48 protein-coding genes, 2 pseudogenes and 1 riboswitch (1 of these 51 running past the window's edge) are annotated in these 57,671 nt (G+C 36.5%); of the genes and pseudogenes, 42 read left to right on the top strand and 8 right to left on the bottom strand.

What is annotated here, in order from left to right:
- The 6 genes from glmU to thiD form a co-directional block, all read left to right on the top strand.
- A protein-coding gene (gene glmU / locus G577_RS0101135) for a bifunctional UDP-N-acetylglucosamine diphosphorylase/glucosamine-1-phosphate N-acetyltransferase GlmU (protein ID WP_028789561.1) crosses the window boundary here: on the top strand, positions 1 to 654 show its final stretch. It extends 720 nt beyond the left edge of the window; the window shows 654 of its 1,374 coding nt (coding positions 721–1,374); its start codon lies off the left edge, out of view; the stop codon is at positions 652 to 654.
- Positions 655 to 908: 254 nt separating this feature from the next.
- Positions 909 to 1,883 (top strand): ribose-phosphate diphosphokinase, encoded by a 975-nt coding sequence (locus G577_RS0101130; protein ID WP_028789560.1) that lies wholly within the window; start codon positions 909 to 911, stop codon positions 1,881 to 1,883.
- A gap of 266 nt (positions 1,884 to 2,149) precedes the next feature.
- A riboswitch (TPP riboswitch) is annotated at positions 2,150 to 2,253 on the top strand.
- 55 nt (positions 2,254 to 2,308) lie between these two features.
- A complete protein-coding gene (thiT, locus tag G577_RS0101125) occupies positions 2,309 to 2,890 on the top strand; it encodes an energy-coupled thiamine transporter ThiT (RefSeq protein WP_028789559.1) in 582 nt (193 codons plus the stop codon).
- 44 nt (positions 2,891 to 2,934) lie between these two features.
- Positions 2,935 to 3,759: a hydroxyethylthiazole kinase gene (thiM, locus tag G577_RS0101120; RefSeq protein WP_028789558.1), complete on the top strand. Its 825-nt coding sequence runs from the start codon at positions 2,935 to 2,937 to the stop codon at positions 3,757 to 3,759.
- Complete coding sequence (gene thiE, locus G577_RS0101115; RefSeq protein ID WP_028789557.1) at positions 3,756 to 4,385, top strand: thiamine phosphate synthase; 630 nt, start codon at positions 3,756 to 3,758, stop codon at positions 4,383 to 4,385. Before thiM ends, thiE begins: the two co-directional genes overlap by 4 nt.
- Positions 4,386 to 5,213: a bifunctional hydroxymethylpyrimidine kinase/phosphomethylpyrimidine kinase gene (gene thiD / locus G577_RS0101110; protein WP_028789556.1), complete on the top strand. Its 828-nt coding sequence runs from the start codon at positions 4,386 to 4,388 to the stop codon at positions 5,211 to 5,213.
- A gap of 46 nt (positions 5,214 to 5,259) precedes the next feature.
- Here thiD and G577_RS0101105 read toward each other — a convergent pair whose 3' ends face one another.
- Positions 5,260 to 6,051, bottom strand: a complete 792-nt coding sequence (locus G577_RS0101105) for a hypothetical protein (RefSeq protein ID WP_028789555.1) — start codon at positions 6,049 to 6,051, stop codon at positions 5,260 to 5,262.
- Positions 6,052 to 6,232: 181 nt separating this feature from the next.
- Between G577_RS0101105 and G577_RS10845 the strand changes: the two genes are divergently transcribed.
- The 13 genes from G577_RS10845 (at position 6,233) to gor (ending at position 22,137) form a co-directional block, all read left to right on the top strand.
- Positions 6,233 to 7,774, top strand: coding sequence for a patatin-like phospholipase family protein (locus G577_RS10845; RefSeq protein WP_051176578.1), 1,542 nt, complete (start codon positions 6,233 to 6,235; stop codon positions 7,772 to 7,774).
- Positions 7,775 to 7,922: 148 nt separating this feature from the next.
- A complete protein-coding gene (locus G577_RS0101095; protein ID WP_028789554.1) occupies positions 7,923 to 8,141 on the top strand; it encodes a YdbC family protein in 219 nt (72 codons plus the stop codon).
- Positions 8,142 to 8,296: 155 nt separating this feature from the next.
- Positions 8,297 to 8,911 carry a guanylate kinase gene (gene gmk / locus G577_RS0101090; RefSeq protein WP_028789553.1) on the top strand — a complete coding sequence of 205 codons (615 nt, stop codon included), beginning with the start codon at positions 8,297 to 8,299 and terminating at the stop codon, positions 8,909 to 8,911.
- Positions 8,912 to 8,915: 4 nt separating this feature from the next.
- Positions 8,916 to 9,224, top strand: coding sequence for a DNA-directed RNA polymerase subunit omega (gene rpoZ / locus G577_RS0101085; protein WP_028789552.1), 309 nt, complete (start codon positions 8,916 to 8,918; stop codon positions 9,222 to 9,224).
- A gap of 154 nt (positions 9,225 to 9,378) precedes the next feature.
- A complete protein-coding gene (gene priA, locus G577_RS0101080) occupies positions 9,379 to 11,784 on the top strand; it encodes a primosomal protein N' (RefSeq protein ID WP_028789551.1) in 2,406 nt (801 codons plus the stop codon).
- A 13-nt stretch (positions 11,785 to 11,797) separates the two neighbouring features.
- Positions 11,798 to 12,751: a methionyl-tRNA formyltransferase gene (fmt, locus tag G577_RS0101075; RefSeq protein WP_028789550.1), complete on the top strand. Its 954-nt coding sequence runs from the start codon at positions 11,798 to 11,800 to the stop codon at positions 12,749 to 12,751.
- A complete protein-coding gene (gene rsmB, locus G577_RS0101070) occupies positions 12,741 to 14,093 on the top strand; it encodes a 16S rRNA (cytosine(967)-C(5))-methyltransferase RsmB (RefSeq protein WP_028789549.1) in 1,353 nt (450 codons plus the stop codon). Before fmt ends, rsmB begins: the two co-directional genes overlap by 11 nt.
- A 10-nt stretch (positions 14,094 to 14,103) precedes the next feature.
- Positions 14,104 to 14,847: a Stp1/IreP family PP2C-type Ser/Thr phosphatase gene (locus tag G577_RS0101065; protein ID WP_028789548.1), complete on the top strand. Its 744-nt coding sequence runs from the start codon at positions 14,104 to 14,106 to the stop codon at positions 14,845 to 14,847.
- Complete coding sequence (pknB, locus tag G577_RS0101060; protein WP_028789547.1) at positions 14,840 to 17,053, top strand: Stk1 family PASTA domain-containing Ser/Thr kinase; 2,214 nt, start codon at positions 14,840 to 14,842, stop codon at positions 17,051 to 17,053. The genes G577_RS0101065 and pknB overlap by 8 nt, the downstream gene beginning before the upstream one ends.
- Positions 17,054 to 17,202: 149 nt before the next feature.
- On the top strand, positions 17,203 to 17,664 hold the full coding sequence (locus tag G577_RS0101055; RefSeq protein ID WP_028789546.1) for a CtsR family transcriptional regulator: 462 nt from the start codon (positions 17,203 to 17,205) through the stop codon (positions 17,662 to 17,664).
- 19 nt (positions 17,665 to 17,683) lie between these two features.
- On the top strand, positions 17,684 to 20,170 hold the full coding sequence (locus tag G577_RS0101050) for an ATP-dependent Clp protease ATP-binding subunit (protein ID WP_028789545.1): 2,487 nt from the start codon (positions 17,684 to 17,686) through the stop codon (positions 20,168 to 20,170).
- A gap of 94 nt (positions 20,171 to 20,264) precedes the next feature.
- A complete protein-coding gene (locus G577_RS0101045; protein ID WP_155988467.1) occupies positions 20,265 to 20,738 on the top strand; it encodes a GNAT family N-acetyltransferase in 474 nt (157 codons plus the stop codon).
- A 52-nt stretch (positions 20,739 to 20,790) separates the two neighbouring features.
- The gene (gor, locus tag G577_RS0101040; RefSeq protein WP_028789543.1) at positions 20,791 to 22,137 is read left to right on the top strand and encodes a glutathione-disulfide reductase; all 1,347 of its coding nucleotides are present in this window, start codon (positions 20,791 to 20,793) and stop codon (positions 22,135 to 22,137) included.
- A 96-nt stretch (positions 22,138 to 22,233) separates the two neighbouring features.
- Here gor and G577_RS0101035 read toward each other — a convergent pair whose 3' ends face one another.
- The 3 genes and pseudogenes from G577_RS0101035 to G577_RS0101025 all read right to left on the bottom strand — a co-directional run.
- Positions 22,234 to 23,220 carry a polyprenyl synthetase family protein gene (locus tag G577_RS0101035; RefSeq protein ID WP_028789542.1) on the bottom strand — a complete coding sequence of 329 codons (987 nt, stop codon included), beginning with the start codon at positions 23,218 to 23,220 and terminating at the stop codon, positions 22,234 to 22,236.
- 38 nt (positions 23,221 to 23,258) lie between these two features.
- The gene (locus G577_RS0101030) at positions 23,259 to 23,813 is read right to left on the bottom strand and encodes a Gx transporter family protein (protein WP_028789541.1); all 555 of its coding nucleotides are present in this window, start codon (positions 23,811 to 23,813) and stop codon (positions 23,259 to 23,261) included.
- Between the two features lie 182 nt (positions 23,814 to 23,995).
- Positions 23,996 to 24,742, bottom strand: a pseudogene (locus G577_RS0101025) (NADH dehydrogenase FAD-containing subunit); the annotation flags it as partial.
- 2 nt (positions 24,743 to 24,744) lie between these two features.
- Between G577_RS0101025 and pplA the strand changes: the two are divergent.
- The 3 genes from pplA (at position 24,745) to menA (ending at position 27,862) form a co-directional block, all read left to right on the top strand.
- Positions 24,745 to 25,626 carry an extracellular electron transfer flavoprotein PplA gene (gene pplA, locus G577_RS10840; protein ID WP_155988466.1) on the top strand — a complete coding sequence of 294 codons (882 nt, stop codon included), beginning with the start codon at positions 24,745 to 24,747 and terminating at the stop codon, positions 25,624 to 25,626.
- Positions 25,627 to 25,774: 148 nt separating this feature from the next.
- The gene (locus tag G577_RS0101015; protein WP_038021679.1) at positions 25,775 to 26,887 is read left to right on the top strand and encodes an FAD:protein FMN transferase; all 1,113 of its coding nucleotides are present in this window, start codon (positions 25,775 to 25,777) and stop codon (positions 26,885 to 26,887) included.
- Between the two features lie 21 nt (positions 26,888 to 26,908).
- Positions 26,909 to 27,862, top strand: coding sequence for a 1,4-dihydroxy-2-naphthoate polyprenyltransferase (gene menA, locus G577_RS0101010; protein WP_028789538.1), 954 nt, complete (start codon positions 26,909 to 26,911; stop codon positions 27,860 to 27,862).
- 121 nt (positions 27,863 to 27,983) lie between these two features.
- On the opposite strand, the gene G577_RS0101005 is transcribed toward menA, so the two are convergent.
- Positions 27,984 to 28,940 (bottom strand): biotin--[acetyl-CoA-carboxylase] ligase, encoded by a 957-nt coding sequence (locus G577_RS0101005; protein WP_028789537.1) that lies wholly within the window; start codon positions 28,938 to 28,940, stop codon positions 27,984 to 27,986.
- Between the two features lie 367 nt (positions 28,941 to 29,307).
- Between G577_RS0101005 and rpoB the strand changes: the two genes are divergently transcribed.
- From rpoB to G577_RS0100970, 7 genes are all read left to right on the top strand, one after another.
- Complete coding sequence (rpoB, locus tag G577_RS0101000) at positions 29,308 to 32,925, top strand: DNA-directed RNA polymerase subunit beta (protein ID WP_028789536.1); 3,618 nt, start codon at positions 29,308 to 29,310, stop codon at positions 32,923 to 32,925.
- A 126-nt stretch (positions 32,926 to 33,051) separates the two neighbouring features.
- Positions 33,052 to 36,720 (top strand): DNA-directed RNA polymerase subunit beta', encoded by a 3,669-nt coding sequence (gene rpoC / locus G577_RS0100995; protein WP_028789535.1) that lies wholly within the window; start codon positions 33,052 to 33,054, stop codon positions 36,718 to 36,720.
- 404 nt (positions 36,721 to 37,124) lie between these two features.
- Positions 37,125 to 38,270 carry a 5-methyltetrahydropteroyltriglutamate--homocysteine S-methyltransferase gene (locus G577_RS0100990; protein ID WP_028789534.1) on the top strand — a complete coding sequence of 382 codons (1,146 nt, stop codon included), beginning with the start codon at positions 37,125 to 37,127 and terminating at the stop codon, positions 38,268 to 38,270.
- A gap of 93 nt (positions 38,271 to 38,363) precedes the next feature.
- Entirely contained in the window at positions 38,364 to 39,038 is a 675-nt protein-coding gene (locus G577_RS0100985) for a response regulator transcription factor (RefSeq protein ID WP_028789533.1), read from the top strand.
- 93 nt (positions 39,039 to 39,131) lie between these two features.
- Entirely contained in the window at positions 39,132 to 40,052 is a 921-nt protein-coding gene (locus G577_RS0100980) for an ABC transporter ATP-binding protein (RefSeq protein WP_028789532.1), read from the top strand.
- On the top strand, positions 40,045 to 40,902 hold the full coding sequence (locus G577_RS0100975; RefSeq protein WP_028789531.1) for an ABC transporter permease: 858 nt from the start codon (positions 40,045 to 40,047) through the stop codon (positions 40,900 to 40,902). The genes G577_RS0100980 and G577_RS0100975 overlap by 8 nt, the downstream gene beginning before the upstream one ends.
- A 12-nt stretch (positions 40,903 to 40,914) precedes the next feature.
- Complete coding sequence (locus G577_RS0100970) at positions 40,915 to 41,850, top strand: sensor histidine kinase (RefSeq protein WP_028789530.1); 936 nt, start codon at positions 40,915 to 40,917, stop codon at positions 41,848 to 41,850.
- A 4-nt stretch (positions 41,851 to 41,854) separates the two neighbouring features.
- On the opposite strand, the gene G577_RS0100965 is transcribed toward G577_RS0100970, so the two are convergent.
- A complete protein-coding gene (locus G577_RS0100965; protein WP_028789529.1) occupies positions 41,855 to 42,721 on the bottom strand; it encodes an ROK family protein in 867 nt (288 codons plus the stop codon).
- Positions 42,722 to 42,736: 15 nt separating this feature from the next.
- Positions 42,737 to 44,110, bottom strand: coding sequence for a glycoside hydrolase family 1 protein (locus G577_RS0100960; protein WP_028789528.1), 1,374 nt, complete (start codon positions 44,108 to 44,110; stop codon positions 42,737 to 42,739).
- A 530-nt stretch (positions 44,111 to 44,640) separates the two neighbouring features.
- Here G577_RS0100960 and G577_RS0100955 point away from each other — a divergent pair.
- The 5 genes from G577_RS0100955 (at position 44,641) to G577_RS0100935 (ending at position 49,789) form a co-directional block, all read left to right on the top strand.
- Positions 44,641 to 45,114: an S-ribosylhomocysteine lyase gene (locus G577_RS0100955; RefSeq protein WP_028789527.1), complete on the top strand. Its 474-nt coding sequence runs from the start codon at positions 44,641 to 44,643 to the stop codon at positions 45,112 to 45,114.
- A gap of 12 nt (positions 45,115 to 45,126) precedes the next feature.
- Positions 45,127 to 45,900, top strand: a complete 774-nt coding sequence (locus tag G577_RS0100950) for an SDR family NAD(P)-dependent oxidoreductase (protein ID WP_028789526.1) — start codon at positions 45,127 to 45,129, stop codon at positions 45,898 to 45,900.
- A 183-nt stretch (positions 45,901 to 46,083) separates the two neighbouring features.
- Positions 46,084 to 47,202: a 5-methyltetrahydropteroyltriglutamate--homocysteine S-methyltransferase gene (locus G577_RS0100945; RefSeq protein WP_028789525.1), complete on the top strand. Its 1,119-nt coding sequence runs from the start codon at positions 46,084 to 46,086 to the stop codon at positions 47,200 to 47,202.
- A gap of 87 nt (positions 47,203 to 47,289) precedes the next feature.
- Positions 47,290 to 48,144, top strand: coding sequence for a MetQ/NlpA family ABC transporter substrate-binding protein (locus G577_RS0100940; protein WP_028789524.1), 855 nt, complete (start codon positions 47,290 to 47,292; stop codon positions 48,142 to 48,144).
- Between the two features lie 109 nt (positions 48,145 to 48,253).
- The gene (locus G577_RS0100935) at positions 48,254 to 49,789 is read left to right on the top strand and encodes an ABC-F family ATP-binding cassette domain-containing protein (RefSeq protein ID WP_028789523.1); all 1,536 of its coding nucleotides are present in this window, start codon (positions 48,254 to 48,256) and stop codon (positions 49,787 to 49,789) included.
- Positions 49,790 to 49,858: 69 nt separating this feature from the next.
- Here G577_RS0100935 and G577_RS0100930 read toward each other — a convergent pair whose 3' ends face one another.
- Entirely contained in the window at positions 49,859 to 50,323 is a 465-nt protein-coding gene (locus G577_RS0100930; protein ID WP_028789522.1) for a hypothetical protein, read from the bottom strand.
- A 176-nt stretch (positions 50,324 to 50,499) separates the two neighbouring features.
- Between G577_RS0100930 and G577_RS0100925 the strand changes: the two genes are divergently transcribed.
- The 8 genes and pseudogenes from G577_RS0100925 to G577_RS11675 form a co-directional block, all read left to right on the top strand.
- On the top strand, positions 50,500 to 51,006 hold the full coding sequence (locus tag G577_RS0100925; RefSeq protein ID WP_028789521.1) for a type 1 glutamine amidotransferase domain-containing protein: 507 nt from the start codon (positions 50,500 to 50,502) through the stop codon (positions 51,004 to 51,006).
- 146 nt (positions 51,007 to 51,152) lie between these two features.
- The gene (locus G577_RS10835; RefSeq protein ID WP_038021716.1) at positions 51,153 to 51,656 is read left to right on the top strand and encodes a macro domain-containing protein; all 504 of its coding nucleotides are present in this window, start codon (positions 51,153 to 51,155) and stop codon (positions 51,654 to 51,656) included.
- A gap of 313 nt (positions 51,657 to 51,969) precedes the next feature.
- Entirely contained in the window at positions 51,970 to 52,260 is a 291-nt protein-coding gene (locus tag G577_RS0100915; protein ID WP_028789520.1) for a PTS sugar transporter subunit IIB, read from the top strand.
- A 26-nt stretch (positions 52,261 to 52,286) separates the two neighbouring features.
- Complete coding sequence (locus G577_RS0100910) at positions 52,287 to 53,555, top strand: PTS galactitol transporter subunit IIC (protein WP_028789519.1); 1,269 nt, start codon at positions 52,287 to 52,289, stop codon at positions 53,553 to 53,555.
- Positions 53,556 to 53,577: 22 nt separating this feature from the next.
- Positions 53,578 to 54,651 (top strand): zinc-binding dehydrogenase, encoded by a 1,074-nt coding sequence (locus G577_RS0100905; protein WP_038021810.1) that lies wholly within the window; start codon positions 53,578 to 53,580, stop codon positions 54,649 to 54,651.
- Positions 54,652 to 54,742: 91 nt separating this feature from the next.
- Positions 54,743 to 56,809, top strand: a complete 2,067-nt coding sequence (locus G577_RS0100900; RefSeq protein ID WP_028789517.1) for a BglG family transcription antiterminator — start codon at positions 54,743 to 54,745, stop codon at positions 56,807 to 56,809.
- Between the two features lie 5 nt (positions 56,810 to 56,814).
- Positions 56,815 to 57,285, top strand: a complete 471-nt coding sequence (locus G577_RS0100895; protein WP_028789516.1) for a PTS sugar transporter subunit IIA — start codon at positions 56,815 to 56,817, stop codon at positions 57,283 to 57,285.
- A 212-nt stretch (positions 57,286 to 57,497) separates the two neighbouring features.
- Positions 57,498 to 57,671 (top strand): annotated as a pseudogene (locus tag G577_RS11675) (IS1380 family transposase); the annotation flags it as partial.

The following is a 57,671-nucleotide window of genomic DNA, read 5'->3' as shown; positions in this document are numbered from 1 at the left end:
CGTAAGCGGATCAATCAACAACATATGCGTAACGGTGTTTCATTTATTGACCCTAAGACAACTTATATCGATGAAGGTGTAAAAATTGGAGCTGAAACACTTATTGAACCTGGCGTTGCGTTGAAAGGAAAAACAACGATTGGTGAGAACTGTGCTATCACTCAGAATTCTCAAATTACAGATAGCGTCATTGAAGATCAAGTGACTGTAAAAAGCTCAACGATTGAAAAAAGTGTGGTCCATTCCCAGGCAGATGTAGGGCCTTATGCACATTTACGTCCTCAAGCAGAAGTTAATCAAAAAGTTCATATTGGTAATTTTGTTGAAATAAAAAATGCTGTAATTGGTGAGAAGACAAAAGTAGGTCATTTGACTTATGTTGGTGATGCTACTTTAGGCAAAGAAATTAACGTTGGCTGTGGGACTGTGTTTGTCAATTATGATGGGAAAAATAAGCATCATACAACAGTAGGCGATTATAGTTTTATCGGTTCGGGAGTTAATTTGGTAGGACCAGTAAATATAGCTAGTAATTCTTGTTTAGCCGCAGGTTCAACGATCACAGATGATGTTTACGAAAATGACATGGCAATTGCTCGCGCTCGTCAGGTTAATAAAGAAGGTTACGCAAAAAGGTTACCTTTTTTACAATAATATAAAGGAATTAAGGCCTAAATTTTTGGTGACAAAGTATCCGAACTATAGAGAGGTTGTTTTTACGATGACTCGTTCCAATGAGCCAATCTCATTCAATATTGTTCGGATATTTTTGACTTATTTTTGTTTTCTTGTATAAGAATATTTAGCCAATACCTTGTTTTAACTGTCTATAAACATTATAATTACAACGTAAGTGAGTATATTTAAGACGAGTGGTTCGTTGGAATGTATAGAAAGTGGAGGTCCTCATGTCCAATCATTATTTTGATCCAAGATTAAAGATTTTTGCGCTAAATTCAAATCGCCCGCTAGCAGAAAAAATTGCTTCAGCTGTGGGTGTAGAATTAGGGAAATGTACAGTACAACAATTTAGCGATGGCGAAATCAAAGTGAACATCGAAGAAAGTATTCGAGGAGCGCATGTCTATGTTGTCCAATCGACTAGCAGTCCAGTGAATGACAATTTGGTGGAACTTTTGATTATGATTGATGCTTTAAAACGAGCGAGTGCAAAAACGATTAATGTAGTGATGCCATATTATGGTTATGCACGTCAAGATCGTAAAGCGCGTGCGCGTGAGCCAATTACTGCTAAACTTGTGGCAAATATGATTGAAAAGGCTGGAGCTAGTCGCTTAGTGACACTAGATTTGCATGCTGCTCAAATCCAAGGCTTTTTCGATATCCCAGTCGATCATTTGATGGGTGCTCCATTAATTGCTAACTATTTTATTGAGCATGACATCAAAGGCGATGATGTTGTAGTTGTATCGCCAGACCATGGAGGTGTATCACGAGCACGTAAGTTAGCTGAGTTTCTAAAAGCATCTATTGCCATTATTGATAAGCGTCGTCCTCGTGCAAATGTAGCGGAGGTTATGAATATCATTGGAGATGTTGAAGGGAAAACTTGTGTAATCATTGATGATATGATTGATACAGCAGGTACGATTACGCTTGCGGCAAATGCCCTAAAAGAGGCTGGAGCAGTTAGCGTTTATGCTTCTTGCACGCATCCCGTACTTTCGGGGCCAGCTTTGCAGCGGATCTCTGATTCGGCAATAGAGCATTTAGTAGTAACAGATTCTATCAATTTACCAGAAGAAAGTAAAATTGATAAACTTGAAGAAATTAGTGTTTGTGATTTAATTGCTGAAGCAATTAAACGCGTTCACGAAAATAAACCTGTTAGTCCGTTATTTGAATCAAAACTTGATTTTTAAGGATAAAAAGAAGTTGGAACAAAAGTCTTATTTTGCTTTTGTTCCAACTTCTTTTTTTATAAATACGGGTTATTTATAAAAAAGTAACATTGAATTAACCGTTTTTGCTATAAATTGTTTAGTGAAGACGGGGAGATTTGTTAAAAAAGAGAAAAACTAAATTAAATTTATTTCATTGTGTAAAAGAATTTTGGTATGAAAAAATGTTAGCGGTGTTTTTTTGGTGAAAATATGTTATGCTAAGTTTGTAAATAATTAAATAGAATCTGATCACAAAGGGGAGTCCATATGGACTGAGATTGAGTATACTCTCTAAACCCTTCGTACCTGTTTCGATCATTCGAACGTAGGAATTGTGACGAGTTGAAGTAAATAAGCTTCTCCTTTGTGAATTGAAAAGATTCTAAAAGGAGGAGTTTTTTGCTATGCGTTCAAACATAAATGTTTGGGTGGAAGGCACTATTATTGCAGCTTTAAGTATTTTGTTATCCTTTTTGCCTACTGGGATGGGGACAACTTTTACTGTATCTTTAGGGCAAATTCCTATGATTGTATATGCATTACGTCGTGGGACCAAGCCTGCGTTATTTGCGGGAATTATTTGGGGATTCTTACATTTTCCATTAGGACAAGTTGTTTATTTAAGTATCGCACAAGTTTTGATTGAATACATTGTAGCTTACCCATTTGCTGGTCTTGCCGGTCTTTTTGCTGCTAGGTTACATCGAGCTCTTGATAGAAAAAATGATGGACAAGCTCGGGTGGCCATTGTTAGTGCCTGTTTAGTTGGTACATTTGCGCGTTTTTTCTGGCATTTTGTTGCTGGTTATATTTTTTGGGGACAGTATGCAATGTGGGGACTTTCCCCGGTGATTTATTCATTAGTAATTAACGGCACAAGCGCGTTGTTGACTACTTTTGCTGCGATCGTTATTTTGTTGATTTTAGAAAAAGTGTTTCCAAGACTTTTTACACCTAAAGATCAAATGTCTGTAAGTAACTATTAGTTTTAAGAAATGTCATTCTTATTTGGACAGAAAGGGAGAGACTTATGAAAAAAATTGCAGATAGGGCTAGCGAAATTTTTCCGTTAAAGCAAGCACCATTAGTTCATTGCATTACAAATGATGTTTCTATAGAGACCGTCGCTAACACATTACTATATATTAATGCACAACCTATTATGACCAATGATGTAAGAGAGTTTTCTGAACTTTTTAAACATACAAGTAGTTTATTACTAAATCTTGGAAGCTTATCAAAGGAAAAGGAAAGCGCGCTTTTGATGGCTGCAAAAAAGGCTAAAGCAAAAAAGAAACCTTTTGTTCTTGATATAGTAGGAGTGACAAGCGCTCCTATTGCCTTTTACTTGTCACAACAGTTAGAAAAATACAAACCTAATATTTTAAAAGGTAATGTTTCGGAACTACGCGCGTTTTGTGGTCTTAAAGTAAGCGGGAGAGGCGTTGATAGTAGTGAATTTGATCAAACGGAAGAAGGAATGGAAGAGTTAGTCAAGGCTTTAAAACAGCAAGATTCATCAATTACCTATCTTGCTACGGGAAAAAAAGATCTGATTGTTTCAAAAGATGAAACGTGGGTCATGGAAAATGGCGTGGAAAAACTCCAACAATTTACCGGAAGTGGTGACCTCCTAGGTGCGCTGATTGCAGCTTTATTAGGGGAGGGGTTTGATAATTTATCAGCAGCTATATTTGCTCTTAGTTATTTAAACATTTGTGGTGAGCATGCTAATAAAAAATTAACATCATCTAATGGGTTGGCAGATTTTCGTCATGAAACTTTAAATCAGTTGTCTCTTTTATCTGTAACGAATGATAATTGGTTTAACCAGGTGAAAGGAAGAAAGCAATGAGAACAGATATGAGTTTATATTTAGTAACGGCTCGATATGGGGAAAACGACGAAGAATTTTTAGAAAAAATTGAAGAAGCTTGTAAGAATGGCGTATCGATGGTGCAATTGCGAGAAAAAGAGATCACTACGTTTGCATATTATGAATTAGCTAATAAAGTAAAAAAAGTGACAGATCGTTATCAAATTCCATTAATTATTAATGATCGTGTCGATATATGTCTAGCGGTTGATGCTGCCGGGGTACACATCGGTGACGACGAGCTACCAACTGGAGTAACACGGTCTCTTATAGGTAATAAAATTCTTGGAAGATCGGTTAAAAGTGTCTTACAGGCAAAAGAAGAACAAAAAAATGGGGCGGATTACCTAGGTGTTGGCGCGGTATTTCCAACAGCAACCAAGGAAAAAGCACAATCCACTTCTTTAAAGACGCTGAAACAAGTGACTCAACAAGTAAGAATTCCAGTAGTTGCTATTGGGGGTATTACGGAAGAACGAATTAAATCGTTTGATCATATTGGTATCGATGGGGTAGCTGTGGTGAGTGAAATTATGAAAGCTAGCGATATTGGGAAAAAAGTCCGCCAAATGAAAAAAGAATTTGCTCAATTGGAGGGAAAATAAATGAGAGGCCAAGTACCACAAACAGTCACCATTGCAGGTTCAGATTCGGGCGGAGGCGCAGGTGTGCAAGCTGATCTAAAAACGTTTCAAGCTAGAGAAGTTTTTGGAACAAGTATTTTCGTTGCATTAACAGCTCAAAACACTAAAGGAGTTCAGCAAAGTTTACCTGTGCCTCGCTCTTTTATCGAGGCTCAGTTTGCTTCTTTAGCCGATGATTTTCATATTCACGCGGCAAAAACTGGGATGTTATATGATCAAGAACACGTACAAACCGTTGCTGATTGTTATCAAAAACATTCATTCGGACCTTTAACGGTAGACCCTGTTATGATAGCAAAAGGTGGACATTCTTTATTGAAAGAAGAGGCAATACAAACAATAAAAAAAGAACTTTTACCTCAAACTTACGTACTAACTCCGAATTTACCGGAAGCTGAAGTATTAACAGGTTTAAAAATAAAAACAAAACAAGAGGTAAAAAAAGCGGCTACCACTTTACAAGAAATGGGAGCAAAAAACGTTATTATCAAAGGTGGGCATTTAGAAGGGAAAGAAGCCACAGATTTTGTATTAATGGAAGACAGTTCTATTTTTCAATTGAGTGCACCTCGTATTCAGTCAAAAAATACCCATGGTACTGGAGATACGTTTTCTTCTTGTATAACAGCAGAATTGGCTAAGAAAAAACCGTTTAAAGAAGCAGTTTTTACAGCTAAGGCATTTATTCAAGGTGCTATAGAAGAGCAAATTATTGTAGGCTCTGGACATGGGCCAACGAATCATTGGGCAAAATTAAGTAAAAATATTACAGTAAAAGAAGGCTTTTAGGCATAATAAAAAGACGAAGAACATCATATTCTTTGCCTTTTTTATGTTATGATAAGGGTATGTTTGATAGGGCTCCTAAGTCTAAATCGTCTTGATCAACATCAAGCCCCCATGTTTTTTTACTAGAATAATAAGTTAGATTTCCAATAAATGCATCATTTTTAAAGCTAGGCTCGCCCATTCGAATCCGAGTGTCTTCGACTAAAAATAAAGGGATTTGATATTTTTTATTTTGAAACTCTGTTTGTTTAAATGAAAAAAGGACGCCAGCCTTCATTAATTCGCTCAACTTTTTAACTATATTGAGTGGTAAAGTTTCAACGGGGTGATCCTTTCGAAAAGGAGAGCGCCGAGCGTTTAAAATTTCTGTAATGATGTGAGTGATTTTTTGGGCCAAAACTTGATAAAATTCATCTAAATAACGATAATAAACACGCGATAAACTATCTTGTAAATCAAAATAAGCAAAGTTATTTTGTAGTTTATAAAAAAATGGCGAATGAAGATGAGTCTTCATATGACCAAAGTATAACAGTTCAGAAATCTCTATAGGACTTAGTTCTTTTAACATCATAGGATCGGTGAAATCAATCCATTTATTCGTATCAGTGGTTCGTTTCTTGTTTACTATTTGAAAATAATTTTCAACGGCTTTACTGCCGCGGATGACTTTCATTGCGGTATGGTTTTCGTACTCCCCTAATTCACTAGAAGGATCTAATAATAATAAGTTTTTCGGGTAATGAACGATTGCTTGATGGAAATCAGCGGTAGAAAAACCTCGGGTCAAAACAGCGTTACTGATGTTGTCAATAAGTACATAAATAAAATCTGCCATCTTGAAAAACCCCCCTTTTTCCTACTTTCTCTAATTACATTTTACAATAATTTTTTATAAAATGCTTGTTTCGTTTCTTTTAAGTGTTTATTACACTAAGTAATATATTGTGTTTTTTATTTAAACTTTGAGATGCTGTTTTAATGGGAGCCTCTTATTCTTTTTAAGAGAGGATTTTAATATGGAGATAAAAAAATTATACGCTTCGATTCTTAATAAAAACCCTATTCTTTTAACACGTACAAAATTAATTTTTCCTTTCTATTCCACTCATTCTGAAGCTAAGGAAAAAATGAAAGAGGCGGTTTATAACCAAAATTGTTGGTATATAAAAACAGGCAACTGGATCGTTCTTTTTAGCATAAAGTGGAAAAACCAACGTCTAGAAGTCGAAAATTTATTGTATAAAGGTTCTGAGAAGGTTACTTGGCTTTTTATTTTACAAATTATTGAAAAATTTGCTCGTAGTTACTTTGTTTCTAAAATAACTTTTTCGTTTTTTACTAAAGGCGTTTTATTTCCTTGGCTAACTTCGCAAGGTTACCAACAAGACGAGCACGGTTTTTCTAAAGAATTGTCTTATCACACAGCCCTTGTTTTAAGTGGTGGTGGTGCCAGAGGAGCTTATCAAATTGGAGCTTGGCGAGCTTTAAAAGAACTAGGGATTTCTTTTGAAATGATTACTAGTACCTCAGTAGGTACCTTAAATGCAGCGCTTATTATGATGAATGATGAGACAAAGGCACAGCAACTTTGGTATAAAATTAGTACAGAACAAATTTTAGCTTTTCCTCAAGCTGCTGCTACAAACTATTCTTTTAAGCAGTTAACTCGTCAGCTTCGTTCGCTTAGTAAAACAGCAATGAAAGAAAAAGGCGTTAGTACTTTACCACTTCAAAAGTTAATGGTACAAACATTAGATGAAGCTAAATTAAAAACTTCCTCTATTAAATTTTATATATGTACCACGCGTTTAAAAGGGCTAAAGGAAAAAGTTGTCGCTATTCATTCGATAAAACAGTCTTGGAAGTGGTTGACGGCTTCTGCTGCTTTTTTTCCAGCGATGCAGCCTGTACGAATTCAAGGAGAAGATTATGTTGATGGGGGTTACCGTAATGATTTTCCATTAGATGTAGCTTTGTCTAAAGGAGCAAAAGAATGTATCTGTATTGATGCAAAAGGGCCTGGAGTCCGTAAAAAGATCAGCCTACCTGAAAATGTCGTCAATGTTCAATTACGTTCTCCTTGGCCTTTAGGTAGTTTTCTAATTTTTGATAGCAAACGTTCTAAAGTAAACGAACGGTTAGGCTATTTGGAAATGTTAAAATATTTTGGGAAGTATACTGGTTTTTGGTATACTTTTAGCAATATGACGGATTGGCAAACAAATTGGCAAGCATTTATTATGAGCTTATCTGCTCAAGAATTTGCTTTGTTAAAAAAGAGTAACTTTTGGCAGAAGTTTTATAAATATCACGGCAAAAAAGTTTCCTTAGAACAAGTTGGGGAAGCATTTGTCGAACTTATCGGGCGTATTTTAAGACTTCCTGCTGATCGGTCTTATACTAAAGAACAATTTTTAAATGCTTTTATGAAGAAAAAACAGAACTTTCGTTTCCGCCTGAACTTGTGCGTTCTTTTAATGAGTGGGTTGAACTATATTATAAAGATTACTTTTTTCTTTCAAAAAAGAATCAATTCTTATTTCTTGATGCACTTTTAGAAAAAGATATGCACTTATCTAAATGGTTTATTGAGCAAACAGAGGTTTTATTTATTGCAGCTAAATTTTTTCATTTTTTAAAAAATGAAACTGAAGAAAAATGCGTAATTAATAATGAAGAATGAATAAACAAAAAGAGGGGAAATAAATGGCAAAAGATTTTTCATATGAAATTTTAGAAGAAATAGCTGTTTTATCAGAAAACGCGAAAGGTTGGCGTAAGGAATTAAACCTTGTTAGTTGGAATGGGCGGCCCCCAAAATTTGATTTGCGTGATTGGAGCCCAGAACATGAAAAAATGGGAAAAGGCGTAACCTTAAGTAATGAAGAATTTGAAGCTCTTAAACAAGCTGTAAGTGCAATGTAAGTAGAAAAATATTTTTGTAAACAATGAATTAAGTCTCTAGAAGTGTTAAACTAGATTTGGTGCTATTACCCGTTACAATAAAGTTATTCTTGAAAGTTACTGAAAAAAAGTGCAAAATAGACGTTAAACAAGTACAAGAGGGAAAGGACGTCATTATGACAGAGCGGGGATTATTGATTGTTTTATCCGGCCCTTCCGGTGTAGGAAAAGGAACAGTTCGCAAAGCAATATTTGATAGTGAAGACAATGATTTTCAATATTCGGTTTCAATGACAACTCGCAAACAGCGAATCGGAGAGATCGAAGGGGAAGATTATTATTTTCGCTCAAAAGAAGAATTTGAACAAATGATACGAAAAGGCCAAATGTTGGAGTATGCTGAATATGTGGGAAACTATTATGGAACTCCATTACCTTACGTTCAAAAAACATTGGATAAGGGAAAAGACGTGTTTTTAGAAATTGAGGTTCAAGGTGCTTTACAAGTAAAAGAAAAAGTGCCAGATGGCGTATTTATTTTTTTAACACCACCAGATTTGGCGGAATTACGTATGCGAATCACCGGTCGTGGAACAGATTCAGAAGATAAAATTGATGAGCGCATGAAAGTTGCTCGCGAAGAAATTGAAATGATGGCATCTTATGATTACGCCGTTGTTAATGATGAAGTACCTAAAGCAGTCGAAAGAATTAAAAATATTATTTCAAGCGAACACTTTCGAGTGGAACGCGTAATTGGAAAGTATAGAAAAATGTTAGAGGAGTTGTAATAATATGATGTTAAAACCTTCCATCGATTCGTTACTAGAATCGGTTAATTCCAAATATTCATTGGTGCTATTAGCTAGTAAACGCGCCCATGAGTTAGATGCTGGTGCAAACCCAACGTTAGACAAGTTTGATTCAGTAAAAAATGTGGGTAAAGCCTTGGAAGAAATTGATGCCCAAACAGTGATCAACGATCCTGATCCCGAATTAAAACGAGCTAGGTTACAAATGGAACAAGAAGAAAAACAAGCACAAAAGCAACAAGAACAAAAAAATTTAGAAGATCGGATCCGTGAAGATAATAACGGTATCTAATCTATGAATCGTTGGACAAAAGAATTGTTCAACGATTTTTCTTTAGAAATAGTTAATTAAATATAGACGTAAGGCTGTGAAAATTTAATTTTCTTAGATAGTAAAGACAAACACTTGTATTTTTAGTAAAATGAGTCAGAAAGGAGAAATCGTCATGACATTATTTGCCGAGGTTATTGTAGATGTACCTACCATGCAAACAGATCAGCCTTTTACCTATATTGTTCCCGAATCCCTAACAGACGTCATTGAAGTGGGAATGCGAGTAGAAGTACCTTTTGGTGGTGGGAACCGGCATATACAAGGATTTGTGACTGATTTGAAACAAACGAGTAAATACCCGGAAAAATTGAAATATATTATTCGTTTGTTAGATTTGTCTCCTGTTTTAAATCAAGAATTGCTAGCTTTAGCAGATTATATGAAAGAGACAACTTATGCTTTTAAAATTACTTGTCTGCAAACAATGTTACCTAGTGTAATGAAAGCTGAATATCAGAAAAAAATTGTGCTTAAAGACCCGAAGCATCCAGTAAAAGATGAATATTTTCCCCAGGGGGATGAAATGGACTGGCAAGAAGCTGAAAAAAAGGGGATATTAAACCAATTAAAAAAGCTTCGTAAAGAAAATGTTGTGGAGCTTCGTTACGTAGTAAAAAATAAAAATAAGGTAAAAAAAATTCGCTATGTGAATAGCCAACTAACGCCTAATAATACAGAAGAGTTCTACCAGAAAATTAATCAACGAGCCTCTCGACAAAAACAATTATTTGAACTGTTAAGAAAAAATGATCATCAACCATCTGCTTTTTATACAAAACAGGGCATTTCTTCAACTGTATTAAAACAAGGGGAGGAGAAAGGATGGTTGAGTTTTGAGGATGTTGAAGCTTATCGTGATCCATATCAAGGCAAAAATCTCAAAAGAACAACAGCTTTAACATTAAATGAAGAGCAGCAACAAGCGGTAAATTCGGTGCTTACATCTGAGAATAAAGCTAAAAATGATGTTTTTTTATTAGAAGGCATTACTGGCAGTGGTAAAACGGAAATTTATTTGCAAACCATTGCTGCTGTTATGGCTAAGCAAAAAACAGCCATCATGCTAGTGCCAGAAATTGCTTTGACACCTCAGATGGTCGAACGTTTTAAAGGTCGTTTAGGAGATGCTGTGGCAGTACTACACAGCGGGTTAAGTCAAGGAGAGCGTTATGATGAATGGCGCAAGATCGAACGAGGGGAAGCACAAGTTGTTGTTGGCGCTCGCTCGGCGATTTTCGCTCCCTTAGAAAATATAGGTGTCATTATTGTCGATGAAGAGCATGAAACATCTTATAAGCAAGAGGAAGCTCCTCGTTATCATGCTAGAGACTTAGCCATCTGGCGCGGAGAGTATCATCATTGTCCTGTGGTGCTTGGTAGTGCTACGCCATCATTAGAATCACGAGCCCGAGCCCAAAAGAATATTTATCAGTTACTTTTATTGCGTAAACGAGCAGATCCAGCGGCTAATTTACCAAGTATAAAAGTGGTTGATTTAAAAGAAGAATATGAAAGAAAAAATACAAGTAATTTTTCTGAGGATTTACAAGCAAAAATAGCAGATCGGCTGGAAAAAAAAGAACAGTCTGTATTAATGTTAAATCGTAGAGGATACTCTTCTTTTGTGATGTGTCGCGATTGTGGGTATGTTTTGCCCTGTCCTAATTGTGATATCTCTTTAACTTTGCATATGGATACTAAGACAATGCGTTGTCATTATTGTGGGCATGAAGAACGTATCCCACAACATTGTCCAGAATGTGGCAGTAATAAAATCCGTTATTATGGAACGGGTACTCAAAAAGTACAAGAGGAATTGCAAGCATTGTTTCCCGAAGCTCGTATCTTACGTATGGACGTAGATACAACAAGACATAAGGGAGCACATGAGCGTATTTTACAGAAGTTTGGTGCACAAGAAGCTGATATCTTGTTAGGGACACAAATGATTGCTAAAGGGTTAGATTATCCCAATATTACTTTGGTTGGTGTATTGAACGCGGACACTGCTTTAAATTTACCTGATTTTAGGGCAAATGAACGTACGTTTCAGTTATTAACTCAAGTATCTGGCCGTGCAGGACGCGCGGAAAAACAAGGAGAAGTAGTGATCCAAACATTTAATCCTGAACATCACGCCATTGCCTTAGCCCAACAGCAAGATTATGAGAGTTTTTATGAACAAGAAATGTTTTTGCGACATCAAAGTGGTTATTCTCCTTATTATTTTACTGTAAAAATTACTTGTAGCCACCAAGAAGAACAGCTGGCAGCGAAACAAATATTTAACATTGCCCAGTTAATAAATACCGAACTAAGTACAAAAAGTATTGTCTTAGGTCCAACTCCAAGCGCAATTGCAAGAGTAAAAAATCGTTATCAGTATCAAATAATTATAAAATATAAAAAAGAGCCTGCACTTTCTAAACTATTAAAGCAAATTCTAAATGATTCACAAAAAGTGCAACAAAAGGGTTTGTACGTAGCTATTGATAATGAACCAATGAACTTTATCTAAAGGAGCTTAAAAAATGACAAAAATTGTATTTATGGGGACCCCAGAATTCTCTGTACCAATTTTAGAAGGATTGGTGACAGCTGGTTATGATGTAGCAGCAGTAGTTACTCAACCTGATCGTGCGGTAGGCCGTAAGAAAAAAATTATCGCCTCTCCTGTTAAAAATAAGGCTTTAGAATTAGGGATTTCAGTTTTACAACCAGAAAAAATAAGTGGTTCTCAAGAGTTAGAAGAAATTGATCAAATACGTCCTGATCTCATCGTCACCGCTGCATTTGGACAGTTTTTACCAGAAAAACTACTACAAATTCCGACTTATGGGGCACTTAATGTTCATGCTTCACTTTTACCTAAATATAGAGGCGGGGCACCTGTTCATTATGCTATTATTAATGGAGAAAATGAAACAGGCGTCTCCATTATGGAGATGGTAAAGAAAATGGACGCTGGCAGTGTCTACGCCCAAGAGAGTGTGCCAATCATGCATGAAGACGATGTAGGCACGATGTTTACAAAATTAAGTTATGTAGGCCGTGACCTATTACTTAAAGTGCTCCCTCAGATTCTATCCGGTTCGCTTTTTTCTGTTGAGCAAGATGAACAACAAGTGACTTTTGCTCCTAATATTAGACCAGAAGAAGAAGTCATTGATTGGCGACAAACGGCGCAAGAAATTGATCAAAAAGTAAGAGGGATGAGGCCTTGGCCTATTGCTTATACGACTTATCAAGGCAACCGTTGGAAAATATGGTCTGTATCTGTTTTAACAGAGAGGACTGAGGCAAATCCTGGGACCATTATCCGTGCTACTAAGGGCCAATTATGGGTAGCATGTGGTAACCAGAGTATTTTGGCTATTGAAGAACTACAACCTTCTGGGAAAAATAAGCAAAAGATCACGGACTTTCTAAATGGGATGGGACAAAAAGTAGCTGTTGGTGAACAGGTGGGCCAAGATGAAGAATGATGCAAAAAAAACTGTTCGTTATGTTGCGTTACAAACTTTAGAAAGAATTCAAAAGGGCGGTGCTTATTCCAACCTGCTTTTAAAAGAAGAGATTGATAAAGGAGAGCTTAGCCAACAAGATAGTCGGTTGTTAACTGAACTTGTGTATGGTACCGTTAGTCGCCAATTATTGCTTGAGTTTTATTTACGCCCTTTTATTTCAAAGGCCAAAAAAGTGGATCATTGGGTCCAACTATTGTTAGAGTTATCTATCTATCAACTTTATTATCTTGATCGTGTTCCTGATCATGCGATTTTAAATGAAGCAGTTGAAATTGCCAAAACTCGTGGGAATAAAGGGATTGGAAAATTTGTTAATGGCGTTTTGCGTAGTATCAAGCGGCAAGGGCTACCAGAAACTCGTGGGATAGAAGATCCCATTGAACGTTTAGCTATACAAATGAGTATGCCCAAGTGGTTAACGCAAAAGCTCACAGAAGAGATAGGCATCGAGCAGACAAAACAATTAGGAGACTCGTTATTTTCTCCTAGTCGAGTCAGTTTACGGGTAGATACACGTAGAATTTCGCGTAAGAATGCTTTAACTAGTTTAGCAGAAGAAGGAATTGAAGCTGTAGAAAGTATCATTTCAGAGTATGGTATTATAGCACAAAAGGGTTTTATCGGCAAAAGTGATTTGTTTAAAAAAGGTCTTTTGACAGTCCAAGACGAAACTTCTATGTTAGTGGCGCCAGCGTTACAAATAGAAAAACACCATCAAGTATTGGATGCTTGTGCTGCGCCAGGAGGCAAAACGACTCACATAGCTTCTTTTTTATCAAAGCAGCAAAAAGGCGAAGTTACAGCGCTTGATATCCATGAACATAAGATGCAGTTGATTAAAGAAAATGCTAAACGAATGAAGGTTGATGATGTAATAAGACCTGAAAAATTAGATGCTAGGAAAGTAGATGAAAACTTTGATAAAGCATCATTTGATCGAATTTTAGTTGATGCTCCTTGTTCTGGTTTGGGATTAATGCGTCGTAAGCCAGACATAAAATATGGGAAAGCCCCCGCTGATTTAGAACAATTGGCTCGGGTTCAGTTAGAGATTTTAGAAAGTGTGGCTCCCATATTGAAACCAAGAGGAATTCTAGTCTATAGTACATGTACGATTTTGTCTGAAGAAAACCAGCAAGTCGTTGAGCAATTTATAAAAAAGCATCCGGAATTTGAATTAATAGATATACCTGTAAGTAAATATTTATCGCCTAATTTGCATAATAAGATGTTGACGATATATCCGCATCAATACAACACGGATGGCTTTTTTATAAGTTGTTTGCAGAAAAAACGATGAGGTGAAAATGATGAAAATTAGTTTTCAAAGTAGTGTAGGAAAAATAAGAGCAACCAATCAAGATTATGTTGGGATATTTAAAAATAAAAAAGAATTTACACTTGCTATACTAGCTGATGGTATGGGTGGCCATCAAGCTGGTGATGTGGCTAGTAAGACTACAGTTAACGAAATTGGCGAAAAATGGGAGAAGACAAAAATTTCTAACAGCGAAAAAGCGACAAAATGGCTGGTTAAAACCGTTCAAGAAGAAAATACTGCTATTTATCAAGCAGGACAAGCTACACCGGAATTTGCAGGAATGGGAACGACGATTGAAGCTGTAGCTATTTTTCCGCAAGATTTTGCTGTTGCTCATGTCGGAGACAGTCGTATTTATACAATGATCGAGCAAAAATTATCTCAATTAACGGAAGATCACTCTTTAGTTAACGAATTAGTTAAAACGGGTGAAATTTCAGAAGAAATGGCAGCTAATCATCCGCAAAAAAATATTGTTACACAGTGCGTGGGTATGCCTAGCCCAATTGATGTGGACGTTTCATCTCATCTTATTGGTGCAAAAGAAAGTCTACTTCTATGCTCAGATGGTTTAACGAACATGGTTTCTGAAGAAGAAATTACTCAACTTATTTTGTCTAGTTCAGGACCGGAAGAAGCAACCGAAAAAATGGTGGATGCAGCCAATAAATATGGTGGAGTTGATAACATTACGGTTCTTTTGATTGATTTTGGGGGTGAGGCTAATGCTTGATATTGGCAAAAAACTAAGTGGTCGATATTTAATAAAGGGAAATGTCGGCATGGGTGGAATGGCCAATGTCTTTTTAGCTGACGATTTAATTTTAGACCGTGAAGTAGCGATTAAAGTTTTACGTTATGACTTTCAAAATGACCAAGATGCAATTCGACGCTTTCAAAGAGAAGCATTAGCTGCTACTGAACTAGTTCATCCGAATATTGTTTCTGTGTACGATGTAGGTGAAGAAGACGGGATGCAGTATTTGGTTATGGAATATGTAAAAGGAATGGATTTAAAACGTTATATTCAGACCCATTATCCTATGGACTATTCGACTATTATTAATATTATGCAGCAAATTCTTTCTGCTATCACATTGGCTCATGATCATCGTATTATTCATCGTGATCTAAAGCCACAGAATATTTTGATTGATGATGAAGGCGTAGTAAAGATTACGGATTTTGGGATTGCGATTGCTCTATCTGAAACTTCGATCACTCAGACCAATAGTATGCTAGGATCTGTACATTATCTTTCTCCAGAACAAGCTAGAGGAAGTATGGCAACGAGTCAATCTGATATTTATGCGATAGGTATTATTCTATACGAAATGTTGTCAGGCAGCGTTCCTTTTGATGGTGAGTCTGCAGTGACGATTGCTTTGAAGCATTTTCAAGATGAGATACCTCCATTACGTACCTATGATGAAAATATTCCTCAAGCGTTGGAAAATGTGGTATTAAAAGCTACAGCTAAAGAACCTGTTGATCGTTATAAAAGCGCTGAGGAGATGAGTAAGGATTTAGAAACAGCGCTATCTCCAGAACGTAAAAACGAAGCAGAATGGCATTCCCAAGCGATAGACAACGATACGAAAATAATAACGCCTATTACCGATACTTCATCTAATGATGAGGGAAATGAAGCTGCCAAACCCACTGAAGCTAAAGAGCAGAATCAAAACCCTAAGAAAAAAAGAAAAAAGTGGCCCTTCTTTCTAGTGATTGCTGTTGTTTTGTTAGCAATGGTTGGAGCGGGAACCTATCTTTCTACGACAGGTTCAAGAGCCGAAGTTACTGTTCCTGAGGTCGCCGGTCTTACAGAATCTTCGGCCAGAGAGCAATTACGAGAAAGTGGTTTACAAGCTGCCGATCAAACAAGGGAATACCCCAGTGATAGCCAAGAAGAAGGGCGAATTGTCCAGACAAACCCAGAAGAAGGAGCTGAAATTAAACGTAATCAAGAAGTAGTCTTGTATGTTAGTTCGGGGAGCCCAGAGGTAGAAATGGATGATTACACAGAAGCATCTTATGATGATGCTTTGGCTGACTTAATAGAATTGGAGTTTAGAGAAAGTAATATTTCTTCAGAGGAAGAATTTGATGATTCAGTGCCAGCTGGACAAATTATTAGCCAAACGCCAGAAGCTGGAGAAGACGTTACACCTGAGGAAACTGAAGTTTCGTTTGTAGTAAGTAATGGACCTGCTCCAGTATCTATGGTTAATTTTGTAGGTAGCACCGAAAATGCCGCTAGAAATAGTTTAAATGGGATGGGATTAGAGAATAATTCAGTAAATGTAGAGCAAAGTTATAGTGACCAAGCACGTGGTACAATTATTGGGCAAACTCCTAATGCAGGAGAAGAAGTTGTGCCAGGTGAAACGACCATTGTCTTTTCTGTAAGTGCTGGTACAGAACAGGTAGAAGTACCTGACGTAGAAGGTGACTCTGAAGCAGAAGCTGAAGAAAGTTTGACCGATGCTGGCTTTGAAGTGGAAACTGAAGAAGAGTTTGATGATACAGTAGAAGAAGGAAATGTTATTCGTACAGATCCTTCCGGTGGTTCAACTGAAGATAGAGGGAGTACGGTCAATATGGTCGTTTCACAAGGAGAAGAAGAGGAAGAACCAGAACCAGAAACTGAAAGGTTTACTGTCAATGTAGAGGCTTCTTTTAAAGATGAGGAAGATAATGAAGACGATGAAAATGAAGATGACTCAGCGAGTCAGACAATTACCGTTTGGCTTACAGATATGAATCATGATGATGAACAGTACGAACAGATTGTTCTAGATTCAGACGATGAAAATGAGACAATTGAAGTTCCTGTTACAGTAGAAGAAGGGGAGGAAGCAACGATTACTGTTCAGCGTGACGATGAAGAAGAGGTTAGTCGTGATGTAGACGCAGCAGAAACGTTACAAGTCCCTTAATTTGAGAAAAAGGCGAACGATGACAGAAATATCGCTCGTCTTTTATTTTTTTACTAAGCCTTTGATTAAAACAAGTCCTTATCCTTTCCAAGAGCTTAAAAATTCGTTATAATGAAGGTCAATAATAGTCAAAGGAGGGTCACGAGCAGATGAGTCATCAAAATACTTCTGATATGATTGAAGCCTATTTGAAAAAGATCCTGGAAGAAAGCGAGACAATCGAAATTCGTCGTGCTGAGATGGCAGATCTATTCAATTGTGTACCTTCGCAAATCAATTATGTCATTAATACTCGTTTTACTGTACAACGAGGTTATACGGTTGAAAGTAAACGAGGCGGTGGTGGCTATATCCGAATTGAAAAAGTCCAAATTTCCAACTATCAACAATTTTTAGAACAAGTTAACGCGTTATTTGATCAAACACTTTCAGAAAAAGATGCGATAGCAATTATACAAAAATTATACGAAGAAGGAGTCCTTTCGAAAAGAGAAGGGAATTTGTTATTAGTAACCATTAGTAAAGTCGTATTAGAAAAATCAGTGAAAGAGGATAACATGCGCGCAAATATTATGCATGGAATACTAGAAAGATTGAGTTATGAACTATAAAGATAGGAAGTGACAATTTATGGATGAACTATTTACACAGCGCGCAAAGAATGTTTTGCAATTTGCGCAAGAAGAAGCAAAACGTTTTAAACATCAAACGGTAGGTTCGGAACACATTTTATTAGCTTTATTAATCGAACCAGATGGAATTGCAGGCAAAGCTTTGCGAGAAATGAACGTGAATGAAAAGGATATTCGAGAAGAAATCGAACATCTAACGGGTTATGGAACAATGACGTCTACTCCAGCAAATGGCTATTTGCCTTATTCACCAAGAGCTAGGCAAATCTTTGCTTATGCTGGAGATGAAGCAAAACGTTTAAGTTCAACGCAAGTGGGTACTGAGCATTTGCTTTTGGGCTTACTACGTGATGAAGAAATCTTAGCTTCGCGTATTATGCTGAACTTGGGATTAAGTTTAGCGAAGATGCGCCAATTATTAAAGAAAAAAATGGGTGCTAGTCAAAATAAAGGTGCTAATGGAGGAAATCGGCGTCGTCCGGTTCAAGGTAAACAACAAGCGCAAGAAGGCACTCCAACTTTAGAATCATTGGCACGGGATCTAACGAAATTGGCACGGGAAAAACGATTGGATCCAGTGGTTGGACGAGATAAAGAAGTAAAACGTCTTGTGCAAATATTAAGTCGACGTACGAAGAATAATCCTGCATTAGTAGGTGAACCTGGCGTCGGCAAAACTGCTATTGCTGAAGGTCTAGCTCAAAAGATTGTTAATGGCGAAGTTCCACAAGATATGGAGCCTAAACGTTTAATGATGCTTGATATGGGGGCGCTTGTAGCAGGGACGAAATACCGTGGTGAATTTGAAGATCGCATGAAAAAAATCATTGATGAAATTTATCAAGATGGGCAAGTTATTTTGTTTATTGATGAATTGCATACTTTGATTGGCGCTGGTGGAGCAGAAGGTGCCATTGATGCTTCGAACATTTTGAAGCCTGCTTTAGCTCGTGGCGAATTACAAACAATTGGTGCAACAACTTCTGATGAATATCAAAAATATATTGAAAAAGACTCTGCACTTGAACGTCGTTTTGCTAGAGTACAAGTTGATGAGCCGACTCCTGATGACGCAGTAGAAATTTTAAGTGGACTAAGTGAGCGTTATGAAAAACATCATAGTGTAGAAATTACTGATGAAGCTTTACAAGCTTGCGTTCAACTTTCTGTACGGTATATTAATGGACGCCAGTTGCCAGATAAAGCTATTGATTTGATGGATGAATCGGCAGCTAAAGTCCGTCTGGATCAATCAAGTGAAGTTTCCGAAACAGCCACTGTACAAGATCAATTGTTATCAGTGGTGGAAGAAAAAGAAGCAGCTATTCGAAACCAAGATTTTGAAAAAGCAGCAAGTGTCCGAGCTCAAGAACAAGAGTTAAATAAACGCTTGGAGGAAGCTTCTGTAAAAGAAACGCAAAGTTCTGCTTTTACCGCTAAAGTTACCGAAGAAGATGTAGCTTCTGTAGTGTCTCAGTGGACAGGTGTTCCATTAGAACAAATGGCCAAAAAAGAAACTCAACGGTTGCTAGACTTAGAAAAAGTTTTACATGAACGTGTTGTAGGTCAAGATGAAGCAGTAAATGCAGTTGCTCGTTCTATTCGACGTGCTCGTAGCGGGTTAAAAGACCCTAATCGTCCTATTGGATCATTTATGTTCTTAGGTCCGACTGGTGTCGGGAAAACTGAACTAGCTAAATCATTAGCGGATGCCATGTTTGGTACAGAAGATGCGATGATTCGGATTGATATGAGTGAATATATGGAGAAATATAGTACGAGTCGATTGATTGGTTCTCCTCCTGGTTATGTAGGTTATGATGAAGGTGGACAATTAACAGAAAAAGTTCGTTCTAAGCCTTATTCAGTAATTCTACTTGACGAAGTAGAAAAAGCCCATCCAGATGTTTTCAATACTTTATTACAAGTATTAGATGATGGCCAATTGACAGATTCAAAAGGCCGATCTGTAGATTTTCGTAATACGATTTTGATTATGACCTCAAACATTGGAGCTCAAGAACTACGGGAAGAAACAAATGTAGGCTTTAATGTAGTGGATATCAAACAAGATCATGAAGCTATGCAAAATCGTATTTTAGAAGAATTGAAGAAAGCTTTTCGACCAGAATTCTTGAATCGTGTAGATGAAACGATTGTCTTCCGTTCATTAGATAAAGACGAAATTCATGCCATTGTAAAAATCATGAGCAAGTCAATTATTAAACGAATGGAAGAGCAAGATATTCAACTTAAAATCACTCCTGCAGCGATTGATGTTATTGGAGAAGCTGGTTTTGATCCAGAGTACGGTGCTCGACCAATTCGTAGGGCCTTGCAAAAAGAAGTTGAAGACCGACTAAGTGAGGCTTTAATATCTGGGGAGATCTATTTTGGTAGCCGCGTGACGATTGGCGCTTCTAAAGGGAAGATTACGTTGAATGTCAAAGGACCAAAAGAAGAAAAAACATTGCAAGAAGTATAAAATCAAACAAGAGAATGTAGGTACGTAAGAATCCGTATGTTCTTACGTACCTATTTTTATAAGGTGAGAAAAAATAGGTACAAAGGAGTTTGTTATGGATATACATATTCAAAAACTTGACAGTATTGAAAAAAGACATTTTGATCTCTTGTTAGAAGCCGATCCTTCAAAGCGTTTAGTAGAAGATTATTTAGCACGTAGCATTTATTTTGAAGCGAGAAACAATAAGCAATTTGTTGGAATTATTGTATTATTGCCTACAAGGGCTAAGGTTTTGGAAATTGTCAACTTAGCTGTTAAAGAAGAGTTTAGAAATCAAAAAATTGGTCAAACGCTTATTTTATTTGCTTTAACTTTTGCTAGAAAAAATCGGTATGATGTAGTTGAAATCGGTACAGGTACTACCGGTTTTTCTCAGTTATACTTATATCAAAAATGTGGTTTTCGTATGACTCATATTGATTCTGACTTTTTCATAAGACACTATCAAGAACCAATTTTTGAAAATAACTTACAATTAAAGGACATGGTACGCTTAAGCCATGTAATTCAGAATCTTGACGAATAAGCTATGAGAGTGGTAGCTTTTATTATGTTATAGAGATTTAAAGGAGGATACGATGAAAACTTACGATTATATTGTTGTTGGCGGAGGTAGCGGCGGAATTGCTTCAGCAAACCGAGCAGCTAATCATGGCGCCAAAGTATTATTAATTGAAGCAAAAGAACTTGGAGGAACTTGTATTAATGTGGGCTGTGTGCCTAAAAAAGTGATGTGGCAAGCTAGCGACATCTACCAATCGATACAAAGGGATGCTCCAAGTTACGGTATTCAGACCAACGAAAGGTCGCTTGACTTTAAAACATTAGTAAAAAACAGAGAAGATTATATCGAGTTCTTACACGGTGCCTATCAAAGAGGTTTTGATAATAGTGGTGTGGAATTTTTAAGAGGATATGCTCAATTTATAGACAATCATACGGTTGAAGTAGAAGGACAACAATATAGCGCTTCTCATGTGTTGATTGCCACAGGTGGACATGCAGATGCATTAAATATCCCTGGAGGCGAATATGCCATTGATTCAGATGGCTTTTTTGCTTTAGACCAAGCGCCTGAACATATGATTGTTTTAGGGGGCGGCTATATTGCCGCTGAACTTGCAGGTGTAATAAATGGACTTGGCAGTAAAACTTCCTGGGCTTTTCGTTATGAGCGTCCACTTCGTACATTTGATCAAATGTTAGCTGATAATTTGGTGCAAACCTATGAAGAAGAAGGAGTTTCTGTTTATAAAGAATGCGTTCCTTCAACTATTGAAAAAAATGGAGAAGAGTATACTGTTATTTTTGAAAATGGCACCAAAATCACTGGCGATTGTGTGTTATTTGCCGGAGGAAGGTCTGCTAATGTAGAGGGCTTCGGTTTAGAAAATACTGATGTAAAATTAAATGAACAAGGTTTTATTCAAACAGATAAATTTCAAAATACTACAGCTAGTGGTGTTTATGCCATTGGAGATGTAATTGGTAGATTAGAATTAACACCTGTGGCTATAGCAGCTGGACGTCGTCTGTCTGAACGTTTATTTAATGGAAAGACAAGTCTTTATTTAGATTATAATTTTGTTCCTAGCGTCGTATTTACTCATCCACCGATTGCTACTATTGGTTGGTCAGAAGAAGAAGCATTAGCTGAATATGGCAAAGAAAACATTAAAGTCTATCGTTCTCGTTTTACTCCAATGTACTTTGCTTTGAATGAATATCGCCAAAAATGCGAAATGAAATTGGTTTGCTTAGGTGAAGAAGAAAAAATTATAGGACTGCATGCTATTGGCGTAGACGTGGACGAAATGTTACAAGGCTTTGCTGTAGCGGTTAAAATGGGAGCTACAAAAGCTGATTTTGATGATACAGTAGCTATTCATCCGACAGGCGCAGAAGAGTTTGTAACAATGAATTAATAACTTCTAATGAAAAAAGAAGCTGGAGCTTTTCAAAAACTCTAGCTTCTTTTTGTTATTAGCTGGAATAATACAAGAAGTTTCACGTGAAACTTCTTAATTAGTGCGTGTTAATAATGTACGAGTCAGTTGTTGTAAGGTGGTTTTAGTATTTTCCGCGTTATCTGGTAAATTCTCGATTTTTTTAAGTGCTTGTTTAGTATAAGAATTAGCTAGGTTTTGTGCTTTAGTAACACCTCCTAGTTTATTGATTAGTTGATAGACTTTTTGTATATCGTTTTCTGTCATTTGTTCCTTTTTTTCCAATAACGACGTTAATTGGCGAGGATCTGTTTGTAAGGCGTAGATTAAAGGAAGTGTATAGACACCTTGTCGAATGTCGTTTAATACAGGTTTGCCAGTTTCAGTTTGTGCTTGGGTGTAATCTAAAATGTCATCAATAATTTGAAAAGCCATACCGATATTGTGACCAATATTTGAAACGTTTTTAGCAAACAGTTGACTTGTTCCGCTCTCAAACGCGCCTACAGAACAGCTTAAAGCAAATAATTCCGCTGTTTTCCCCGAAATATTTGATAAATAATCATCAACGGATATGGATAAATTATAGTGATCTTCCATCTGTCCTAATTCACCAGATAGGATTTTTTCCATGCTGATGGCGTTACTTTGCAAACTACGGAGAGAGCCAGTATAGTTAGACATTAATTTAAAACAAGCTACAAAGAGGTAATCCCCTGCGTAAACAGCCGTATTATTATCAAATTCGGCACTGACCGTGGGTAAATTACGTCTTAAAGTAGCATCATCTACGATATCATCGTGAATTAATGTTGCTGTATGTAACATCTCGATAGCAGCAGCTAATGCAATTGCTTTTTGCCGGTTTCTTTCGGGCCCGAATTGGGAAAATAGGAGCTGATAAGCGGGACGGAGTAATTTTCCTCCTGCACCAATCATTTCTAATAAAGCAGCTTTTACAGCTTTATTTTTTAATTCAATTGAATTCTCCATTAGTTTCATTGTTTGTGTTAGCTCGGGTTGTAATTGTGGATAATCATTCCATATAGGATGCAGTTTCATATTGTCTCCTTAATTCGCGAAATAAAGCTAATTAAACCTTAATGCGGTGACCATTTTTGTTGTGTATATTGCTCATGTTCTATTTGAAAGCGTCGCAGTGTATCTACTCGTTGCAATAGATAATTGGCAGCAATCCCTATAGCGATGCCTGACAAGATACCTAAAAAAGATAAAATAGGTAAATAAAGTAAGACGCTCCATGATTGAGCAATAAAAGCGGCCGTTAGCAGTTGTCCGACATTGTGCATAAAACCGCCTGTTGCGCTGATACCAATAATACTAACAAATTTTGGTCCTATTTTTTTTACTAGTAGCATGCCAAAGTAACTTAGCATGGCACCGCTCATACTGTATAAAAATGTGGATAAAGTTCCTCCTAAAAGAGTAGTTAAAAGTAGACGTAACCATACAAGCAGGAAGCTATCTTTTTTTGGCATAGTAAATAAGGCAATGATAGTGATTAAATTTGCTAAGCCTAATTTAGCCCCCGGAGCAAAAGAAAATGGGTAAGGAATCATATTTTCAAGTAGGCCAATAACGACGCCTTGGGCTATTAAAAGCGAAATAAAAATCATTTTTCTTAAATTACTCATAAAGAAACGACCTATAAATCAGATCGCTATTTCCTCCTTTCTGCTTGTGTATAATTTTTAATCTCTCTTAAGGAAAAACTTCTTTTTACTAATTATATTTTAGCATAATTCAAATTAGCTGTGCGTAGCGTTTTCTTTTAAAAATGGCTGGAACTTTGAGTAGTTTCCAGCCATTTTTATTCCTATTTTTGTCCGTATAGTGATTTTGGCCTGCCGTAGCGCCATTTACCTAATGTGCGTTGTAACCATGGGATAACCCAATGATCTAATCCGATAGCTCGACCTGAACCGTTCATTAAGGCAAATGCTACAGGTACAAACCAGATATTTACCCAGTAAAACATTCCGGATAAACAAAAAGTAGCTACTAATACAATGGTTACTCCATTAACTAACCAAGTAAATAAACCAGCCATTAAGCAAAGAGCAATTCCAATTTCAATAAATACCATCATTTTTTGGAAAAACATCGCTACTTCCATATTAGGCATAATTGTTTTCATAATATTCATAAACCATTCAGGAGAATTTTCAATGACTGCCATTGGTTCTTCGCCGTAAGCATAACTTAAGCCAAAAACAGTATTTCCTGCTTCAACTGCTGCATCAGCACCAGCATCAGAAGCTCCACTAGCTGCATCGGCGGCTTCACTTGCCCCAGAAGCTGCATCAGTTACAGATTGATAGTCCCAAGTCCAAGGAAAGACGCTATCTCCTTCAAACCAAGAGCCTTCACCAAACCAAGTACTCGGGGTAAACCACTTGCCGTCGCCTACGATTTTTTTGAAAGCTTCTAAAAACCATACTAAGCCGTAGAAAACACGTAAAGGCACGCTCCATAAGACGTTACTGTTACGTGAAGTATGACCACGGGCTACATTGCGATCATCTTTTACCCGGAAAAACTCGTGCATAATGTATTGGAACATAGATTATATTGGGAGCGTGTTCACCAGATGATGCAGGAGAAGAAAATGGCGGAAATGATTCACAATCTTCTGCGGCTCAAGAGGAGACCACAGAGTCTTCGGAAGATACAGAAGTAGTTTCAGGGGCTTTGTTACAAGATGGTACTTATTCACTACAAGAGTTAAACGATCAAAACGGGTATCATGTTGAATTTTCAATTACAACAGAAGATGGTGAAATTACAGAATCAAATTATGATTATGTAAACGCAGACGGCGAATCAAAACAAGATGACACAGAATATAATGAACAAATGGAAGAAGAATCTGGGGTTGCTCCTGAAGATTTTATTCCACAATTAAATGAAGCACTTGAAAATGAGCAAAATCCGGAAAATGTTGAGGTTGTTTCTGGAGCAACACATAGTTCTCATTCTTTCCAAAATTATGCACAACAGTTAGTACAAGCATCCCAAGAAGGCAATACTGACGAAATCGAGATTGATAATGGGGCTGATTTACAAGATGGTACTTATACCTTGGAAGAGCAAAATTATAGTAACGGTTACCGTACAGTATTTTCTATCGTAGTTGAAGATGGCGAAATTACAGAGTCCAATTACGATAATGTAGATGAAGATGGCAATTCAAAACAAGATGACGATGAATACAATGAAGCAATGGAAGAAGAGTCTGGTGTAAGCGCAGAGGAATATATTGACACATTAAACGAAGAACTAGTTGACACAATGGATGATGAGGATGCTGCACCTGGCGATGTAGAAGCAGTGTCAGGAGCAACACATAGTTCAGAATCATTTGTTCTTTATGCTGAACAATTGGTAAACGCTGCTGAAAAAGGCGAAACGGATACAATTGAAGTCGATAACTTCGTAGAAGAATAAATATGATATTTATAACAAAAGGAGTTGGACTCAATGTTCCGACTCCTTTTTGTTGTAAAAAAGCAATAGAAATAAATTCATTAAATATCTTTTCATTCTAAGGAAAACAAGCTATTATAAGACAAATGAGAAGAAAGTAGAGGGTATTATGAAAAGAAGGCTAGCAGCTTTTCTTGTGTTATTTGTTGCACTTATTTTTAATGTGGCGTGTAGCAGTGAAAGTAATGAAGGAGAAGCTAATCAAGCGACAGAAACTTCTTATGCAGAAGGGATGAAAAAAGAGCCCTATACACAAGAAGAATTTTTACTAGGTACTTATACGCGAATTCGCATTTTTGATCAAGATAAAGAAGACGTTTTGCAGCCAGCTTTTGATCGAATTGAAGACCTAGGAGATAAAATTACCATCAATGAATCTGGTTCAGAAATTGATGAAATTAATGAAAATGCTGGCGAAAAACCGGTGAAAGTTTCAAAAGACATTTATGATTTGTTAAAACAAGCTCAAGAGTATAGTGAAGCGTCTGAAGGCGGTTTTAATTTGACAATTGGCGCCATTACACAGCTTTGGCGGATTGGATTCGATGATGCCCGTAAGCCAGCACAAGAGGAAATCGACGAGGCATTAAAACATATAGATTATGAGAAAATGGAATTTGACGATGAAGAACAAACTGTCTATTTAGAAGATGAAGATATGATTATTGACCTCGGAGCGATTGCCAAGGGTTATATTGCTGATGAAGCAGTAAAAGTTTTAAAAGATCATGATGTTCAGTCTGCTATCGTTGATTTAGGAGGCAACATCTTTGTGCTAGGCCATAGTAATCGCGGGGGAGATGAAGAGTGGACCGTAGGTATTCAGGACCCTAACGATGACCGTGGTTCGGTTTTAGGTACTATAAAAGAGTCGGATAAAACGATAGTAACTTCAGGAATTTATGAGCGTTATTTAGAAGAAGACGGGGAAACCTACCATCATCTTTTTGATTCTAAAACGGGTTACCCTTATGACAATGATGTTGCTAGTGCTACAGTTATTACTGACGACTCCATTGACGGCGATGGTTTAACTACAGTGATTTTTGATAAGGGCGTTAAAGATGGATTGGAATATATTGAAGACGAGATACCTGATGGTACTTCTGCTATTTTTGTGACTAAAGATGATAAGGTCTATATGACAGATGACATTGAAGATAGTTTTCAGTTAGAGGAAGATTCGGGATACACACTAGGAGATCGTAGTGAGCTAGAGTAATTTGTAGTTTAGGAGCAGGTTATGTCAATAAAAGTTTTTTTGGAAGTTGTAGAAATAAAAACGAAAGTAGCCAGTGTATTTCCATTTATTATGGGAATACTGTTCTCTCTTTCTTATTTTCATGAATTTCATTGGGGATACACTCTATTATTTTTTCTTGGAATGATTATTTTTGATATGACAACTACGGCTATTAATAATTTTATGGATTTTAAAAAAGCCCAATCACAAACTTATAAATATGAACAAAATGTAATCGGACGTGAACGACTTTCTCAGAAAAAGATCCAACGAATGATTTTTCTTATGTTAGCAGCAACTTTTTTGATTGGTGTGATTTTAAGTATACAAACTGGCTGGATGTTGTTTCTTATGGGAGGGGTTGTTTGCTTTATTGGCGTCTTTTATACCTTTGGGCCGATCCCTTTGTCGCGTATGCCGTTAGGGGAAATATTTAGTGGTGTAACGATGGGATTAGGGATATTTGCAATCACTGTTTACCTTAATACAGTTAGACAAAAAGTTTTTTACCTATCTTTGGATTTTGCTGAAGGGAATTTTTTACTGACAGGACAAATATGGGGACTTATAGCTCTATTTTGGGCTTCACTACCTTTAATATTTACTATTGCCAATATTATGCTTGCTAATAATTTACGTGATATACAAACAGATATTAAAAACCAACGTTACACTTTAGTATATTATATCGGAAGTGCTACAGGGGTACTATTATTTCAAGGGCTCATGTATGCTTGTTATGTGACTATTCTAATAGGATGGTTTTTTGGCATTTACAATTGGCCAATTCTTGTGGTTTTCATCACTCTACCTAAAATTTCACGTAACTTAAAAGCCCATAAAAAAAGTTTATCGCGACCTCGAAGTTTTGCTTATTCAATTAAGAATATGGTTTTGTTTAATAGTAGCTACGCATTAGGGTTGTTGTTATGTATTTTTTGGCAATTTATGTAAAAACCAGATAAAAAAGTCCGAACTGATGAGGTTTTTTACTTCTCATAAAATTGAGAAAAGCTCTTGCTGACGCTGCAGGGATGACCTCTTTATAGTTCGGATATTTTATTATACAATTTTTCTATTCAATAGCTTCTAGGCTAATTTCCCCCGAAGAAAGTGTCTTGTCTCCTTGCTTAGTTTGAACTACCAATTCTCCTGTGTCAGTAATTTTAGTTGCTTTACCGTGGTAAGTGACTCCTTGTTGGCTAAATTGCACCCTTCTGCCAAGAACCATTGATTTACTACGATAAATCTCTAAATATTTGTTATTAGGTAAATCTTCAAGTAATTCAAAGAAATATTGCCAGATGAGTTGTATTAACTGATTGCGTGTTGCTGAAGGATTTGCTTGCGGGAAAATTGGGCCAGCTTTTGTTTGTAGATTTGTAGGAAAACTTTGTGGATCTAATGAAAAATTAATTCCACAACCTAAAATTACATGCTGGATTCTACCTGCTTCGAAATTACTTATTGCTTCAGATAGAATTCCGCAAACTTTTTTCCCCTCTAAATGGATGTCATTTACCCATTTAATTTGTGTTTGTTTGCCTGTGTAGTGGTCAATGGCTAAACTTAACGCTACAGCAGCTAGAATTGTGTATTGCGGTAATTCTTCAAAGGTTTGATTAGGTTCTAATAGTAAGCTCATGTAGATCTGTCCATTAGGCGAAAAAAAGGCACGGCCAAAACGTCCATGTCCACCTGTCTGTTTTTCTGCGATAAACAGAGCAGGAGAAGTTTGTTGTTTAAGGGCAGCGACTTTAGCATCGTCCATTGTTGATTCTGTTTCTTCTTTGATGAAAATCGCAGAAGTGGGCAAATGTTCATTTGTTATTAATTCTTTTTCCAATACGTCTGAAACCAAGTAATGATAGCCATTAGGAAAATGTTCAATATGATATCCTTGCTTTTCTAATTCTCGTACTGCTTTCCAAATAGCTGTACGAGAAATATCCAAAGTAGCAGCTAACTTTTCACCAGAGACAATGTTACCATCTTGTCTTAGGATAGTAAGGATTTTTTGTTTCGTAGACATGACTTCCCTAGCCTCCTTGTTTTGTCACTCTGTAATGTTTAGTATAGCGGGTTTAAAATAGTTATACAATCACTAACTTTCATGATAAAAAAATTTCATAAAAAGTTTGACGAAAGCTAATTATTTGTGTATAATAAGTAATTGCAAAAACTATCTGAAGAAATAAATAGCAGGAGCGCAATATTGTCCGTTCCGGCTTGGGAATAAAGAAACAAAAGTAGAAACTCATGAGAATGTTGTTCTATTTTTGGTTTTTTTTTGCCTAAAGTTCGCAAAAAATGCTTGATGTTACTAATATTTAATATTCGTAATTAAATTGTAATATTTTAGATAGCTTTTTTGAAAGACTTTTTAAGGGGTGAACAACTTGGCTGGAAACGTAGTAGAATACGGAAAACATCGCGAACGAAGAAGTTTCGCGCGTATCAGTGAAGTATTAGAATTACCAAATTTGATCGAAGTTCAAACAGACTCTTACCAATGGTTTTTAGATGAAGGATTAAGAGAGATGTTTGAAGACATTTTGCCAATTGATGACTTTAATGGAAATCTTTCATTGGAATTTGTGGATTATGAACTAAAAACGCCAAAATATACCGTGGAAGAAGCGCGCTCACATGATGCAAATTACTCGGCACCATTACAAGTGACGTTACGTTTAACGAATAGAGAAACTGGGGAAATTAAATCCCAAGAGGTTTTCTTTGGGGATTTCCCACTGATGACAGAACAAGGAACGTTCATTGTGAACGGGGCTGAACGTGTTGTTGTTTCGCAATTAGTTCGCTCACCAGGGGTCTACTTTAGTAGTAAATTAGATAAAAATGGTCGCGAAAATTTCGGCAACACTGTGATTCCTAACCGTGGTGCATGGCTAGAGATGGAAACGGACGCTAAGAATATTTCTTATGTCAGAATTGACCGGACACGTAAAATTCCTATGACAGTCTTGGCACGTGCTTTAGGATTTGGTTCGGATGATACGATTTTAGATATTTTTGGTGACAATGATTCTTTACGTAACACGATTGAAAAAGATCTACACAAAACAGCGACTGATTCAAGAACGGAAGAAGGATTAAAAGATATTTATGAACGTCTGCGTCCAGGCGAACCCAAAACGGCAGATAGTTCACGTAACCTTTTAAATGCTCGTTTCTTTGATCCGCGTCGGTATGATTTAGCAGCTGTGGGTCGTTATAAGACGAATAAAAAATTAGATTTGCAAACACGTTTGTTGAATTTAACTTTAGCTGAAACATTAGCAGATCCTGAAACAGGCGAAATTATCCTGGAAAAAGGTACTGAAATTACACATCAAGTAATGGAAGATACTTTAGCAGCATATATCGAGAATGGATTGAATACTGTAACTTACTATCCTTCAGAAGATGGAGTTGTTACTGATCCGATGACCGTCCAAGTATTCAAGGTGTTCTCTCCTAATGATCCTGATCGCGAAGTAAACGTTATAGGAAATGGTTATCCAGATTCTAGTGTACGTACGATTCGCCCAGCAGATATCATAGCTTCAATGAGTTATTTCTTTAACCTAATGGAAGGTATTGGAAGTACGGACGATATTGACCACTTAGGAAATCGTCGTATTCGTTCCGTAGGGGAATTGTTGCAAAACCAATTTCGTATTGGCTTAGCTCGAATGGAACGTGTTGTACGTGAACGGATGTCTATTCAAGATGTGGATACATTAACGCCACAACAATTGATTAATATTCGTCCAGTAGTGGCCAGCATCAAAGAATTTTTTGGTTCTTCTCAATTATCACAATTTATGGATCAAACCAATCCGCTTGGCGAATTAACACACAAACGTCGTTTGTCTGCTTTAGGACCTGGTGGTTTGACTCGTGATCGTGCTGGTTATGAAGTACGAGATGTTCACTATTCTCACTATGGACGCATGTGTCCAATTGAAACACCAGAAGGTCCTAACATTGGATTGATTAATAGTTTAGCTTCTTATGCGAAAATTAATAAATATGGTTTTATTGAAACACCTTATCGTCGCGTGGATCGTTCTACAGGTAAAGTGACTGATACGATTGATTATTTAACAGCTGACGTTGAAGATCGTTATGTTGTAGCCCAAGCCAACAGTCCATTAAATGAAGACGGAACGTTCGCAGAAAATGTTGTTATGGCACGTGCAACAAGTGAAAACTTAGAAGTTTCAATTGATAAAGTTGACTATATGGACGTATCGCCTAAACAAGTTGTTTCAGTGGCTACAGCTTGTATCCCGTTCTTAGAAAATGACGACTCTAATCGGGCCTTGATGGGTGCTAATATGCAACGACAAGCTGTTCCTTTGATTAACCCACAATCTCCTTGGGTTGGTACAGGGATGGAATATATGTCTGCTCATGATTCAGGCGCTGCTTTGTTATGTAAAGCAGACGGGGTTGCTGAATATGTTGATGCAACAGAAATTCGAGTGCGTCGTGATAATGGTGCGTTAGATGTATATCATATTACGAAATTCCGTCGTTCTAACTCAGGTACAAGTTATAACCAACGTACATTGATTAAACAAGGAGATAGAGTCGAAAAAGGAGATATTTTGGCTGATGGTCCTTCTATGGAAAATGGAGAAATGGCGCTAGGCCAAAATGTTGTTGTAGGCTTTATGACTTGGGAAGGTTATAACTATGAAGACGCAGTAATTATGAGCCGTCGATTAGTAAAAGATGATGTTTATACGTCGGTTCATATTGAGGAGTATGAGTCTGAAGCTCGCGATACGAAATTAGGCCCAGAAGAAATTACCCGTGAAATCCCTAATGTTGGAGAAGATGCATTAAGAGATCTTGATGAAATGGGGATTGTACGAATTGGTGCTGAAGTACGAGATGGCGACCTTCTAGTAGGAAAAGTAACGCCAAAAGGAGTCACAGAATTATCCGCCGAAGAACGCTTGTTACATGCTATTTTTGGTGAAAAAGCTCGTGAAGTACGTGATACCTCACTTAGAGTACCTCACGGTGGCGGTGGTATCGTTCATGACGTGAAGATTTTTACTCGCGAGTCTGGTGATGAATTATCTCCAGGAGTAAACATGCTTGTTCGAGTTTATATTGTGCAAAAACGTAAAATTCAAGAAGGCGACAAAATGTCTGGTCGACACGGAAATAAAGGGGTTGTCTCTCGTATTATGCCAGAAGAAGACATGCCTTTCTTACCAGACGGCACGCCAATTGACATTATGTTAAACCCATTAGGAGTTCCTTCTCGAATGAATATTGGACAAGTACTCGAATTACATTTAGGGATGGCTGCTAGACAATTAGGTATCCATGTGGCAACGCCAGTCTTTGATGGTGCTACCGACAAAGATGTTTGGGAAACAGTCGAAGAAGCTGGTTTAGCAAAAGACGCTAAGACAGTATTATATGATGGCCGTACAGGTGAGCCTTTTGATAATCGAGTTTCTGTCGGTGTAATGTATATGATCAAATTAGCTCACATGGTAGATGACAAATTACATGCTCGTTCAATTGGACCTTACTCCCTAGTTACGCAACAACCTCTTGGTGGGAAAGCACAATTTGGTGGACAACGTTTTGGTGAAATGGAAGTTTGGGCATTAGAAGCATACGGTGCCGCTTATACGCTACAAGAAATCTTGACTTACAAGTCAGATGATGTGGTTGGTCGTGTAAGGACTTATGAATCCATTGTTAAAGGTGAACCAATTCCAAAACCAGGTGTTCCTGAATCCTTCCGTGTGTTAGTTAAAGAATTGCAATCACTTGGATTAGATATGCGTGTTCTAGATGATGAAAAACGAGAAATTGAACTACGCGATATGGATGACGAAGACGATGATTTAATTACTGTGGATGCTTTGGAAAAATTTGCTGAAAAACAAAGTGCGGAACAAGTAGAAACAGATGCTGAAAGTAAAGAACCAGAAAAGCAACATTTTGATGAAGAAAATAATCCAGCAGATGTTCCTGGAGATTAAAATCATCTTTTTAGAAGAAAATAGAATAGCTATTTATAAAACAAGGTTTTGTAAATAGCTTCCTGTTTTCTCTAATATATGTTTTTTCTGATCGAAGTTGTGAATTTGAAATGGAGGGAACCTTTTTTGATCGATGTAAATAATTTCGAAAGTATGCAAATAGGTTTAGCTTCTCCCGAAAAAATCAGAAGCTGGTCTTATGGTGAAGTTAAAAAGCCTGAGACGATTAACTATCGTACATTAAAACCTGAACGTGAAGGTTTATTTGATGAACGAATCTTCGGTCCAACAAAAGACTGGGAGTGCGCTTGTGGTAAATACAAAAGAATTCGTTATAAAGGAATAGTTTGTGACCGCTGTGGCGTAGAAGTTACTCGTTCTAAAGTTCGACGTGAACGCATGGGTCACATTGAACTAGCTGCCCCAGTTTCTCATATTTGGTATTTTAAAGGTATACCATCTCGTATGGGATTAGTTTTAGATATGAGCCCGCGTGCTTTAGAAGAAATCATTTATTTTGCTTCTTATGTTGTAATTGAACCGGGAAATACAAGCTTAGAAAAGAAACAATTGTTGACTGAACGTGAATATCGTGAAAAACGTGAACAATATGGCCAAGAGTTCAATGCAGCAACAGGCGCTGAAGCAATTAGACAGTTGTTAGATAGTGTGGATTTAGATAGCGAAGCCGATGAATTAAAAGAAACATTAAGAACGGCTTCAGGACAAAAACGTACTCGTGCCATTCGTCGTTTGGATATTTTGGAAGCTTTCCGTACTTCTGGAAATGAACCAAGTTGGATGATTATGGATGTTATTCCAATTGTCCCTCCAGATATTCGTCCTATGGTGCAGTTAGAAGGTGGACGTTTTGCTACTTCTGACTTAAACGATTTATATCGGCGCGTGATTAACCGGAATAATCGGTTAAAACGTTTGTTGGATTTGAACGCACCTAACATTATCGTGCAAAATGAAAAGCGTATGTTACAAGAAGCAGTAGACGCTTTGATAGACAATGGTCGGCGAGGTCGTCCCGTTGCTGGTCCAGGAAATCGTCCATTAAAATCTCTTTCTCATATGCTAAAAGGGAAACAAGGGCGTTTCCGTCAAAACTTACTTGGAAAGCGGGTAGATTATTCAGGCCGCTCAGTTATTTGTGTAGGTCCATTTTTGAAAATGTATCAATGTGGTCTACCTAAGGAAATGGCTATAGAATTGTTCAAACCTTTTGTTATGAGGGAGTTAGTAAAACGTGAACTAGCTTCAAATATCAAAAATGCCAAACGTAAAATCGAACGGCAAGAAGATGACGTATGGGACATATTAGAAGATGTGATTAAAGAACATCCAGTTCTATTAAACCGTGCACCAACGCTTCATCGTCTAGGTATTCAAGCTTTTGAACCCGTCTTAGTCGAAGGACGTGCGATTCGTTTGCATCCATTGGCTTGTGAAGCTTACAATGCTGACTTTGATGGCGACCAAATGGCTGTTCACGTTCCATTAAACGACGAAGCACAAGCTGAAGCGCGTGTAATGATGTTAGCTGCTCAACATATCTTAAATCCAAAAGATGGTAAGCCAGTTGTTACACCATCCCAAGACATGGTTTTAGGAAATTACTATATAACATTAGAAGAGGCAGGTCGTGAAGGAGAAGGTATGATCCTTCGTGATTTGAATGAAGCAGTTGCGGCTTGGAAAAATGGTTATGTTCATTTGCATACTCGTGTTGCGGTTGATCCGAGCCGACTAGGAGATGGAGATAAGCCGCTGACGGATTACCAAAAAGATCGGTTAATGATAACTACTGTAGGCAAAATCATTTTTAACTCGATCATGCCGTCTGAGTTTCCTTATTTAAATGAGCCAACTGATTTTAATTTAACTGTCCAAACGCCAGATAAATATTTTGTTGATGCTAGTACAGATATTCCTGCTTACATCAAAGAACAAGATTTGATCGAACCATTCAAAAAAGACAATTTGGAAGATATTATTGCTGAAGTCTTCAAACGATTTAAAGTAACAGAAACATCACGTATGCTTGATCGTATGAAAGACTTAGGCTATAGTCATTCTACTCTTGCTGGAATTACAGTAGGAATTTCTGATATTACTGTTTTACAAGACAAAGAAGACCTTATTAACGACGCGCACAAACAAGTGGGCACTGTATCCAAACAATTTCGTCGCGGTTTGATTACTGATGATGAACGTTATGAACGGGTTATTGATATTTGGAATGAAGCTAAGGATAATATTCAGCTGAAACTGTCGAGATCTCTTGGTAATCAAAATCCGATTTATATGATGTCTGATTCCGGTGCTCGCGGAAATATTTCTAACTTTACTCAACTTGCGGGAATGCGTGGTTTGATGGCAGCTCCAAGTGGGCAAATTATGGAATTACCGATTATTTCTAATTTCCGTGAAGGCTTGACTGTTTTGGAAATGTTTATTTCCACTCACGGAGCGCGTAAAGGTATGACTGATACAGCCTTGAAGACTGCGGACTCAGGTTATTTGACACGTCGTTTAGTGGATGTAGCACAAGATGTGATCGTCCGAGAAGATGATTGTGGCACAGACCGTGGGCTTGAAATTGAAGCAATCAAAGAAGGTAACGAAATTATCGAGCCTTTGGAAGAACGTCTCGTTGGACGTTATACAAGTAAGGCTGTTTATCATCCTGAAACTGGAGAAGTCATTGTTGAAGCCAACCATCTGCTTAATGAAGTTGAAGCTAAACAAATTGTAAATGCCGGTATTGAAAAAGTAACGATCCGTTCAGCCTTTACTTGTAATAGTAAACATGGTGTTTGCCGTCTTTGCTACGGACGTAACTTGGCTACTGGTACCGAAGTAGAAGTTGGGGAAGCAGTAGGAACTGTTGCTGCACAATCTATTGGTGAACCTGGTACACAATTAACAATGCGTACTTTCCATACAGGTGGTGTTGCTGGTGATGACATTACACAAGGGCTACCACGTATTCAAGAAATTTTTGAAGCACGTAACCCTAAAGGGGAAGCTGTTGTTACTGAAGTAACAGGAGAAGTCACTGAAGTTGCTGAAGACCCAGCTACTCGTACAAAAGAAGTTACTGTAACTGGCGAAACGGATACACGGACTTATACAGTACCGTATACCGCACGTATGAAGATTTCTGAAGGAGATCACATTCACCGTGGAACACCGTTAACAGAAGGCTCTATTGATCCAAAACGCTTATTGCAAGTACGCGATGTACTTTCTGTAGAAAATTATCTATTACGTGAAGTTCAACGCGTCTACCGTATGCAAGGGGTAGAAATTAGTGATAAGCACGTTGAAGTTATGGTCCGTCAAATGTTACGTAAAGTTCGTGTTATGGACCCAGGAGATACTGATATTCTTCCTGGTACAACACTAGATATTGCTGACTTTAAAGATCAAAACTATAAGACGTTGGTTACCGGAGGAATCCCTGCAACTTCTCGTCCAGTATTACTTGGTATCACGAAAGCTTCGTTGGAAACAAATAGCTTCTTATCTGCTGCTTCTTTCCAAGAAACAACTCGTGTACTAACGGATGCAGCAATTCGTGGAAAACAAGATCCACTTCTTGGTTTGAAAGAAAATGTTATTATTGGTAAGACAATTCCAGCTGGTACAGGAATGCCTCGTTACCGTAATATGGAACCAAAAGAAGTTAATAATACAAGCGAAAATGTGTACAGTATCTCTGATATTGAAGCACAAATGGCTGCAGAAGATGCCTTAAATGAAACGCAAGGTAGTCAAAACTAAAAGCTAGTTCAAAACACATCCCTTTTGATTAGGGGGTGTGTTTTTTTATTTAACTAATTTTACGCCAAATAGGAAGAACCAATTTGACAATTAAGAATTATACGTGCTATATTCAATAAAATTATAGTAATTTCCGATGATTTAGAAAGTAAACTTTAAATAATCTCAGAGAAACGCTGGTAGGTGAAAAGCGCTGATTATAAGAAGTTGAAAATGGCTAAGGAGGAACTTTTGGTGATAAGTAAAAAAAAGCGGTATTATCTATCGTTAAAAGGATATTCGACATAGAAGTTTAAATGTTGGAATAAAGGTAAAAAAAGGTGGTACCGCGTTGAATCGCCCTTTTGTCAGTTAAGCTGGCAAGAGGGCTTTTTTTATTATAAAAATTATGTGGAGGGGATAGAATGAGTACAATTGATAAAAGAAATATACCATTTACTGTAGATCATGTGGGGAGTTTCTTACGTCCAGAACGCTTGAAAACAGCACGAGAAAAATTTTTTAGTGGAGATATCACGAAAGAACAACTTCGAGTAGTCGAAGATGAAGAAATAGAGAAATTAATTGAACAAGAAAAAAGAGTAGGCTTGCACGGAATTACAGATGGAGAGCTCCGACGTAGTTTTTGGCATTTAGATTTTTTAGAACATCTAAATGGTGTCGAAGGTTACGTGCCTGAAGGTGGGTATAATCAACAATTTCATGGTAAAGAAGCACCATCTTATAATATTCGTGTAACAGGACGGATTTCCTTTAATAAAAATCATCCATTTTTAGAAGATTTTGCTTTTTTAAAAGATAAAGTAGAAAATGATGAAAATGCAATTGCTAAAACCTCTGTTCCTAGCCCTAACATGATTTTGCGCCAAGAGTTATTAGCAAATGATGGTAGTACAAAAGTTCATGAGATATATCCGGATTTAACTGATTTTTATCATGATTTGGCACAAACTTACAAAGATGTTATTAAGGCTTATTATGAAAAAGGGTGCCGTTATTTGCAATTTGATGATACCAATTGGGCATTTCTGGCAGATGCCAATAAAAGAAAAGAGATGCAAGAAAAAGGAATCGAGCCTACAGGTGTAGCGCAAATTTGTAGGGATATTATTAACGAAGCCTTGGAAGATAAACCAGATGATTTGGTACTTACTACGCACATCTGTAGAGGAAACCATGCGTCTTCTTGGTTATTTTCAGGAGGGTATGAGCCAATTGCTAAAGAATTATTTGCAACGAATTATGATGGCTTTTTCTTAGAGTATGATTCAGAGCGTTCTGGTGACTTTGCTCCTTTACGCTATTGGAATAACCCCAATAGTAAAATTGTTTTAGGACTAGTGACTTCAAAATTTCCGGAATTAGAAAGTAAAGAGGAGATCAAAAAAAGAATTCACGAAGCTACAGAATATGTTCCATTGGAAAACTTAAGTATTAGTCCCCAATGCGGTTTTGCTTCAACCGAAGAAGGGAACCAACTAACTGAAAAAGAACAATGGGAAAAAATTAACTTATTGCAAGAAGTTGCTTCAGAAGTTTGGGGCAATTAAAAGAAGAGAAAGGGACTCCTACAAAAGTCCCTTTCTTTTTTTGTCTATACACGCTAAAATGCAAATAGATTATTCAGATTAAGGTGAGCTGTGATGAAAAAAATTTTAATTGTAGAAGATGATAATAATATTAATAACTTGTTAAATGATCTACTCGAGACAGATTATTATGTTACGCAAGCTTTTGCTGGCTCTGAAGCTAAACGACTTTTAGTAAACGAAGATTTTGACCTTATCTTATTAGATTTAATGTTACCAGGTGTTAGTGGAGAAGAATTAATTACGGAAATTCGGTCTAAAAAAAGTACGCCGATTATTGTTATTACCGCAAAAAATGATCCAACGGTTTTATCTGATGTATTTGATGCAGGAGCCAACGATTATATAGCCAAACCTTTTAATACAGTGGAAGTAACGGCAAGAATAAGAAATCAGTTAAAGAGTCATGTGGGAGAAGAAACAGAAAGTTCCTTATTAACAGCTGGAAATATAAAATTAAATGATGAAACACATGAAGTTTATTATCAGGATCAGTTATTATCATTAACACAAAAAGAATATGAGATATTAAAATGCTTTCTGACACATCCAAAAAAAGTGTTTACGAAGGCAAATTTATACGAAACAATTTGGCAAGAACCGTATTTTGGTGATGATAATACAATTACGGTGCACATCTCACGTTTACGTAACAAATTTCAAGTATTTACAGACCAAGAAGTAATTAAGACAATATGGGGCGTTGGCTTTCAATTAAATACTGGATAAATTTAATACTTTTGTAAGATTTACGACAGATTTTTGAAAATTCTCCTGTATAAGATCAATATATCCTCAAACAAAGACAAAGGAGAATACGTGATGGAAAATTTATTGACCACACAAGCTGTCACAAAATCTTATGGTAAACAAGAGGCTTTACGTGACGTTTCGATACATGTAAGACCTGGAGAAGTATATGGACTAATTGGTAAAAATGGAGCTGGGAAGTCCACTTTATTTAAAGTCATTATGGGGCTTGCTAGACAAGACAATGGGGAAATTTCGATTTATGATCAACCATCTGTAGAAAACTTAGTAGGCAAGCAAAAAAATATTGGATTTATGTTTGGCTCTCAGTTTTTTCCTTACTTAACAGCTCGAGAAAATTTAGTTTATACTTGTAAGCTAAAAGGGATTACGGATAAAGCAGAAGTTGATCGTGTATTAAGCCTAGTCGAATTAGACAAAGTAAAAAAGAAAGTAAAATCATTTTCTATGGGGATGAAGCAACGGTTAAATATAGCGAATGCTTTAGTTGGCAAGCCGGACTTAATTATTATGGATGAGCCAATTAATGGTCTAGATCCTCAAGGGATTGCCAGCTTTAGGGGATTAGTACAAAAATTAAACCGCGAACAAGAAATTACTTTTGTACTATCTTCTCATATTTTAGGCGAATTAGGACTCATGGCTTCTCGTTTTGGTTTTATCCATGAGGGAGAGTTATTAAGTGAGGTGGACCGTGAAGAATTATTAGAAAAAACAGAGGATCAGGTCATTATCAAAGTGGACAATGCAGAAAAGGCTGCTTATTTATTAGAAGAGCATTTATCCTCTTTAGATTATATAGTCAATGGTGATAAAGAAATTGTTCTTTCTGATCATATTGATGAAACAAACAAGATTGCCAAAATTTTAGTGGACGGTGGTGTTGAGTTGTATAAATTAACTCCTCACCAACAAACATTAGAAGAGTACTATCTTTCACTTATTCATCAAGGAGGTCAAGAAAATGTTTAATTACGTCAAGGCAGATCTTTATCGAATTTTTCATAAACGAAGTAATCAGTTATATTGGTTGATTTTGGCAGCTTTATTTTTAATTTTTGTCATTTTTGGCTCGGGAAATGCTGATTTTGCTGATAACAAAAGCGAAATTACAGAGTTGTATTTTTCAGTAGCAGTGATGCCTCTTGCTTTATTTGGCCCCTTAGTTATAAGTCCTCAGTTTTATTATGCCGTGTATTTAGATGAGCTTAATAGCAAAGGGTTTGTCCGTTTATTTAGTTCTGGGTTGCGCAAAAGCGAATATATTGTGGCAAAAATACTTACTTCGCTTATTTATATGTTTGTTGTATTTACCTTTTTAGCGCTAGCTTATGTTGGTGGATTTGGTATCCTCGCCTTACTAAATGATGGCGCGCCTTTTTTTACAATAAATCAAATTGAATTATTACTTATTTTAGTAGCCTATTTAGGTCTATTCACAATTGCTTTTTCTTCGTTGACAAATCTAATTACTTTGAAATGGCAAAGTGGGAATATTCCGCTATTTCTATTTTTCATTATTTCAAATGGTTTTATAGCCAACCTTATTAGATGGGCAAATCATTTACCAGTTTTACGTCATTTAGACTTAAGCCCTTATTTACTTTCAACAAATACTGGGAAGCTAAAAGATGCCTTAATGAGTGGAGTTTTCTATGGTCAACCAGGACAGCCTAGTAATCAGCTACCAAGTGCGCAAGAAGCTTTAAAAATAGTAGATTCAATTGAAGCTCAACCTTTTGTTATTATTGGTATTTACATTATTGTAACGACCATTATCTCGCTTTTTATACTGAAACATTCGGATATCAAAGACAATTAGTAGGTGAAATTTGTGATATGGATTTTATTCATTAGTATAGGAATTAATTTGTTACTTATCATAGCTTGGATCTTTTACCGTCGGGAATTAAAAGATATGATTTTACAGATTAAGACTATTAAGCAAGGAAATTCTCATACGCCCTTAAAAAGAATCGGGTTTTCTAAACGTAACCGACAATTAGTTGAAGAAGTTAATGAATTAATTGTGTCTTTTAACCAAACAGATAAAGAAAATAGGCGAATGGCCAAACAAAGTAAAGAAATGATTGCTTCGATTTCACATGATTTTAGGACCCCTTTGACATCAATGATTGGTTATATTCAAATGCTTGATAAAACTACATTGAGTGCTCGGGATTTAAAGTATTTAAAAATTATTGAAGAACGTACACAATTAATTTCATCACTTATTGATGAGTTTTATTTATTAAGTTTATTAGATGCAGATGACTATCAAATTCATAGTGAAGCGGTAAATCCAATTACCTTAATTCAAGAGCAAGTAGCGCAGTACTATGAAGAATTGTCAGCAACTTTTGAAGACATGGAGATTGATTTAACAGACGAGCTCATTGTGATCCAAACAAGTCGCGTTGATTTCGAACGAATTGTACAAAATTTGATAAAAAACGCCTTTATTCATGGAGTTCGCTATTTTAATATTCGTTTAGAAAAACAGGAAGAACGATTGCGATTTATTTTTGAAAATAAATTACCAGAAAAACAAAATATTGATGTCGAGCGTTTATTTGACCGCAATTACCAAAGTGAGGGCGCACGCGGTACGGACAGTTCAGGACTTGGCTTAGCTATCGCAAAGCAACTCTCAGAAAAATTAAATTTTTCTTTGGGGGCACAATTACAAGAAGACTTACTACAGTTTCATTTAGATATTTATCTAGATGCTTGGAAAATTAGAAATATAGAAAATGTAAAAGACAGGTAGTAAATTACCTGTCTTTCTGCATAGTTTCAAAATTTATAGCTGCGCCAATTAGATTGGCGTTATTTTGGTAGTGACATGTTTTAATTTCAGGAAGAATTTCAGGCACTCCTTCGTTTGTTAATAAAGTTTGTAAACGACCTTGAAGTTCTTCTGCTAATTCTTTACGTGCAGAAATACCACCACCAAGGATGATCATTTCTGGATCTAAGGAGACTTGGATATTATAGAGTGAATCAGCTAAATGCTCATACATTGTTTCAATAGCTTGAATTGCACGCTTGTCTCCTTTGTCCTTTTGTTCAAAGAGTTCAATTCCTGTTACTTTGTTTCCATATTGCTCAGAAAAGCGGTGAGCTGTATTGACAGCTGTACCATTGTGGCTGAGTGTCATTTTGTTTTGGTTATGCATTAACCCAACTTCTCCACCGAAAAGATGAGCTCCTTTATATAAATGACGATTAATAAATATTGCTCCGCCCACACCTGTTCCAATAACTAAGAAAATGGCATGTTTACTATGTTTACCAGCACCTAGTGTCATTTCACAAATCCCTGCACAATTCGCATCATTTTCGATTGTTACAGGTAAATCTAAGGCATCTTCTAATTCATCGAAAATAGGGCGATGATGGATATAAGGAATCGCACTAATTCCATCGATTTTTCGTTGGGTTACGTTTACAGCTCCTGGAGCACTGATAGCTACCCCGGTAATTTCTTCTTTGAATTGGGCAATAACTTGCTTAAATTGCAACTTTAGCTTTTCAAAAGTTGAAGGTGTTGTAAAACGATCAAGTTGACTTATTGTTTGTTGCTTCCATAGACCATACTTGATTGAAGAACCGCCCATATCAAAAACTACAAGACTCATTTTCTTCCTCTTTTCTTAATAGCCATTATTCTGTGCGACCTCTTTATACCATAATCCACTTTTTTTCAAACTACGTGTAAAGTCCTTATCCGATTCTAAACGGTAAAACCCATAGCGATTACGATAGCCATTTAACCATGACCAACAATCGATAAATGTCCAGGTATGATAACCAAAACAATTGCTGCCTTCTTGGATACCTTGATACAGATAATCTAAATGTTCTTTCATAAAATCGATACGATAATCATCCTGTATCATGCCTTCTTCATTTACAAAGCGCTCTTCCTCTGCAACACCCATACCATTTTCACTAACATACCAAGGAAAATTGTTATATTCGTTTTTCATCATCATAGCTACATCATAAATGGCTTCAGGGTAAATTTCCCAACCGCGGTAAGGATTAATTCGTTTTTCCGGCCAATCATAAGGTGCAAATAAATCCTCAGGATCTTGAGCGGGGAAACGTGGATTTTCGGGAGCTTGCACACGTAAGGGTTGATAGTAATTTAAACCAATAAAATCTACGGTGTTTTCTTTTATTATCTCTTTGTCTGAACCTATTGTTTCTGGCGTTAAATCATGTGCTTGAATTAATTGGATTAAAGGATCTGGAATAAATCCTTTCACCGCTGGATCCAAGAAACTTTTCATTGTTAATAAATCCGCATTTTCTTTGGCTGATTGATCAGCTGCTTGATCACTACGCGCGTAAGCAGGGGTGATGTTTAAGATAATCCCGATGCTTTCGTTGGGCATAATCTCACGAAATGCTTTTACGGCGTAAGCGTGAGCCATTAATGTATGGTAACCAACCTGGATGGCTTTTTTAAAATCGTGAATAGCTGGATAATGGGCACCATTTAAGTAGCCGCACTCAATATGCACAATAGGTTCGTTGAAAGTTGTCCAATTTTTTATTAAATCGCCAAACAATTCAAATGCTGTTTTGGCATAAAAAGCAAATGCGTCTACGGATTCTCGGGTTTCCCAGCCGCCTTTTTCCATTAACCACATGGGCATGTCAAAATGAAATAAGTTAATGATAGGTTGCACGCCTTCTTCAAGAATATGTTTGAAATAATCACGATAAAAAGCGACGGCTTCTTGGTTTACATGCCTTCCGTCTGGTAAAAGACGTGCCCAAGAAATCGAGGTACGAAAAGAATTGAGTCCAATCTCTTTCATTCTTTTGCAGTCTTCTTTATACATTTCGTATATATTTGTTGTATTTTCAGGACCTTGATTTTCATGAAATTTTTCTGGATTTGTCTTAAACCAATAATCCCAAGTGGTTTCAGATTTACCGTTTTGTAAGCTATGTCCTTCTGATTGCGGAGCCGAGGTAGCCGAACCCCATAAGAAATTTTTTGGAAATGTCTTCATTATTCTGCCTCCAGTTCTATTTGTACGGTAACGGGTTACGCTGATATACGTACTGTTGTTTTACTATTTCAATACTAAGGGTAGAGCTATTTTATATAAATCATATTAACATAATTTTTCTTAGTAAGTTTACTTTTGAGATAGAAGCTTAATATAGTTTATTCAATTTAAAAAGCACCAACTTGACAATTCATTTATTCTTAACTATACTGTTTACAAATCATAAATAAAGCTAGGACAGAGAAGAGTAGCTGCTGCATTTGTTAAAGAGAACCCGGTTGGTGGAAAAGGGGACAAGTAAAAAGTAGTGAAGATGAACTCTGAGCTTTTTATTTAGTTAGCGCTAAATAAACGGGTGAGTGGCCGATAAACTGCCGGGTATCTAAGGGTACCGTTGAGGCATTAACTGTGAAGTTTGTGCAAATAAGGGTGGTAACACGAAAGTCTTCGTCCCTTTGTTTATCAAAGTTGGTAGGCAAAGGGATGGAGATTTTTTATTATCTCTAAAAATATTTTGAGGAGGAAAGAAAATGGCGGAAGTAGAAAGTTTTACATTAGATCATACAAAAGTAAAGGCACCTTATGTTCGTTTAATTGGTAAGGAAACAGGTAAAAAGGGAGACGTAATCTCTAACTATGATTTACGTTTCTTACAACCAAATGAAAAAGAACTTCCAACTGCAGGGTTACACACAATTGAACATCTATTAGCAGATTTATTACGTGATCGTTTGGACGGTATTATCGATTGTTCTCCATTTGGTTGCCGTACTGGTTTTCATTTAATTGTGTGGGGAGAATATACTCCAACCGAAGTTGCTCAAGCTTTGAGCGAATCTCTTAAAACAATTGCCTATGAAACAAAATGGGAAGATGTACAAGGGGTAGATATCACAAGCTGTGGTAATTACCGTGATCATTCACTATTTTCAGCTAAAGAGTACGCTAAACTTGTTTTAGAAGATGGCATTAGTGATGATCCTTTTGAACGTCATGTCGTTTAGGAGGAACGTTGGATGTATTTTACTGAATTAAGAGAAAAAATAGCTTTGGTTATCGGGGCGTCACAGGGTATTGGTCAAAGCGTTGTAGAAACCTTCCAAAACGAAGGAGCAACTGTAATTGCTTGTGATATTGCTTTTGAAGAAGCGAAATTACAGAAACTTAATGAAAAAAACTATAAGATGCATTTAGATATTGCTGAAGAAGAAGAAATAATTAGTTTAGTTCAACAATTAGAAGAGCAAATGCTTATCCCAGATATACTTGTTAATGTGGCCGGCATTTCTACTGTAGACTTCTTGACTGAAAGTAGCACGGTAGATTTTGATAAAGTACTCACAGTAAATACGCGAGGCGCTTATTTAAGCAGTAAATATGTTACTGGATTAATGCAACGTAAGGAAAAATCTGGGCGAGTAATTTTTGTGGCTTCACAAGCTGGGAAAAATGGCTATAAAGGGATGTCAGGATATGTGGCATCCAAACATGCAGTTTTGGGTCTATGTAAAACACTAGCATTAGAAGTTGCTCAAGATGATATTTTAGTAAACGCTGTATGTCCCGGAATTGTCGAAACACCAATGAAACATCGAGAACGTGTTGAAGGCGGCGCTATTCGTGGGATGACAGCACAAGAAGTATTAGAAGAAGATCAAAGCCAAGTGCCATTGGGTCGTACTGGTTCAACTCAAGATGTCGCAAACGTTATTTTATTTTTGGCAAGTCCTTTAGCTAGCTATATGACAGGACAAGCACTTAATGTAACTGGTGGCATGACGATGCATTAATTTGTCGGAAAATAAAAGCTGGGGCATTGATATTGTCTAGCAGTAGTTTATGAAAAGTGATCTATTCTTAGCTTTAGCTATTTTAGATTAAAGGCGGTAAGAATGAGTTTTTAACCAATTCAAGAATGAACATGCTAGTCAACTTTGTCCTAGCTTTATTTTTATAGAAAGAGAGGGGTTTGTATGGAGAAAATACCATTTCGTTGGGATATTGTAGGAAGTTTTTTACGTCCGGAAAAGTTAAAAAAAGCAAGAGAACAATTTAAACAAGGAAAAATCACGCAAGAAGCGCTAAAGGAAGTAGAAGACAAATCGATTATAGAATTAATTCAAAAAGAAAAAGAGCTAGGGTTAAATGCAGTAACTGATGGCGAATTTCGTCGTCGTTGGTGGCATTTAGATTTTATTGCTGGATTGAATGGAATTACTGTTTATGACTTTGAAACTACAGCTTTTGGAGTTACTTCAAAAGCTCAAGGAACGTTTGTTAGTGGGAAACTTTCTTTTAACCAAAATCATCCATTTTTAGATCATTTCCGTTTTACAAAAAAATATGCTGATGCTGAAGATGTGATAGCAAAGCAAACGATTCCCGGCCCGAATATGATATTTCTTGATTCTTTTATTTTGTCAAAAAAATATCATGAAAATCCAGTGTACGCGAAAAAAGATGATTTTATTTTAGATCTTGTCGCAACTTATCAGGAGACAATCCAAGCTTTTTACGATGCTGGCTGCCGGTATTTGCAGTTAGACGATACTAGCTGGGGGGCTTTGTTTGACAATCATTTTCGTGGTTTGATTCAAGAAAATGGTTATAATCCAGATGAATTGATTCAAGAATTTGGCGATATTACCGAAGCTGTTTTAGCAAAAAAACCTGAAGATTTAGCTGTGACTTTTCATTTTTGCAAAGGGAACTTCCAATCTCGTTGGTTATATAATGGTTCTTATGATAAAATTGCTGGTCGTTTACTCGCTATTCGAGCATTTAATGGGTTCTTTTTGGAGTTTGATGATGAACGTTCTGGTGGATTTGAACCTTTGAAAAGTATCCAAGATCAGCGAATAGTTTTAGGGTTGATTACTACGAAAACTCCAGAATTAGAAGAGGAAGCAATGTTAAAAAAGCGGATTGAAAAAGCTAGCCAATATGTTCCTTTTGAACAATTATGTCTAGGTACTCAGTGTGGCTTCTCCTCAACTCAAGAAGGCAATGATCTTACTGAAGAAGATCAATGGAAAAAAATTAACTTACTTGTTAATACGGCTAAGGAAGTTTGGCAAGAGCGATCTGTGTGATTTTGTATTTGTTATTGAGATTATTTTAATTAAAATTAACAGAATTTTCGGAACGTGTTTATTTTGCTTGGATTGAGGAGGTTTTTGATGAAGAAGAAGTGGGTTGTCTTTTTAGCTTTAGTAACGGTCGTTGCTCTTAGCGCTTGTAATGATAATGAACAAGGAGTAGCTGGAGAAGAGGATCAAGTAATTCACATTGGTTCTGAGAGCGCGGATGCGCAGATTTGGGAATTTATTGCAAATTCAGAGGTGGCTGAAGATGCTGGAATTCAGATTGAAGTTGAAGACATTGATGGTGGAGCGGCCAAAAATAATGCCACTGCTGATGGAGATATTGATGCTAATGCTTTTCAATCAATTGGTTATTTGGAAAGTTTTAATGAAGATAGTACAGAAAAATTAATACCCGTAGCTACAACTTATGTTGAACCGATGGGCATTTACTCAGATAAATATGATTCTGTTGATGAAATAAAAGATCATGACGTAGTAGCCTTAGCTGATAACCCTGCGAATACAGCAAGAGGACTTCGAGTGCTAGAAGCGGCCGGACTAGTTGAACTAAATGAAGATTTCGATGATGGCGTAGGCACGCCAGAGGATGTGAGTTCAAACCCTAAAAATTTAGAATTTGAATTGATTGATGATGTGACTGGCCCACGTATTTTACAGGATGTGGACATGGCTTTGATTAGTAACACTGTAGCGCTTGAAGGTGGGCTAAATGTATTAAATGATGCGATTTACCGAGAAAAAGTAGATGAATCTAATCGTATTAATTTAAATGTTATTGCTGTTAAAGAAGGCCGCCAAGATGAAGAAAAATTACAAAAATTAGGCGAAGTTTATCATGACCCTGAGGTGCAAGAATATATTGACGATGAATTTGATGGAACAAAAGTAGAAGTTGAAATACCTGTTAATGATATTTGGAGTAGCTAAACTAGACACTATTTCTTAAACGTGGTAGACTTTTCAAGTTGAATATTTTTAAGGTGAAACTGTGGACAAATTCGTCCGCAGTTTTTTACAGTTAGGATAGGATAAGTAAATGCTAAAATTGAGTGATATTTCGCAACAATTTGGTGATAAAGTATTATATGAAAATCTAAATTTACAAATAAATGACGGAGAACATGTAGGTTTGACTGGACAAAATGGGGCAGGAAAGTCAACATTAATTAAAATTATAACTGGAGAAATCTTGCCTGAAAAAGGTTCTGTTGAGCTATCGAAAAACCAAACGATTGGTTACTTAGATCAGTACGCACGCCTAGACGAAAAATTAACGATTTATGAATTTTTAAAACAAGCGTTTGCAAAAGAATTAGCAATAGAAGAAGAAATCGGGAAACTTTATGAAAGCTATGGTGAGACCTTTGATGACTTATTGCTAGAAAAAGCTGGGAAGTTGCAAACACAACTAGATCAGAGTGAATTCTATCAAATGGACGCTTTGATTCAAGAAACAACAATAGGACTTGGGCTTGATGTATTAGGTTTAGATACATTTTTAAAAAATTTAAGTGGTGGGCAGCGTTCAAAAGTGATTTTGGCTAAACTTTTATTGGAACATCCTGCAGTTTTGGTTTTAGATGAACCGACAAACCACCTGGACGACAAGCATGTTCAATGGCTGATCTCGTTTCTACAAAATTTCTCTGGGACTTTTTTGGTTGTCTCACACGACCAACAATTTCTCGATGAAATTACTACTCATGTTGCTGATATAGAGTTTGGGGCATTAACAAAATATGCTGGGAATGTAACGAAGGCGTTAAAGCAAAAAGAAGCGGACCAAGAAACATATATGAAGCGCTATGAAGCTCAGAAAAAACAAATAGAAAAAACAGAGAGCTATATCCGTAAAAATAAAGCTGGTTCTCGTTCGAAAATGGCTAAAAGTCGGGAAAAACAATTAGCTAAAGTTGAACGTCTTACTCCTCCTACCAACCAAATACAACCAGCATTTGATTTTCCTTATAAAGGAATTGTGGCAACTTTTGCAGTAACCACACAGGATTTAGTAATTGGCTATGAAAAACCATTACTACGACCTATAAATTTAACGATTCGTTATGGTGAAAAAATAGCACTAAAAGGATTTAATGGTATTGGGAAATCAACGTTGTTAAAAACGTTAATTGGACAAATTCCGGCTTTATCTGGAGAATATGATTATCCTGCGAATACGAAGATCGGTTATTTTGAACAGGAATTAACATGGGAATTCCCTCTGCAAACACCGCTGCAATACCTAGGGAATGTTTTCCCAGAAATTTCACCTAAAGAACTACGGAGGCAATTGTCACGTTGCGGATTGAGTGATCAATTAGTACAAAAACCACTCAAGTTATTAAGCGGTGGCGAGCAATCCAAAGTAAGGTTAGCACAGTTAACTTTACAAGCAAGTAATTTTTTGATTTTAGATGAACCGACAAATCATATGGACCAAAAGACGAAGGAAAGGCTACAGGAAACCCTAGGTAATTACCAAGGTACAGTTTTAGTAGTTTCTCACGAACAGGAATTTTATGCGCCTTTTGCTGATCGGACGATTGACATAGAAAAGCAAGAGAAACAATAAAAAAAGAGAACGAGAGTAACTATTAATATTTATTCTCATGGACCATTATTGAAAATAAAAGTCGTTTTTTCAGTTCATTTGATTAACGGTTTGGACGATAACTCCTATGAGTACAAGAAGCAGCCCAATAATAGCTACAATTCCTTTCCCTGAGAATTTCTTTTGGGGTCTGTGTTGTCCTGAAGTAGCCGCTGTTTTATTATTTTTTTGATTTAATCGCTTTTGCTTAGCTAAGCTAGGTAAAAATAAAGACATTATTAGGAAGATAAGGCCAATTGTTGTTACCCCTATTGCAAAAATTGTTGGCTTATTAATTTTTAAATGTTCAAGTAAAAAGGTAACTACAGGATTATCTAATAAACGAAGTTCCATAGCTTCTTGACCTGAATCTGACAAACTAAGACTACTATCTGTTGTAGCAGTTTGGCTGTTATCCGAAGTGATGGTTGTTGCTTGAGACGAATGGGTAGAAAAAATAAAAAAACATAGTAAAGATAAATATAAAGTAGTAAAAAACGTCCGCTTCTTTTTCAAAATAAGCCTCCTTGATTGATTGCTTTAGTGATTTTTTATGAATTTTATTTTACCATATTTTTTATTTCATGGATAAGGATTACACAGCGAATTATTTGAGTCTTATAAATCTATTCGTTATAATAAAAAATAGAGGTTATAAAGCCTATAATGATTATATAAGGAGGAACGAACTGATGAGTAAAATAGCAGCAATTATGACAGATTTTGTTGAAGATATTGAAATAACTTCACCTAAAGAAGCATTAGAAAATGCTGGTAATGAAGTTGTAGTCATTAGTGATAATGGAAAAGATCATGTCGACGGTAAACAAGGTTCCGTATTTTCAATTGATCAATCCATTGATAACGTAGATGTTTCTTCATTTGATGCACTATTAATCCCTGGAGGATTTTCACCCGATCAATTACGTACAGATGATCGTTATGTAGATTTTACTAAAAAATTTGTTGAATCTGGTAAACCTGTATTTGCCATTTGCCATGGTCCGCAAATCTTTATTCAAGCTGGCGTAACTGAAGGTCGAACAATGACTGGTTTTACTTCTGTTCGTCCTGATCTAGCAAATGCTGGAGCTCACGTGAAAGACGAAGAAGTAGTTATTGATGATAACTTAATTACTAGTCGCACACCAGATGATTTAGAGGCATTTAACAAAGAAATCGTAAATGCTTTAAAATAACGAATAGATAAAGGAACTGTGACATAAGTTCTTTGAGTAATCGAATATCCGAACGATATTTATTGAGGAGTCATCTTCCTATAGTTCAGATATTTTTGCTTCATTTTTACTTATGTTACAGCTCTTTTTTTAAGGAGTGATAACAGATGTCATTAGAATTTGTGTATCAAGATATTACAAAAATGCCTGTTGATGCTATCGTTAATGCTGCTAATAAACAGTTGCGAGGCGGCAGTGGTGTATGTGGTGCTATTTTCAAAGCAGCTGGATGGCAAACTTTACAAAAAGAGTGCGATCAATTAGCTCCTATTCAAACAGGAGAAGCCGTAGTGACTTCTGGAGGCAATCTTACTGCTTCCTACGTTATTCATACAGCAGGACCCATTTATCATGGGGGAGACCAACAAGAAGCCAGTTTATTGTCTGCTTGCTATCGTAATAGTCTAATAAAAGCTGTGGAAAAAAACTGTGGAAGTATAGCTTTCCCCTTAATTTCCACAGGTGTTTACGGCTTCCCACAAGAAGAAGCGGTAAAGATTGCTATAAAAACTATACAGCAGTTTCTTAAAGAATCTGCGTTGACTGTTTATTTAGTCTTTTTCGATCAGGCGCTGTTTGCCAAAAGTAAGGAGCTATTCCTCTCTTCTTAAGTTAACAGCGAAAAAAACATCATTTTCACTACCTAGCGATTGTGCGAGGCTGGAACGATTGTTTCAGCCTTTTTTTTATTGTAAAAAGTTATATTTTCGTATGGTCTATATTCTTAAGGATGTTATTTTTCACAGATTAGAAATAGATAGACTCACGCTGCATAATTACCTACATAAAAGTGATATGCTAATTTCATTGTTTAGTAAGCGCTTTTAAAATATAATGAAAAATGTAAAAGAGATGTGCGCACAATAAAAACTCTTTTTTGTTCGTTATTTTTATAGGTGGATTATTATTTTGGAGGGAAATAAAATGAGGAAAATTAAAGTTCTGGTTGCTTGTGGAGCCGGCATAGCTACATCAACAGTTGTGACACAAAAGGTCGAAGAGCTATTTAAAAAGAATGAAATACAGGCCGATGTGGAGCAAATAAAAATCTCACAGGCAGCTAGTAAACAAGATAGTGCAGACATGTTAATTTCTACTACTGTGTTACCACAAGAATATCGTATTCCTGCGATTAAAGCAATGTCGTTTTTAACAGGTATAGGAACAGATGAAACAGAAAATGAAATTATCGAAACAGCTAAACAAGTTAGCTAGTTATTCTGAAAGGAGCACAATATATCATGGGAACTTTGATGAACGCTGTACAAACGGTTTTAGATATGGGCCCAAGCGTTATGCTACCGATTATTATTTTTATTGTAGGGTTAATCTTTCGCGTTAAGCCTGGCCGGGCATTAACCTCAGGGATTACTGTAGGGATAGGTATGATTGGGATCAACTTAGTTATTGATTTATTGACTACGACTGTGGGACCAGCTGCACAAGCTATGGTTGAACGATTTGGTTTAAATTTAACTGTGATAGATGCAGGCTGGCCAGCTATTTCATCTATCACGTGGGCTCAACCGATTGCAGGTCTTATGATTCCAATTGTTTTAGTCGTTAATTTGATTATGCTTGGCCTAAAATGGACAAAAACTTTGAATATTGATATTTGGAATTACTGGCATATGGCAGCAGCTGCTGCGACAGCTTATATCATAACGGGAAACGTTATTATGGGGATTTTAGCTGGGATTATTTATACTGTCTTTTGTTTGATTATTGCCGATAAAACTGCTTATCAAGTACAAGAATATTATGGTTTGGAAGGGATTAGTTTTGCTACAGGTTCAGCCGCTGGTTATGCAGTATTTGGTATTCCAGCAGCTTGGCTCATTTCTAAAATTCCTGGAATCAATAAAATTAACGTCAAACCAGAAACCATTCAGAAACGTTTTGGTGTTTTCGGAGAACCGATGATTATGGGGCTTATTATCGGAGCCTTTTTAGCCATATTAGGTGGTTATGATATCACAGGTATTTTACAAACCGCGATGACTATGGGAGGTATCATGTTATTAATGCCTCGAATGGTAAAAATTTTAATGGAAGGGCTTACACCTATACAAGAAGGGGCACAAAAAATGTTGCAGGGACGTTATAAAGGCCGAGAAATTTTTCTTGGTATGGATGCAGCATTGGCTACAGGTTCTCCTGCTGCTTTATCTACTGGATTATTAATGGTACCTATTACTTTATTTATAGCAGTCATTTTGCCAGGAAATCGCGTATTGCCGTTCGGTGATTTAGCGACAATTCCGTTTTTTGCAGCCCTTATTGTGCCCGGACGTAAAGGAAATATTGTGCATTCGGTCTTAGCATGTACAGTCGCTGTAACTATTGGGCTATATATGGCTACGGACTTTGCGCCAGCGATCACACAAATGGGAGAAGGTATCGTTGAATTTCCTGAAGGAGCTGCTCAAATTAGTAATTTAGACACAGGCGGTAATATTTTAAATTGGGTTTTCTTAAAAGCATCCGAATTATATAATAGCGTATTTTAATTGAAAGAAGGACAGAAAAATTATGCGTACAACCGAAAATATACAAACAATGCAAGGTGTAACCAAAACAGCGCCCGGTTATGACAACATGACGTTAGAAACGCTAGAAGTTCCAGTACCTAAAGAAGATGAAATCTTGATTGAAGTTGCATTTACAGGAATTTGTGGGTCAGATATTCATACGTTTAAAGGAGAGTATAAAAACCCTACAACGCCAGTTGTATTGGGACATGAATTTTCAGGACGTGTTGCTCAAGTCGGCTCAGCGGTGACTCATTTTCAACCAATGGATCGTGTGACGAGTGAGACGACGTTTTATGTTTGTGGAGAATGTAGTTATTGTCAAGAGGAAAAATATAATCTATGTCCATATCGTAAAGGAATTGGTACTCAACAAAATGGCTCTTTAGCACGATATGTAATAGCTAAAGAAAAGTACGCTCACAAATTACCAGAAAACCTTAGTTATGAAGGAGCGGCTATGAGCGAACCATTATCCTGCTGCGTTCACGCGATGTACCAAAGAAGCCCACTAGGACTTCATGACACTATCCTTGTTATGGGTCCGGGACCTATTGGTTTACTTTTAATTCAAATTGCTAAAGAAATTGGAGCTAATGTCATTGCTACAGGGATTTCAAAAGATCGACAACGATTGGAATTAGCACAAAAGTTAGGTGCAGATGCAATCGTAGATACTCAAACCCAAGATTTAGCAGAAATTGTTAATCAAATGACAAATAATGTCGGGGTAACAAAAATTTATGATGCTTCCGGGTCGGCCGCTGCTGTTAATCAAGCTTTTCCTTTAATTAGAAAAGGCGGTGATTTTGTTCAAGTTGGTTTATTTAAAGATAAGTTTGAAAAATTAGATGTTGAAACGATTATTCAACGGGAAATTCATTATATTGGGAGTCGCTCACAAAATCCTTATGATTGGCCCATTGCTTTGCATTTATTAGCCAAAGGAGCTATTGATGTTTCTTCTTTAGTTACCAAAAAGGTTCCTTTAGAAAAATGGCGTTCAGCTTTTGAAAGTGTCATGTCCGGAGAGGAAATTAAAGTAATGATCCAATCAGATGGCGATTTTAGTTAAAAAATGAAACTGGGGCATTATTGTTGTATACTTGTGCCCCTACCTTTTTTCATTCATGAATAATTAAATATTATTTCGAAGGGGAATTCAAATGGAATTAGATGCTAGAACCAATCAGTTATTTATTGAAATTTTAAATAACCCTGACGAAACCAGCGTTTCTTTAAAAAACAGACACCATTTGACGCGTTCACAGTTAAACTATTCTATTCAAAAAGTGAATGAATATTTAAGCGAACTAAATTTAGACCCGATTACACGAACAACAAATGGTCATTTTGTTATAACCAAAGAAACTATAGAAGAATTTGAACAAAGGAACACCCAAACATCAGTCGAAACTTATTTGCTGCCAGAAGAACGTGTTCAATTATTGATACTGATGCTATTGTCAAAAATAGACCCCTTATCTATGAATCATTTTATTATTGAATTAAACGTTAGCAAAAATACGGTTGCCCGAGATCTTAAGGAACTAAATCCTCTTTTAGATCAGTATAAATTACATTTAGAGTATTCGCGTTCACAAGGATACCGCATCAAAGGAGAAGAATGGCACCGTCGGCAATTATTAACTGAAACTGTAAATACAGTCAATCAATTTCTTAATCATGAAGCCCTATTAAAACAATTTGGGAATATTGAAAAAACACATTTAACAGAATATAAAAACAAAGTGAGTCAGTTAGAACAATACTTGAGTTTACGTTACTCTGATGACAAAGTGAATGATTTACCGGTGTTGACTCTATTATTAGACCGACGTATTGCTCGGGGAAAGAAGATTAATTATGATTTTGCTCTAGACTATGTGGAATTACAGGAAACCAAGGAATATAAAGCAGTCAGAGAAGTTTTTTTCCCGGAAAATGAAGGGGATATGAACGAAATCATTTACTTCACCTTGCTTTTTTTGTCCACCAATTTAACACAGGTTGATGTTTTATCTAAAGGACAATTTGAAAATTTACAATTAGCTGTTTTAGAGATGATTGAGCGTTTTGAAAAAGTAGCTCATGTGGTTATCGGAGATAAAAATGAATTGCTGAATCGTTTGATGGTGCATATGCGGCCAGCTTATTATCGTATTAAATATGGCATGCATTTATCTGAAGTTGATTTAAAAAGACAGCAGAGTCGAGAAGTTTCTTCAATTTTTTACTTAGTAAAAAAATCCATAGCACCTTTGGAAGCTTTTTTTGCCCAAACAATTTCTGATACCGAGCTTTTTTATTTAGCTTTATTTTTTGGCAGTCACTTATTAGAAAATGATTCATTCTTACGTAAAAAAACTCCGACAGCTGTTATTGTTTGTACTAATGGTATTTCTGTTTCACTGCTTATGGAACGTATATTAAAAGGGGTCTTTCCTGAAATTGACTTTATTTCTACAATGTCATTAAGGGAATTTAATACCCAAAAGATCACAAGTGATTTGATTTTTTCTTCAGTTCCTTTAGAAACTAACAAAAAATATTTTTTAGTCAAGGATTTTTTAACCGATCAAGGGAAGGTTCAGTTACGTCAAAGAGTAATGAACGAAACGGTCGTTGGTTTGGATGAGCCTTCACTTGCAGAAAAAATTGTCGATCAAGTGGATCGTCAAGTGTCTATACCAAATAAAGAAAATTTATTTTTTGAAGTGTTAAAAATTTTAAATGAGAATACCGCGGAAAATACAGTGATGAATAACGAAACAAATCACTTTGATCAATTAATCTCTAAAGACGGTTTAATTGTAGAAGAAAACGCAGTGTCATGGCATGAAGCTTTAGAGCAGCTTAGTCAACCCTTAATCAAACAAAAGGTTATTGAGCCTCGCTACTTAACAGCATTAAAACAAGAACTTCCAGAAATTCCACCTTATATTGTTTTTCGTCATCAGTTAGCTTTGCCACATACTGAACCTGAAAAAGGAGCTTATGGGGTTGCAATTTCTTTTGGAGTATTTAAGCAAGGGATTCTTTCTACCACAGAAGACCCTATTCATTTCATTGTGCTGTTAGCTTCCAACAATAAAGAAAAACATATCGATGCTTTATTGGAAATTATGGATTTAGCAGGACGCGATGCGGTTCTTTCTGATTTATTGGCATGTAAGGATAAAGATGAAGTTTGGCGACTACTACGTTTGTACAGGATCAATTATTGGGGGTAAGTAAGATGGAGAAAAAAGTCACAGAGTATTTGCAATATTCACCAATTTTATTAGGCGAACAATACCAAAATAAAAAAGAAGTTTTTACAGCTGTTTATAATCTAGCAAAACAAAAAGGATGGGTGACAAAAGACTTCGGCAAAAAAATTTTAGAAAGAGAGGAGATATACCCTACAGGAATTGATCAAGGGACTTTCGGCATTGCCATTCCACATACAGACCCGGAATGGGTTAAAGAAGAATTTATAACTTTGCTCGTTCCAGAACGTCCTGTTTTATTTCAGCGAATGGACGATAAAGAGCAAGAGGTACAAGTCGATTTTATTTTTATCTTAGGGTTAAATCAGCCTCATGAGCAATTAGCAATGTTACAAAATTTAATGCAATTAATTCAAAATACAGCACTATTAGAAAATTTATATAAGCAAACAAAACGTGAAAAACTTATTTTACTATTACAAGATTATGGATTTTAAAAAAAGAAGAATGGAACCATTATAAAAAGAGGATGACTTCAAAAATATAATGGTTACCCTGAATGATTTATAAATTTTTCCAAGAATGATTCAATCATTGGTATGCTCATTTTTCTAAAAGTTTAGTTGCTTCACCTTCTGGGTGTACAAAAAGAACGCACTTCGTGTTATTGTAAAGTCGACAAAACATAACAATAAAGGAGTGCGTTCTTATGTCTATTACTTTACAACAAAATTCTCTTACATTCAATGAGCAAAAAGTCATCTCAATAGCCAACGACGGTGGTACCTTAACCAATGACGCGGGGCTCGTCTTACTTTCGGAGTTTCTAAATCAAATTCATTTTGATTCACTGTTAGCGCAATACGTTCATATTCCAGAGCAT

The organism is Tetragenococcus muriaticus DSM 15685 (assembly GCF_000423785.1).
Lineage (GTDB): Bacteria > Bacillota > Bacilli > Lactobacillales > Enterococcaceae > Tetragenococcus > Tetragenococcus muriaticus.
Note: the sequence above shows the minus strand (reverse complement) of the source record. Positions and strands in the feature narration are given on the sequence as shown.

What these genes read in the sequence shown, in the direction of transcription:
- G577_RS0101095 (WP_028789554.1), top strand. Translation starts at nt 7,923, where the DNA reads ATGGCAAAAGATTTTTCATATGAAATTTTAGAAGAAATAGCTGTTTTA.
- G577_RS0101050 (WP_028789545.1), top strand. Translation starts at nt 17,684, where the DNA reads ATGGATGAACTATTTACACAGCGCGCAAAGAATGTTTTGCAATTTGCG.
- G577_RS0101045 (WP_155988467.1), top strand. Translation starts at nt 20,265, where the DNA reads ATGGATATACATATTCAAAAACTTGACAGTATTGAAAAAAGACATTTT.
- G577_RS0100910 (WP_028789519.1), top strand. Translation starts at nt 52,287, where the DNA reads ATGGGAACTTTGATGAACGCTGTACAAACGGTTTTAGATATGGGCCCA.
- G577_RS0100905 (WP_038021810.1), top strand. Translation starts at nt 53,578, where the DNA reads ATGCGTACAACCGAAAATATACAAACAATGCAAGGTGTAACCAAAACA.
- G577_RS0101015 (WP_038021679.1), top strand. Translation starts at nt 25,775, where the DNA reads ATGAAAAGAAGGCTAGCAGCTTTTCTTGTGTTATTTGTTGCACTTATT.
- G577_RS0100935 (WP_028789523.1), top strand. Translation starts at nt 48,254, where the DNA reads ATGCTAAAATTGAGTGATATTTCGCAACAATTTGGTGATAAAGTATTA.
- G577_RS0100950 (WP_028789526.1), top strand. Translation starts at nt 45,127, where the DNA reads ATGTATTTTACTGAATTAAGAGAAAAAATAGCTTTGGTTATCGGGGCG.
- G577_RS0100900 (WP_028789517.1), top strand. Translation starts at nt 54,743, where the DNA reads ATGGAATTAGATGCTAGAACCAATCAGTTATTTATTGAAATTTTAAAT.
- thiM (WP_028789558.1), top strand. Translation starts at nt 2,935, where the DNA reads ATGAAAAAAATTGCAGATAGGGCTAGCGAAATTTTTCCGTTAAAGCAA.
- G577_RS0100965 (WP_028789529.1), bottom strand. Translation starts at nt 42,721, where the DNA reads ATGAGTCTTGTAGTTTTTGATATGGGCGGTTCTTCAATCAAGTATGGT.
- gmk (WP_028789553.1), top strand. Translation starts at nt 8,297, where the DNA reads ATGACAGAGCGGGGATTATTGATTGTTTTATCCGGCCCTTCCGGTGTA.
- G577_RS0101035 (WP_028789542.1), bottom strand. Translation starts at nt 23,220, where the DNA reads ATGAAACTGCATCCTATATGGAATGATTATCCACAATTACAACCCGAG.
- G577_RS0100985 (WP_028789533.1), top strand. Translation starts at nt 38,364, where the DNA reads ATGAAAAAAATTTTAATTGTAGAAGATGATAATAATATTAATAACTTG.
- G577_RS10845 (WP_051176578.1), top strand. Translation starts at nt 6,233, where the DNA reads ATGGAGATAAAAAAATTATACGCTTCGATTCTTAATAAAAACCCTATT.
- G577_RS0100975 (WP_028789531.1), top strand. Translation starts at nt 40,045, where the DNA reads ATGTTTAATTACGTCAAGGCAGATCTTTATCGAATTTTTCATAAACGA.
- pknB (WP_028789547.1), top strand. Translation starts at nt 14,840, where the DNA reads ATGCTTGATATTGGCAAAAAACTAAGTGGTCGATATTTAATAAAGGGA.
- G577_RS0101005 (WP_028789537.1), bottom strand. Translation starts at nt 28,940, where the DNA reads ATGTCTACGAAACAAAAAATCCTTACTATCCTAAGACAAGATGGTAAC.
- G577_RS0100915 (WP_028789520.1), top strand. Translation starts at nt 51,970, where the DNA reads ATGAGGAAAATTAAAGTTCTGGTTGCTTGTGGAGCCGGCATAGCTACA.
- rsmB (WP_028789549.1), top strand. Translation starts at nt 12,741, where the DNA reads ATGAAGAATGATGCAAAAAAAACTGTTCGTTATGTTGCGTTACAAACT.
- G577_RS0101130 (WP_028789560.1), top strand. Translation starts at nt 909, where the DNA reads ATGTCCAATCATTATTTTGATCCAAGATTAAAGATTTTTGCGCTAAAT.
- G577_RS0100895 (WP_028789516.1), top strand. Translation starts at nt 56,815, where the DNA reads ATGGAGAAAAAAGTCACAGAGTATTTGCAATATTCACCAATTTTATTA.
- G577_RS0100925 (WP_028789521.1), top strand. Translation starts at nt 50,500, where the DNA reads ATGAGTAAAATAGCAGCAATTATGACAGATTTTGTTGAAGATATTGAA.
- G577_RS0100945 (WP_028789525.1), top strand. Translation starts at nt 46,084, where the DNA reads ATGGAGAAAATACCATTTCGTTGGGATATTGTAGGAAGTTTTTTACGT.
- G577_RS0100980 (WP_028789532.1), top strand. Translation starts at nt 39,132, where the DNA reads ATGGAAAATTTATTGACCACACAAGCTGTCACAAAATCTTATGGTAAA.
- G577_RS0100955 (WP_028789527.1), top strand. Translation starts at nt 44,641, where the DNA reads ATGGCGGAAGTAGAAAGTTTTACATTAGATCATACAAAAGTAAAGGCA.
- G577_RS0100960 (WP_028789528.1), bottom strand. Translation starts at nt 44,110, where the DNA reads ATGAAGACATTTCCAAAAAATTTCTTATGGGGTTCGGCTACCTCGGCT.
- G577_RS0101055 (WP_028789546.1), top strand. Translation starts at nt 17,203, where the DNA reads ATGAGTCATCAAAATACTTCTGATATGATTGAAGCCTATTTGAAAAAG.
- menA (WP_028789538.1), top strand. Translation starts at nt 26,909, where the DNA reads ATGTCAATAAAAGTTTTTTTGGAAGTTGTAGAAATAAAAACGAAAGTA.
- G577_RS10835 (WP_038021716.1), top strand. Translation starts at nt 51,153, where the DNA reads ATGTCATTAGAATTTGTGTATCAAGATATTACAAAAATGCCTGTTGAT.
- fmt (WP_028789550.1), top strand. Translation starts at nt 11,798, where the DNA reads ATGACAAAAATTGTATTTATGGGGACCCCAGAATTCTCTGTACCAATT.
- priA (WP_028789551.1), top strand. Translation starts at nt 9,379, where the DNA reads ATGACATTATTTGCCGAGGTTATTGTAGATGTACCTACCATGCAAACA.
- thiD (WP_028789556.1), top strand. Translation starts at nt 4,386, where the DNA reads ATGAGAGGCCAAGTACCACAAACAGTCACCATTGCAGGTTCAGATTCG.
- G577_RS0101105 (WP_028789555.1), bottom strand. Translation starts at nt 6,051, where the DNA reads ATGGCAGATTTTATTTATGTACTTATTGACAACATCAGTAACGCTGTT.
- G577_RS0100940 (WP_028789524.1), top strand. Translation starts at nt 47,290, where the DNA reads ATGAAGAAGAAGTGGGTTGTCTTTTTAGCTTTAGTAACGGTCGTTGCT.
- rpoZ (WP_028789552.1), top strand. Translation starts at nt 8,916, where the DNA reads ATGATGTTAAAACCTTCCATCGATTCGTTACTAGAATCGGTTAATTCC.
- gor (WP_028789543.1), top strand. Translation starts at nt 20,791, where the DNA reads ATGAAAACTTACGATTATATTGTTGTTGGCGGAGGTAGCGGCGGAATT.
- thiE (WP_028789557.1), top strand. Translation starts at nt 3,756, where the DNA reads ATGAGAACAGATATGAGTTTATATTTAGTAACGGCTCGATATGGGGAA.
- G577_RS0101030 (WP_028789541.1), bottom strand. Translation starts at nt 23,813, where the DNA reads ATGAGTAATTTAAGAAAAATGATTTTTATTTCGCTTTTAATAGCCCAA.
- G577_RS0100990 (WP_028789534.1), top strand. Translation starts at nt 37,125, where the DNA reads ATGAGTACAATTGATAAAAGAAATATACCATTTACTGTAGATCATGTG.
- G577_RS0101065 (WP_028789548.1), top strand. Translation starts at nt 14,104, where the DNA reads ATGAAAATTAGTTTTCAAAGTAGTGTAGGAAAAATAAGAGCAACCAAT.
- thiT (WP_028789559.1), top strand. Translation starts at nt 2,309, where the DNA reads ATGCGTTCAAACATAAATGTTTGGGTGGAAGGCACTATTATTGCAGCT.